Source organism: bacterium (assembly GCA_017744355.1).
Lineage (GTDB): Bacteria > Cyanobacteriota > Sericytochromatia > S15B-MN24 > UBA4093 > JAGIBK01.
The window spans coordinates 113248-170918 of sequence record JAGIBK010000007.1 but is presented as its reverse complement, the minus strand read 5'-3'; the positions used below and the strand labels follow the sequence as shown (position 1 = coordinate 170918).

Below are 57671 nucleotides of genomic sequence, written 5' to 3'. Positions count from 1 at the left end.
AGCTGGAATTGGACAACCACCAGGCCTTCAACGGCCAGGTCCGGTTCACCAGCCTGAAAGCCAACACGACCTACCGGGTCCGTGCCTACGGCTACCAGGACACCCAGCAGATCACCGTGGATGCGAGCTCGTCGCTCGACGTCCCCATCGCCTACTACGAGTACGCCATCCTCGAGAAGAGCATCCCCCTTCAGTTGGCGGATAAGGCGTTCGCCGGTCAGGCATCTGCGGGCCTCGCAGTCAGCAACGGGACCCTCGTGGCCTCGGGATCCGAGACCTTCGACTTCATCAACGAGGTGCAATAGGTGAGTAGGAAACACATGCGCAACCATCACGCCTCTCGCACCGCGGCGAGCCTCATGCTCGCCGCCACCCTCGGTCTGAGCATCGCCCTGCCTGCCGGAGCCCAATCCGAAAGGCTCGAGAACAGCCTCAGCACGGGCGGCCTCAACATCGCCCCGCGCTATCTGAGCCGCCCCGGCGACGTGGACCTCAACCTGCTCGGCGGCGCCGTCACTTATCCCACCAACGGCTCGGGACTCATGGGCGGCCAGCTCTCGGTCCAGGCCCGCATCACCGACGGTCTCCAGTTGCTCGCCAACATGGGCCCCCTCGCCGAGGTCGGCCTCCGCGGCCCCATCGGCACCTTCCAGGGCTGGACCGTCGGCTGGGACGCCCGCTACCGCCAGGACATGTACTTCGTGGCGGCTTCGGGCACCGGCCTCGCGAGCACCCTCTTCGGCGTGCCCCTCATCGGCGCATCGGCCTCGGGCGCCGAGTTCAAGCTCAACGGCATGCTCCCCTTTTCGGGCTTCAACCTGTTCGTCAGCCCCGTCGCGGCCAGCCTCAGCAACCGCAGCTACCTGGGCCTCGACGGCGGCATCGACTGGTCGTGGGATCGCCTGGGGCTCGGGTACGCCCTGAGCTACCACGCCAACCTCATCAACCCCGCCGAGGGCACCGCCACCCTCACCCCCCACGAGCTACTGCACGGCATGGGCATCCGCTACAGCCTCACCGACCGTCACTACCTCCAGGCCAACTACCTCTGGCAGAGCGCCGATGTCTACGGCCTCGCCAACCAGCAGATCCTGGTCGGCGGCGGCATGCGCCTCTTCGGCGAGACCCGCAAGCCCGCCCCTGTCCCCGTCGCGGTGGCCACCCCGGCCCCTACGCCGATCCCCACCCCGGCCCCCGTGGCGACGCCCGTCACCCAGCGCGTCGTCCTGGAAGGCCGCTTCGTCCACTCCCTGTCGGAAGGCGGCAACCCCGGCACCCCGCTCACCGCCCGCCTCAAGTACCGCAAGCCGGGCACCAAGGGCTTCGAGAAGGTCGAGGCCACGACCCAGACCGACGCCCAGGGCAACTTCCGGTTCGAGGACCTGCCCCTCGGCGAGTACCAGGTCTTCTTCAAGGACGAGGGACGCCTCGGTAACGTCGTCGACGTGGCCGTGGGCGACGCCGTCAAGGTCAAGCCCGGCATCACCCGCTCCGAGATCGACATCGCCTGGGACGAACAGAGCTTCAAGGCCCAGCTCGCAGGCAAGACCCAGACCATCGACTGGGCCGACAAGCTCGGCGTCGAAGACGCCGTCTACCAGGGCCTGCTGCGCGGCACCACCGGCAGCCAACAGCTCGAGTTCCTGAACTTCCCCGAGAAGGTGGGTCCCCAGAGCGAGGGCAGCTTCACCCTCAGCGAGGCGATCAAGGCCGAGAAGGTCTACTACGTCATCAAGTACTGGAAGAAGGATGGCCTCTTCAACGCCGAGACCTTCTACGGCCAGTCCAAGCCCATCGAGCTCAAGCTCCCCTAGTAAATCCCTTCGTCAGTGATGCCAATCGGGGCAGCAGGAAATCCTGCTGCCCTGATTGGCATTGCGAATCTCTCGATTAGGGGCTGCCCCCCTCATTACCACGATCGACCTTGGGGGCCAGCCCTCTAATTTAGTGATAGAAGGCATTTCAGGCAAACCATCACGATTTCTTCACAAGAATACCGGCCTTTCAACCCTAAAATACGCTTGTTCTTTATGTTGCTCGGCGATCGCTCATCTCGCCAAGCCATCGCTCCGCCTGCGCGGACCGATTTCGACTGTGGAGGTCTGTCCATATGACTGCAACGCGCCTGGGGATGGCCGTGCTGGGGCTCGTAGCCCTGGCAGGCTGCGTGTACGTGCCGCTCGGCAAGGTCCCCTTGCTCGCCAGCGGCCAGTTGGCCACCGCCGGCAAGGCCACCCTGCAACTCACCCCCAAGATCGCTGGCGGCGGCTACTCCGCGCAGGCCGTCGTCCCCGCCTACGCGAGCGCGGACGTCCAGCACCTGCTCGTCCAGGCCTTCAAGGTCGTGGGCGACGCCGAGGTCCCCATCATCGACGCCGCGGGCAACCCCATCGTCCAGGACGTCACGCGCGACGAACTGAGCAAGCCGATCACCTTCGCCGGCCTCCACCCCAACACCCGCTATCGCTTCAAGGCCTACGCCTACAAGGCCGCGAGCACCGTAAGCGACGCGCTCATCTCGATCGACGCGAGCTCGTCGCTCGACGTCATCCTTCCCGATGAGAGCCAGCAACAAGCCGACCTGCCCATCCAGCTCAAGGCCACCCCCTTCGACGGCCAAGCCTCGCCGCCCTTCAGCATTCCCGACGGCCTCTACGAGACCGGCACCGAGGGCATCAGCACTAGATCGTCATCTGTTTAATGTTGCGAGCGAGGAGAGATCGAGACGTGAAGCAAACTAATCTAGCCCTGGTTCTTGGGGTCACCCTGCTCGCAGGCTGCGTGGCCCCCTCTCTGACGGGGCGCCCGACCGGCACCGGCACGCTGGAGGTCCTGCCCCGCGTGAGCGGCGGTCAGCTCCGCACCCAGGCGATCGTCCCCGGCTACATGCAGGCAGACGTCGACCACCTGGTGGTCAAGCTCTACACCCTGGACGGCAACAACGAGGCCCCAGTCCTGGACGGCTCGGGCAACCCTGTCCAGAAGGACGTCGCCTCCAGCAGCCTGAACGTCCCCATCCGCTTCGGCTACCTCCACCCCTACACCACCTACCGGGTCAGGGCTTTCGCCTACAAGGCGGCGGGCACCGCGCAGCAAGACCTCATCAGCGATGACGCCGGCTCCTACGCGGAGATCCAGGTCGCAGGGAACAACGAGCGCCCCAGCCTGGGCACTCTGCCCGTCAAGCTGCTCGATCGCCTCTTCAGCGGCCAGGCCAGCGCGGGCATCACCGTGACCAACGGTACCTACCAGGCGCCCACCAGCGCTGCCAGCGTCCAGGCAGGCTACGAGGTTTCGAATTTCGTGGGAGACGGAACGGGCATCGCCGCCAACAACCCTGGCTCTCCCATTTCCATCGTGTCGGACGCGCAGGGCAACGTCTACTGGGTGGATATCATGTCGAATACCGTCCGCAAGGCAACCCCTCAGGGGGTGGTCACCACGCTCGCGGGCAGCAGCGCCATGGGCTGGAACGATGGCACCCTCGCCAATTCCAGCTTCACCAACCTCTTCTCCATCGCCATAGACAAACACGGGGACCTGTTCGTGAGTCAACTCACACCTTATGGCGGGTTGCGCAAGATTTCCATTGCCAACAACACCGTGGAGACGATCACGGACCAAAACAATCAAAGATTCACAGATGTTTACTACCCTTATGGAATGGCGTTCGACTCGCAGGGCAATCTCTTCGTGTCGGAATACAATCGTCACGTCATCAAGAAAATCACGCTCAATGGCACGACGGCCACAAGCATCAGCGTTTTCGCGGGGGCTGAGAACTCAGCCGGGACCAGCGACAGCACGGGCAACGATGGCACGACGGCTCGCTTTTTAGGCCCCACGGGTCTGGCTTGCGACTCGAACGACACCCTGTACGTGGCCGACGGCGGCAACCATGCCATCCGCAAGATCAGCCCCTCGGGCAAGGTCACCACTCTCGCAGGCCTTCCGGGCGCGGCCAACGCCGGAGGAGTCGACGGCACCGGTTCGGAAGCACGCTTCAGGTTCCCGTGGGGCCTTGCGCTAGACCCCCAGGGAAACCTCTTCGTGGCTGAGAACGCCAATCACGCGATCCGCAGGATCACCCCTGGCGGCGTCGTGAGAACCTTTGCCGGCAAGATGGGGCACCCTGACCGCGTCAATGGCCCGGCAGCGACCGCGCGCCTCCAGACGCCTTTCGGGGTGACCTACGCCCCTGGTGGCATCCTGTACGTGAGTGAATTTTCCAGCATCCGGAAGATCGACTAGGCCAGGCGAGGAGAAACACGAGATGAAAACGAAACAGCCATTCGACCTCAAGCCCCTGGCCCTGCTCGCGGGCCTCGGCCTGGTGGGCTGCGCGACCCTTCAGCCCGGCATGATGGGCGACAGCACGCCAGCCGAGCGAACCGGGAGCGCCACCGTCCTCCTGCAACCCCAGATCACCGACGGCCGTCACGTCCAGGCGGTGGTTCCCCTCAACACCTCCTCGAGCATCGCCTCGCTGAGCGTGACGCCCTATGTGGAGACCTCCTCCGGCAGCGAGCTGGTCTTCCTGCCTCTGCTCGCCAGCACGGGGGAGGCCACCGACTCGACCAACCCGAAGCTGCTCTACGTGATCAACCAGGCCCCCGTCGAGCTCAGCAAGCGCGTGGCCCTCATCAACCTCAAGCCCCATCAGCGCTACCGGATCGTCGCGCGGGCTTACGACGCGAGCAACGCCCTGATCAGCGAGGACGCGAGCTCCTCGGTGGATGTCGCGGTCACCAACGACGACCGCCCCACCATGGGCACCCTGCCCCTCAAGCTCAAGGACAGCCCGTTCGCGGCGACCGCCAAGGTCGTCCTCCAGCGCGTCGGGGACAACTACTTCCACCACACCCTCTTCACGCTCGTGAGGCTGGTGGACGGGGCCGAGGTACCCCTGCCCGATGCGACGTCGAGCATCGAGTATGACTTCCACGGCCGGAAGGTCACCCTCGGCAACCTGGCCGCCCATTCGAAGTTCCGCCTCAAAGCCGAGGTCCAGGACGCCGTCAACGTCACCCAGGCCACGGCCTCGATCGACCTCGACGTGACGGACGACAATGCGCTCGCCGCCACGCTCTCGATCACGGTCCCGGGCGGGGGAGCCTAGCGATGCGCGCACATAGGAGATATCTCGACATGAAGCACGGCCTCTGCTCTCTCGCCCTCGGCGCTGCCTTGCTCGCCGGCTGCGCCGGCCTCGCGACCACGGCGACGAGCGGCAACGCATCCCTGGCGGTGCGCCCCCTGGTCGAGAACGGCCAGTACCGCACCCAGGACATGGGAGGCAACACCCTCAACCCCTACAAGGCCACGGACATCGCGCACCTGGTCGTCAAGGTCTACACCGTCTCGGGCGGCACCGAGACCCCCTGGCGCGACGCCGCGAGCAACCCCGTGGTCCGCGACGTCGCCTCAAGCAGCCTCGAAGCCCCCATTTCCTTCGACAAGCTCAGGCCCCACACCACCTACCGCCTCAAGGCTTACGCCTACAAGGCCCTGGGCACCGACGCAAGCGATCTCATCAGCGTCGAGGGCGGCTCGACGGTGGACCTGGTCGTGACCAACGACGACCGCCCTGCCGTAGGCAGCCTGCCGGTCAAGCTGAAGAGCGTCGCCTTCGGTGCCGAGACCAACGAAAACTGGGTCGACGTCGTCAACGGCGGGACCGCCACCCGATCCGAGACCATCGAGTAGGACGAGGGGAAATTTGCAGATGAACAACAACCGAAAGAAAAGCCTCGCCGGCCTCGCGCTGCTCGGCGCCCTGCTCGGAGGCTGTGCGACCTCCACCATGACCTCGAGCACCACCGGGGGGGCCAGCCTCCAGGTGACGCCCGAGGTCGCGAGCGGCCAGTATCGTACGCAAACGCTCGCCCCCCTCACCTACACCCGGGACGACATCCGGCACCTGGTCGTCAAGCTCTACAAGGTCACCCCCGAGGGCGAGCAGCCCGCCATGAACGGCGCCAACCCCATCCAGCTGGACCTGGACGCCGACCCCAGGTTCGGCTTCTCCGCCAACCTCACCTTCACCAACCTCCACCCCTGGACCGACTACCGGGTCCGGGGCTACGCCTACAAGGCACCAGGCACCGCCGAGAGTGACCTCATCAGCCTCGACGCCAGCTCCTCGATCGACATCACGGTCGAGAACGTCGACCGCGTCTACGCGAAGCGCCTGAAGATCCAGCTGATCGACCGGGTCTTCAACGGCCAGGCCACCGCATCGACCGTCACCTTCACGGACGGCGGCCTCACCCACGCCGGCTCCGCCAGCGTTTCGTTCGAGTAATGGCACAGGAGAACAAGATGATCCGTCACTGGCCCCGCGCCCTCTTCGCCGCCACCCTCGGCGTCACCATGGCCCTCCCGGCCCTCGCCGAGCCCGCCCGCCTCGAGAACAGCCTCACCGCGGGCGGCCTCAACATCGCCCCGCGCTACCTGGACAAGGTCGGCGACGTGGACCTCAACCTCCTGGGCGGCCTGCTCAACTACCCCGCCAGCCAGGCCAGCCTGGTCGGAGGGCAGTTCTCCCTGCAAGCCAGAATCCACGACAAGGTCCAGCTCCTCGCCAACATGGGTCCCCTCGCCGAGATCGGCCTCAGAGGCCCCATCACCGAGCTCTCCGGCCTCAAGCTCGGCTGGGATGCCCACTACCGCTCGGACCTCTACTTCCTGATCGACCAGGGACCCGGCCGCACGGCCCCCATGTTCGGGCTCGCCCCCTATCCGGGCTCGTCGGCCCACGGCCTCGAGGCCAAGCTCAACGCCATGTACGCCCGCAAGGGCTTCACCCTCTTCGCCTCGCCTTTGGCCGCCGTCATGAGCAACCGCACCATGGCAGGCGTCGAAGCGGGCATCGACTGGGCCTGGGACCGCCTCGGCCTCGGCTACGCCGTCAGCTACCGCGCCAACGTCGTCAACCCCGCCCAGAGCGTCGAGGCCGTCGCCGGCAACGAGGTGCAGCACAGCGTCGGGGCCCGCTACGGCCTTGGCGATCGCCTCTACGCCCAGGCCAACTACTTCTTCCAGCCGAGCGACACCTACGCGATCGCAAACCAGGGGCTGCTCGCGGGCATCGGCATGCGCCTCTTCGGCGCCACCGCCAAGGCACCGGTAGCGATGCCCGCCCCCGTCGCAGCGGCCACTCCCGCACCGATCCCCACACCGGCCCCCGTGGCGACCCCCGTCACCCAGCGCGTCATCCTGGAAGGCCGCTTCGTCCACTCCCTGTCGGAAGGCGGCAACCCGGGCACGCCGCTCACCGCCCGCCTCAAGTACCGCAAGCCGGGCACCAAGGGCTTCGAGAAGGTCGAGGCCACGACCCAGACCGACGCCCAGGGCAACTTCCGGTTCGAGGACCTGCCCCTCGGCGAGTACCAGGTCTTCTTCAAGGACGAGGGACGCCTCGGCAACGTCGTCGACGTGGCCGTGGGCGACGCCGTCAAGGTCAAGCCCGGCATCACCCGCTCCGAGATCGACATCGCCTGGGACGAACAGAGCTTCAAGGCCCAGCTCGCAGGCAAGACCCAGACCATCGACTGGGCCGACAAGCTCGGCGTCGAAGACGCCGTCTACCAGGGCCTGCTGCGCGGCACCACCGGCAGCCAGCAGCTCGAGTTCCTGAACTTCCCCGAGAAGGTGGGCCCCCAGAGCGAAGGCAGCTTCACCCTCAGCGACGCGATCAAGGCCGAGAAGGTCTACTACGTCATCAAGTACTGGAAGAAGGACGGCCTCTTCAACGCCGAGACCTTCTACGGCCAGTCAAAGCCCATCGAGCTCAAACTCCCATAGCAATCGTTACCCCCGAGCCATCAAGCGGCTCGGGGGTCGTGCTTGAAGAATTCGGCCGGGGATGATCCGCCGGCCGAATTCTTGTATCGCGCGAGAAGTACCGCGTTAGAAGGACTTGCTCTTGAGCGAGAGGTACGTCTTGTCCTTGTTATGGTCGATCGCCACGATGCCGACGCCCTTGACGACCCAGTAATCGTCCGAGGTCCCGTCGTCGTTGGTGCTACTGAGCCAGACGGCCTCGGGGTAGTCGACGCCGCCAATCTTACGCGCCTTGGTCTTCTGGAACTTGAAGCCCGACTTGGCGTTCGAGGGGCCCTTCTTGGTGAGCTGGGTGGTCTCCTCGGCGAGGGTGGTCTCGCCCAGCTTGGCGTTGATCTTGACGGTCGCGGCACCGTCATTGACCTCGACGATCTTCCAGACCGACTCGCCCTCGGCCACGACTGAGCCCGAGGCGTCGAAGGAGCTGAACTTGTAGGTCCAGGTCATGTCCTTCTTGAACTCGGGATAGTAGGCGCTCCAGAAGTCATCGTTGATCTCGGCGCCCGCCGTGGTGGGAAGGACATAGGGGGCGGGCGCGGGGCAAGCCGTCAGCGAGAGGGATCCGAGGGCGAGAGCAGCGGCGGCGAGGCCGCGAACCAGGTGCTTGTTCATGACAGTACTTGTTCCTCGATGAAGCGACTGGACGCATCCTTCGCTCAGGCCGAGGGGGTTCACGCAGCAGCCAGGCAATCGAGCATCACAGGTCGAGATGGTTCACATGAACCTAGCCTATTCGAGGCCTTTGTCACTCACAAGCGGGCTATCCCCCTTAATGAGGGGGATAGCCCCCTGATATTCGAGGGGATTCTCTCTAGCTTGAGCTTACGTTCAATCGATAGGCTTACGGTAACTCCGTTTTTCTGCCAAAAGGCCCTTGACTCTGAACATTAGGAGACAACGTCTTGCTCAAGCGTTTCCTTCCAGCCCTCGGCCTGCTCACCATCATCGGTGGCTGCGTCTACCTCCCGCTGGGCGCCGATCAGTCCGTCCACATCGCGCAGCTGGCCACCGGAGACAGCAAGCTCACCATCCAGCCCCGATTCGAGGCAGGTAAGCTCACGTGGGACGGGTTCACGACCCTGGCCCAGGTCTCGTCCTACGGCATGGCCGACGTCAACCACCTCTTGGTCGGCCTCTTCGTCGTCATCGACGGCGTCGATGCGGCCCTGATGGATGTGAACGGTGAACCGGTCGCCAAGGACATCCCCAACGCCCAGCTCGGGGAGCCGATCGTCTTCGAGAATCTCCATTCGAGCGCCACCTACCGCATCCGCGCCGTCGCCTACGGCCGCCCGGGCACCGACGACGCGGACATCCTCAGCGTCGGGGACTCCGCCACCTACACCGAGGTCAAGGTCGACCAGGACGGCACCATCGCCACTGCGAGCATCAGCGTCCAGCTCAAGGACAAGCGCCCCGACGTCCAGGCCACGACCGACGTGACCTTCACCCCGGGCACCGTCCACGACGCCACCGACAGCGAAGCGATCGACTAGTTGATACGAAGGATTAGCCGCATGCACAAGAACTGGACCAGGGCCCTGCCCCTGCTCATGGGCCTGACCCTCGCGGGTTGCGCCACCCTTCTTCCCCCGGCCCCCATAGGTGGATCGATCGTTCGCTCCCAGGGAGCCACCCTCCGGCTGATGCCGACCGTTTCGACCGGCGCCCGGATCCAGGCCGAGATCAACCCCCTTGGGCCGTGGAATATCAAGCGGCTCGAGGTCATCCCGACTCTCAAGGACGCCACGGGCTCGTTCGTGCCCGTCTCGGCGACCACCGGCCAACCGACGACCTGGGAAGATCCGGGCCACCTGAAGCTGAACCAGTCGGGAGACGGCTTGAGCCTCAATAGCCAGATCGCGCTGAGCAACCTCCGCCCGCACACCACCTACCGCATCCTCGCGCGCGCCTACGACGCCCAGGACCAGCAGATCTCGGTGGACGCGTCCTCGATGACGCCCGAGGTCGAGACGGGCGAGAACGATCGCCCCACGTTCGAACCCCTGCCCATCCAGCTGAAGAACGTGCTCTTCTCCGGTTCGATCAGCTACTACCTTTCCGCTCAGGGCTACGTGGGGAGTTATGACCAGGCGACCATGACCCTCTGGAAGGTCGCCGGTGGGATCGAATCCCTCGTCCCAAACGCCCTCCCGATGGTCGTCCCGATGGCGAGCTTTTCCACGAACGTGAAGATCGCGGGTTTGCAGGCGAATACGAATTACCGGCTGAAGTTTGAGTTTCGTAAGAAGAGCGGCGGGGTCTACACACCCCCGTACCCCATCGACATCTACGTCAGAAACGATGACGAGGTGGCCTCCTCCACTGGCAACAATTGGCTCTCCTTCTCGCTTCCAAACTAACAGGTGAATGATGAAGACGAATGCCGTGAAACGTCCCCTCCTGGCTTCAATCGCCGCGCTGGCCCTCCTCGCCGGCTGCCAATCCTCGCCCTTCGGCCTCTCGCCCGCGCGATCCGTCTCCCTGCACGTACGCCCTCAGATCCAGAGCGGGGGCCTCTCCACCCAGGCGCTGGTGACGAAGTACACCGCCGCGGACGTCGTGCACCTCGTCGTCCAGGTTTTCAAAACCGACGCCTCGGGCGCCGACGGTGTCGTGATGGGCAGCCTGGACGTGCCGGCAACCGACTTCAAGGGCACCCTGACCTTCGACAACCTCGCGCCGAACACCACCTATCGCCTGAAGGCCTATGCCTACAGCGAGGAGGGGAACGACGCAGCCCACCTCATCAGCAAGCCGGACTCCGTGCTCGAGGTCCAGGTCCAGGACAACGACACCCCCGCCGTCGAGGATCTGGTCGTCCGACTCGTCGATCGGACCTACAGCGGCGCGGCGACGATCTCGACCATCGTCGTCACGCCCGGCGGCTATGACGCCAGCGACTCGATCACGTTCACCCCCTTCCGCTAGCGCACAAGGATACAGACTCGTCTATGAAAAAGCTTCATTTGACCGCCTTGCTCGCCGTGTCCTTGTCGATGGGTTGCGCGGCGATCCCCTCCATGCTCTCGCCCTCATCCAAGGGACAGGTGGTGGCCAACGGCCACGCCGTGCTCCGGCTTCAGCCCCTGTGGCAAGGTGGCGGCTACGCCGCGCAGGCCGAGGTGAAGTCCGACCAGGATGCCGTGCACCACCTGGAGGTGGCACTGTTCACCCTCGGTGAAAACAACCAAGAGCTTGCCGTCGTGGGCATGGATAACCAGCCCCTCAGCAAGACGATCGGGCGCGCCGACCTCGGCCAGCCCATCACCTTCGGCAACCTCAAGCTCAAGACCACCTACCGCGTCAAGGCCACGGCCTTCGACGCGGCCTCTCAGGTGATCAGCCACCCCTGCGTGATCGACGTCCCCGTGGACATGGACGATCGCCCCACCGTCCAGAAGCTCGCCATCAGCCTGCTGGACAAAATTTTCAATGGCTCGGGCACCTCCAGCGTCGCCATCAATGCCGGCAACCTGTTGCACAGCGGCGAGGCGACCGTCTCGCTGGAGCTGCCGCCCAACGTCACGACCTACTACACCGGCGCCACCCAGTCACTGGGCGTGGCCATGACCGAATTTGGCGGCTTGTTCTTCATTGCGGGCAACTCACTGTACGCGCTGAAGAACAATCAACTCACGCGGAAAACGTTCGCTTATGGTGAGCCTGTCACCTCCCTGACGCTCACGCACCAAAAAAAGCAACCAGGCTTTACTGAGTTTGAAGAGACTCTTTACGCCGGGACCACCAGCACATCCGCCATTCACTGGAACTACAGCTCCATCAGTTTAGGCGGAACCAGCTCGTCCGACGGCAGCGTCCCCATTGCCGTGGCGACGTATTTTCTGCAGCCCAGCGATCAATTTCCCGCCAAGTTCTACCTGGACAAGACGACAATGGCCGTCCGCAAGGGGAGCACCCGCATCACCGCTCTCAATGCGTTCAACAACCCATCGACCATGGTCATCGATGCCGCCGGGAACTTCTACGTGGCGGACACCGGCAACAACGTCATCAAGACCTTCAACATCAACGCCACCGACAGCATCAGGGTGATCGGCAGCGGCTTCAGCGGCCCCCAGGGCGTGGCCGTGGACAAGGACGGCAACGTCTGGGTCGCCGACACCGGCAACCACGCCATCAAGATGATCGAGGCGGTGAGCGGCAAGACCATCACCTTCGCGGGCGGTACCCAGGGCAACAAGGACGGGCGCGGGAAAAAGGCTCAGTTCAACGCGCCGAGCGGCCTCAATTTCGACGCCAGTGGCAGCCTCTGGGTCGCAGACTACGGCAACAACAGCATCCGCAAGATCGAGGTGAAGTAAGCGTGCCCAAGAACTACCTTCACACCCTCGGCCTCCTGGCCGCCACCTGCACCCTCCTCCTCGACGGGGCTGCCCTCGCGGCACCCCGCTTCGAGAACAGCCTGACCGCGGGCGGCCTCAACATCGCCCCGCGCTACCAGCAGCGCGTCGGCGACATCGACCTGAGCCTTCAGGGCGGCTACGTGAACTACCCCGCGATCAAGGGCGCCATGCTCGGAACCCAGCTGGGCCTCGAGGCGCGGGTCACCGACTACCTTCAGCTGATCGCCAACGTCGGGTCGCTCAACGCCATCGGCCTGCGTGGGCCCCTGTGGTCGGACGGCAGCCTCGCCTTCGGCTGGGGTGGCCACTACCGCTCGGAGCTGTATCTCGGCGTAAAGCCCGGCCCCGGCCTCAGCGCTCCCTACATGGGCACCGCACCGGGCTCTATCAGCCAGGGTGGCGAGTTCACCCTGAGCGCGATGAAGGACTTCGGCCTCTTCACCCTCTACGCCTCCCCCCTCGTCGCCATGATGAGCAACCGCACCGCCATGGGCCTGGCCGCAGGCCTGGACGTGGCCCTGGGCGCGGCGAATGTCGGCTACTCACTCGATTACCGCACCAACAGCAACCCGGTCGGCGCCGGCGTGCAGGCCTCGGAGATGCAGCACGGCCTCGGCGTTCGCTACGGCTTGACCAAGACCATGGACCTCCTGGCCCACTACTTCTACACGCCGGGCGACACCTACGGCCTGGCCAACCAGAGCCTCCTCGTCGGCATCGGCACCCACTGGAACGGCCCGGAGCCCAAGCCAACGCCCAAGCCCATCCCGACGCCGATGCCCACGCCGACGCCTACGGCCACTCCGGCGCCCGTGTCGGTCGCACCGGCCCCCACGGCGATCGTGCTGCAGGGCCGCATCCTCAACTCGGTACAGCCGGACGCGGTCTCGGGCAAGCGCCTGACCCTTCGCCTCAAGCGCCGCAGCGAGATCGGCGAGTTCATCAAGGTGGAGAAAACCACCCAGACCGACGCCACGGGCGCTTACAGCTTCCGGGACCTGCCCCCGGGCGAGTACCAAATCTTCTACAAGGACGAGGACAACCTGCCCAACACCGTCGACGTCGCCGTGTCGCCCTCGCTCAAGGGCATGGCGGGAGCCGAGCTGAGCGCCGATCTCGACATCGGGTTCGATGAGCAGGCCCTGCAAGCGGCGCAGACCAAGGACTCGGTGACGGTCAACTGGGCCGCCCGGAGCAACGCCGATACGCTCTATCAAGGGATCCTGCGCAGCATCAACGCGGCAGACCAGAGCGATCTGCTCTCCTTCCCCGGCGACGGCACCCAGAAGACGAGCGCCTCGTTCACCGTCACCCCGACCATCAGGAGCGAGCGTCTCTACTACGTGATCAAGTACTGGAAGAAGGGCAACGCCTTCAACGGCTCGGGCTTCTACGGCCAATCCAAGCCCAGGACCCTCAAGCTCGCACCGGCGGCAAAGTAAAGGATACGGACATGAAAAAGCTACATCTGATCGCTCTGCTCGCCGTGTCCTTCTCGATGGGCTGCGCGGCGCTCCCCTCCGTCCTTTCCCCCGCTCAGCAGGGGCACGTGATGGCCGACGGCCAGGCCGTGCTCCAACTTCAGCCCCAGTTGCAGGGTGGAGGCTACGCCGCGCAGGCGGTGGTAAAGACCAACCACGAGATCGTGGACCACCTGGTCGTGGAGCTGTTCACCATGGGCGCCAACAGCCAGGAGCTCGTGATCAAGGACAAGAACGACCAGCCCCTCACCAAGACGATCGCGCACGCCGACCTCGGCCAGCCGATCACCTTCAGCCACCTCAAGTCCAAGACCACCTACCGCATCAAGGCCACGGCCTACGACGCGGCCAACCAGGTGGTCAGCCGCCCCTTCACGATCGACGTCCCCGTCAACATGGACGATCGCCCCACCGTCCAGACGCTCGCCATCACCCTGCTGGACAAGCCCTTCAGCGGCACGGGCACCTCCAGCATCTCCATCCTGGATGGCGGCTTGAACGCGAGCGGCGCCTCGTCCATCTCGGCGATCCTGGGGCCCAACATCACGACCTACTACGCCAACGCGACGGCCTCGGTCGGCGCGGTGATGTTCCCCCAGGGGACCCTGGCCTTCATCTCGCAGGACAAGCTCTACACGCTATCCAAGACCGGGACGCTGACGCTTTCCCGGGCGATGTCGGACATAGGATATGGCGGAAATAGGCCGACAGGAGAGTTCACGGGGCTGACTTACCGCACCATCAACGGGGGGGAAGCCTACGTTGTAGGCCCCGGCCTTGCCGGAAATGTCAATGTGGGCAATAGCGGTGGTAGTGGTTATTCGTTCAGCCCCAGCTCCGAAACCTCCATTCAGCCCATTTCCAGCGTTTGGTACGTCCCCCCCACGGATCAGTACAAGCGGTACCATAACTACATCCTAGACAAGCGCAAAAATGCGATCCTTGACACATGGGACAACAACGCCGTGGTCGCCTCGCATAGCTTCAACGTCCCATCGGCCATTGCCGCGGACAAGGACGGCAACTTCTACGTGGCGGATACGGGCAACAACGTCATCAAGACGTTCAACATCACCGCCACCGAAAGCGTCAGGACGATCAGCGGCTTCAGCGCCCCCAAGGGGGTGGCGGTCGATAGCGACGGGATCGTCTGGGTCGCCGACACCGGCAACCACGCCATCAAGAAGATCGACAAGAACGGGAACGTCACCACTTACGCGGGCGGCACCCAGGGCAATGCGGATGGACGCAAGGGCACGGCCCTGTTCAACGGACCGACGGGCCTGTGCTTCGACGCCAGTGGCAGCCTGTGGGTCGCCGACACCGGCAACAACAGCATCCGCCGGATCAACTTCTATTAACCACCTCGATGCAGGGCACATTTCTCGCCTGCTATCCAAAAGCGAGCCCCCGAACCGAGCATCGGTCCGGGGGTAACTTCTTCTCGGCCTAGTGAACGCGTCTAATTGACGGGCCGGGGATCGCCACTCCAGAGCGATCGCTCCTCCAGGTACCCTCGGATTTGGTCCCAGTGCGAGACCCGCACGATCCGCTCGTCCAGCTCCCCGAACTGGGAGTGGCGGTTGTAGGGCTGCTCCATGAGGAAGGTGGTGACGCCCGCCTGGGCGAGGTCCTTGGCATTGTGGGGTGCGTCGTCCACGAAGAAATCGAAGACCCCCATCTGGCTCTTGGGGCCACGGGTGAAGACGATGTCGTCGTAGCGAATGCCGTGGTGCGCGAGCCACTTGAGGGTGGTGCGCTCGGCCTCGCCCTCATGGCGGTGGGTCACGATGGTGACCTTTCCGGGCAGCTCGTTGATCAGGTGGCAGCCGTCGACCGGCGGCAGGTCGAAGGCCGTCTCCATGCAGCGGGCGAAGACCTCGTCCATGCGGGCGCGCTCGACGATCCCGTTAAAGTAGAAGTCGGTCACGTCTTCGTGCCGGATGACCTTGCCCGTCATCTCGGCGACCACGTCGAGCATGGCGGGCAAGTGGTGCGCGAGCACCCCGTCCACGTCGATTCCAAAATGCAGCTTGCCCATCGAATGCCTCCTTACCCGCGCCATTTCCCGAAGAGGGCCCGGAAAGAGGTTTATACCCGGCGAAAGGCGGCTCTTACCAGCCGTAAGATGCTACTTGATCTGCCCCGAGCGCAGGATCGAGACCAACAGCCAGAGTCCCAAGAGGCCCCCGCTCACGAACATGACGAAGCTGAGGGCGTGGAGGCCCCAGATCCGCGGGCCGCCCTGCACCGAGGACAAGAGCGCCGCCCCGACGATGAAGGCCGCGGTCAAGAGGCTGAAGGAGACCTTGTTGCCGATGACCGTCAGGGTGCGTTCGAGGCGCTGGAGGTTGCGGAACTCGTACTCGATCCGCAGCTGGCCCGAGTTGGCCGCCGCCAAGAGGTCGTCGATCCGGCGCGGGGTGCGCAGCAGGATGTTCTTCCAGTCCAGGCCGACGCGCATCAGCTCCTGGCCGTTGAAGATGCTCGTGAACTGCCGCTGCATCAGGCTGAGGATGAAGGGCTCCGCCACGTTGATGAGCATGTAGTCCTTGTCGAGCTGCCGACAGATGCCCTCGGTCGTGACCAGCACGCGCGCGATCATGAGGAAGGAGGTCGGCATCCGCACCCGGTACTGGAGCATCAGCTCCATGACCTTGTTGAGGAGCAAGCCGATCTGGACCTCGCTGACCGGGCGGCCCAGGAACTCCCGCATGATGTGGTCCATCTCGATGGTCAGGCGGTGCTTGTCGATGAGCTGCTGCGGATGGCCGTACTCGAGGATGCGGTCGGTGGCCCGCGCCGCGTCGAACTGGAGCATGGCGAGCAAGAAGTCGATCAGGATCTCGCGGGATCGGGGATCCAGCCGGCCCACCATGCCGAAGTCGATCAGGATCAGCTTGGGAAGACCGTCCCCGCCGTCCTTGAACTGGAACATGACGTTGCCCGGGTGCGGGTCGCCGTGGAAGAAGCCGTCGACGAAGATCTGGCGCAGGAAGGCGACGGTGAGCGCCTGGTTGAGGCGCTGGCGCTGTTCGAGGGTGAGCTGGACCGGGGCGTTCTCGCCGTTGCGCTTGGGGAAGAGGGCCGAGATCTTCTGGCCGGTGACGAACTCGAGGGTCATCATCCGGCGCGAGGTGTACTGCCAGTAGACCTCGGGCACCTTGATCATGGCGCCGTAGTCGCGCTTGAGGTTGCTGCCGATGCTCTCGGTGTTGGCCCCCTCGAGGGTGAAGTCGGTCTCGTTGCGGATGATGGCCGAGAACTCCTCGGCCAGGCCCACCACGTTGTTCCAGCGGCCCCAGTTGGTCCGCGCCTGCAACAGCTTCGCGAAGTCGATCAGGACCGCGCTGTCGGACTCGATGGTGTTCTCGATGCCCGGACGCAGCAGCTTGACGATCACCTGCTGCAGCTCGCCGTTCTCCTTGCGGATCTTGGCCTTGTAGACCTGACCCAGGGAGCCCGCCGCGAGCGGGATGGTGTCGAACTCGGGGAAGACGTCGTAGACCGAGCGCGCCATGGGCAGCCCCGAGCCGAGGCGTAGGGTGTTGCACTCGCCGAGCAGCACCTGCTCCATCTCGTGCCAGGGGGCGGGCGTCACCTGCTCCTGGAGCTTGGCGAGCTCGTCGATGTAGCTCTGAGGGAGGAGGTCGGCGCGGGTCGACATGACCTGGCCAAGCTTGACGAAGGTGGGGCCGAGCTCTTCGAGGATCTGGCGCAGGACCGCGGGCAGGGGCAGGGCGAGATCGGTGTCAAGATCAGCGGACTCGGCCTCTTGGCGCAAGAACGACGAAACCGCGAGCTTCTGCTTGAGGCCCGCGGGCAGGAAATCCGCCAGGCTCAGGCGGAAGATGAGGGCGTCCCAGCCGTACTTCAGCAGGATGGCGGCGATCTCGACGCGCCGCTGATGGGGGCTCGCCGGCGCGGCGCTCGCGCGATCGCGGCCTTGGAGGTTATCTGCGATGGACATTCAAGGGCCTTCGTCTCGACGGAACCGACGTTTTATTGAGCGTTCAACAAAACCAGGCATGTTACGACCGTTGGCCGCCGTGAGCGGCTAGAAGGAACAGTTTTGTTGAACGCCCTTAGCATATCAGGCTTTGATCATGGCGTCCATGCGCCTTGCAGGGCCTAGTACTCCAGGAGATTGACCGCAAAGGCCTGGTTGTCCAGCACCCGGTGGTGGGCGGTGCCGTCGGGGGCGTTCTCGTCGGTGAATAGGCTGGTGTCCGAGAGCGCAACCAAGCTACCGCGGCCCAGGGGGCCCGCCGCGGCCACGATCTGGGGGCCGCCGCTCCAGGCCTGGATCCGAAAGGCGTCTTCGCCGGTGCGCAGCAGGGCCCGCGCGGGGTCCTTGACCTCTAAAACCCCCGCCGTGAAGAGGCGAATGCCCTGGCTCAGGCCCGAGGCCAGGCTCGCGCTCTCGAAGCGGCGAAGCGTCAGCCATTCATCCGGCATCCCCGCCCCGCCGATCCCCGTCCCGTACACCCGCACCGCCGCCGGCACGAAGGAGATCCCCGCCTGGGAGGCGAGCGAATTGCAAGCGTCGAAGTCGACCCCGTCGTAGCCGCCCCACTCGCCGAGCACCAGCAGCTTGGCCCCCTCGGAGGCCAGCCGGAGATAGGCCTGGTAGGCCTCCTGGTTGAACCAGGCGGGTGAGGGCAGGACGTAGACCTCGCGGCCCGTGGGCAGCTCCCCTTGGCGCACCCGCTGGATGGAGAAGCCCTTGCCCTGGAGGTAGGTGATCACCCCATTCATGGCCGGGCTCTGCCAGCGCTCATCCCACACCACCGAAACCGGCTGCTCGCTCGCCTTCAGGACGACGCTCGCCCCCGCGCCTGGGTCCACCTCGCGCGCCTGGTAGCGCACCTTGCGGAAGGTGACGCCCCCGCGCGAATCCGCCAGGGAAAAGCTGCCGTCCTCGCCGCTGAGAGTCGCCGCGCGCCCCGAGGCGATCGCCACCCCCGCGAGCGGCTTGCCGTTGGCGTCCACCACCTTGCCCTGGTAGCCGTGGAACCCGTCGAGCCAGCCACAGCCCGCAAGCCCCAGCACCGCCCCCAGAACAAGGCCCCATGCGCTAGTTCGCATCATGCGCCCCCTTCTGGAGGACCTGCCCCACCATGAGCCGCCCCACGCCGAAGTAACCGTCCGGTCCCAAGGGCCCCAGGTCCTGGGTCCAGGTCTGGAGCCTGGCGCGGACCTGGCGGGCCGAGAGGGTCGGGTCCTGGGCGAAGAGCAGGGCCGCGGCCCCGGTGACGTGGGGGGCCGCCATGGAGGTGCCCACCATGGTCCCGTGGTCGTGGGGACTGCGGACCCGCTTGGTGTAATCGCTCGCCGTCAGGTAAGTGGGCCAGGTGGAGGAGATCGAGGCGTCCGAGTCGCCGCCCGGCGCCGAGATGCCGACCGTCAGCCCCCGGTTGGAGTAGTCGGCGATCCCGTCCCGCACCGTGGTGGCCGAGACGGCCAGGGCCGTGGGAAGAGCCGCCGGGTAGTCCACGTCCCGGGTCCGGTTGCCTGCCGCCACCACCACCAGCACGTCGCGGCGCGTGGCGTAGTCGAGGGCCTCCTCGAGCACCCGCGACGAGGTCTTGCCCCCGATCGAGAGGTTGATGACCCGCACCCGGCGCGAGGGGTTGGCCGGATCCCGCCAGTCCACCGCGCGGCGGATGGCGCCCGCGATGGTGCCGTCGTCGCCTATCCCCGAATTGCCGATGGCCTTGAGGGCGAGGATGCCGATCGGGTTGTTGGGGCCGACGGTCGAATGGACGATCCCCGCCACGTGGGTGCCGTGGCCGTTGCCGTCGCGCCCTGAGTAGTCCACGTCCTTGCCGTCCTTGCGGTAGCGATCGCCCCCGACCAGATCGATCATGGGCAAGAGCTCGGCCTTGAGCTCGGGGTGGGCCGGGTCGACCCCCGTGTCGATGACGGCCGCCACCACCTGGCGCGCCCCGCTCAGGGCCGGCACCGCCACGGGCTGGACGCCGATCATGCGAAGGTTCCAGGCCTCGCCCCCACCCCCCGCGTCGGCGCTGACCACGTAGTCGGCCTGGATCGAGAAGAGGGCCGCCGCGGCCTGGGGGGCACCGGGCAGAGGCCCGGCGCAGCCGGCGGCACCGAGCACCATCGCGAGCGCCAAGACGCTCGAAAGCCTTTGACCTCGGGTGATCGCAGGAGCGTTGGTCGGCATGGCGCACCTCCCAGCCCCCACCCTAACCCGGTCGGAAGAAAGCAAGCATCGGCCAGGATGGCCAAGATCCTCCTGGCCTGCCGTCCATTCGTGAAGATACGGTGATCCAGCGCACCGCTCACGGGTACGAGAGGGCGTTATTGTAATCACGACCGAGAGGTGATATATTCGTGGCCACTGATCCCTTGTTGACTTGTTGCCGTGCATCGATCTGACCTGGCCCAATCCCTCTCGTTCGTTCGGGACGCCCTCGGGCGCGCCGCCGTCGAGGCGGGGCGCACCCCCGACTCGGTGCGACTCGTGGCCGTCACCAAGTCGGTGCCGGCTTCGAGGGTCCGCGAGGTCTACGACCTCGGGGTCCGCACGGTCGGGGAGAACCGGATCCAGGAGGCCCGCGAAAAGCAGGCGCAACTATCGGATCTGGCCCTCGAGTGGCACCTGATCGGCCACCTGCAGACCAACAAGGTCAAGCAAGCGGTCGGGAACTTTTCGTTGATCCACTCGGTCGACAGCCTCCGGCTGCTCGAGGCGATCGACACACAGGCGCGAGCCCTGGGCATCCGGCAGGACATCCTCCTGCAGGTGAACGTGGCGCTCGAAGGGACCAAGTTCGGCTTCACGCCGGCCGAGGTCCCGGCGGCCCTGGAGCAAGCGCTTACGCTTCCTGGGGTGGCGGTGCGGGGGTTGATGACCATCGCGCCGCGCGCAACGGATCCTGAAGCGATCCGGCCGGTCTTCAGGCAACTGCGCGACCTGCGCGATGCCTGCCAGACCCTCGCGGGGAACCGGGCGGATCTGGTTGAACTTTCGATGGGGATGTCGGCGGACTTCCGAATAGCCGTCGCCGAGGGGGCGACGCTGGTCCGAATCGGCACCGGGATATTTGGCGAGCGACCTGGAAACCCAGGGGCATTTTGAGGAGGGCACATGAGCGCCGAGATCTGGAGCAAGGTCAAGAACTTCGTCGGACTTGACCAGGAGTTCGAAGAAGTCGTGGACGAAGAGGAGGCCACGGTGGATCCCAAGATCACCAAGCAAGCCAAGTCCAGCAACCTGGTGGGTCTGCCTTCGGCGAGCCAGAGCGAGCTGGTCGTGCTCGAGCCCCACTCGTTCGACGACGCCCTCGGCATCATCGAGAACCTTCGCTCGCGCCGCGCCGTGATCCTCAACCTCCAGGGCCTGACCGATATCCAGTCGCAGCGTCTCGTCGACTTCGTCTCGGGCGCCTGCCATGCTCTCGACGGCCACCAGGAGCGCATCGGGGAGGCGATCTTCCTCTTCACCCCCTCGAACGTCAAGATCAACGCCCTGAGCAACGAGACCCAGTGGATGGTCTCGCAGGCCCAGCAGCCCCAGCAGAGCGCTTCCAAGGATCTCTTCTGGCGCGTTCGCTAGACTAGCCTTCGCCCACGTCTTGGTTGCCGCCAGCCCGCCGTTCCGGCCGGGAGGCGGCAACCGATCGTATATGAGGACATGCGCGTGAACACGGCCCCAACTCCCAGCCTGTCGGTCATCGGCGGCGGCACCATGGCCGAGGCCCTCGTCAAGGGTCTGCTCGGCAAGGGCCTGCACGCCCCCGCCTCGATCCTGGTCAGCGACCCGCTCGAGGCGCGCCGCGCGTACCTGCACGAGACCTACGGGGTCTCGACCACCGCCCACAACCTCGACTGCCTCGCAGCCCCCGTGATCGTGCTGGCCGTCAAGCCCGCCTCGGTCCACGAGGTCCTCGAAGAGGTCGGTCCCCGCTGGGGCCGCGACACCCTCGCCATCTCCATCGTGGCGGGCTTCACCCTCGCCCAGCTCCAGGCCCACGTGGCCCAGGGCGAAGCCCCCATCGTGCGGGCCATGCCCAACACCCCCTGCGTCATCGGCGAGGGGATCACCGCGATCGCGGGCAACGCCCTGGCCGAGGCCCACCACCTGGAAGAGGCCCGCGCCATCTTCGGCGCGGTGGGCGAGGTGCTCGAATTGCCCGAGGGCTACTTCGACGCGGTCACGGGCCTGTCGGGTAGCGGTCCGGCCTACATCACCTTGATCGTCGAGGCCCTGATCGACGCCGGCGTACAGCAAGGCCTACCCCGCCGGATCGCCCGCGAGCTGGTTTGCCAAACGGTCGTCGGCTCCGCTATGCTGGTGCAGCAGTCTGGTAAGCACCCCGCCGAGCTCAAGGACCAGGTCGTCACCCCCGCCGGCACCACCGCGGCCGGCCTGCAGGTCCTGGAAGAGGCGGCCGTCCGCGCGACGTTGTGCCTGGCGGTCAAGGCGGCCACGCAGCGCTCCAAGGAGCTCGGGAAAGCGAGTCACTAAGTCATGTACCTCTTGGTCCAGGTCCTCACCAACCTCTTCCAGATCTGGCAGATCCTGCTGTTCATCTGGGTGATCCTGTCGTGGATCCCGCAGGTACCGCGCAACCACCCGGCCGTGGAGCTGGTGGGTCGTGTGATCGAGCCGACCCTCGCGCCCTTTAGGCGCCTGATGCCCATGGGCGGCATCGACATCTCGCCGATCATCGCCTACTTCGTCTACAGCATCGCCCTGCGCGCGATCATCTCGCTCTTGGCGAACATCTCGTAAACGCGGTCTCGCCTTTCCCTTCAATCGCCCTTCGCGGCGCCCCGATCCGAGTCGTGAGCGGGGCGCCGCGCGGCTTTGAGGCAAGCCGGATCCCCCTGAACGACGAGGGAAAACGCTTGCTTGAGTATTTTCGTTGACGTAGCCGAGGGGTGATGCTATGATGCCCCTGTGATTGAGGTCACAACCCCCACGACAATTCCAATGACACTTCCAACTCCCTCTGAAAGCGAGTGACTCTGTTTGGAAACCTCGGCTAAGCGCTCTAATGCGCCCGAATCCGTTGGCCCTGCGGAACCCTCGGCTGCCGTGATGCTCGAAGACGCGCCGGCCACCTCCCGCCGCCGCCCGACCCGCGCCGCGCAAGCCCGCGCCGCAGCCGCAGCCGCCGCCCAGACCGCCACCGCGGAGCCCGCTGCGGAACCCGCCGCTCCCTCTGCGGCCGCCCCTGAGGCCGAAGCCGCGCCGGCGACCACCCGCACCCGCGCCCCCCGCGAACCCCGTAGCCGCACCTCCCGCACCCGCGCCGCCCAGACGGCCGAAGCTGCGGTCGAGAATCCCGTCGCGGCCCCCCAGGCCGAAGCGCCGGCCCCCGCCGCCGAAGCGGCCCCTGCCCCTCAGGCTGCCCCCGAAACGGCCCCCGTCGTCCGCGAGCGGCACGAACGCCGCGACCGGCGCGATCGCCAGGAGCGCCAGCCCCGTGAGCAGGGCGAGCGTCATGAACGTCAGGAGCGCCAGCCCCGCGAGCAGGGTGAGCGCCAGGAGCGTCAGCCCCGCGAGCAGGGTGAGCGCCAGGAGCGTCAGCCCCGCGAGCAAGGTGAGCGCCAGGAGCGCCAGCCCCGCGAGCAAGGTGAGCGCCAGGAGCGCCAGCCCCGCGAGCAGGGTGAGCGCCAGGAGCGTCAGCAGGGCGATCGTCAGGGCTTCCGCGACCGCGACCAGCGGAACCGCGATCGCGAACAGCGCCACCGTGAGCAGCGCGAGCAGCGTCATCGCGATCGGGATCAGCGCCGGGGCCAGCAGCAGGGCTTCATGCGCGAGGACAACCGCGGCAACCGCGCCACCGAGCGCGAGATCCGCGAGATGCGCGAGGCCCGTGAGTTCCAGGAGGCCTTGATGGCCGAGCGGGGCCAGGAGCTTGGCACCCTGCCCGAGGTCGACGTCGCCGCCCTCGACACCATGGACATGGCGGACCTGTTCGAGCTCGCTCGCCAGTTCAACATCTTCAACTACCGTCGCCTCCGTCGGCACGAGCTGATCTACCGGATCATGCAGACGCAGACCGACAAGACGGGCACCATCCACGCCAAGGGCGTGCTCGAGGTGCAGCCCGAGGGCTACGGCTACCTGCGGGTCTCCCAGTACCTGCCCTCGCCGGACGACATCTTCGTCTCGCAGACCCAGATCCGCCGCTTCGACCTGTGGGCCGGCGACGTGATCGAGGCCCAGGTCCGCCCCCCCAAGGAGGGCGAGAAGTACTTCGCGCTGGTCAAGGTCGAGACCGTCAATGAGCAGCCCGGGGACTCCACCTACCACCGGATCCCCTTCGAGAACCTGACGCCCATCTACCCCTGCGAGCGCCTCAAGCTCGAGACCACCGGGACCAACCTGTCCATGCGCCTCATGGACCTGTTCAACCCGCTGGGCAAGGGTCAGCGCGCCCTGATCGTCTCGCCGCCCAAGGCCGGTAAGACCACCCTGCTCAAGCAGGTGGCCAACTCCATCTCGGAGAACCACCCCGAGGTCCACCTCATCGCGCTGCTCGTGGACGAGCGCCCCGAAGAGGTCACGGACATGCAGCGCTCCATCAACGGCGAGGTCGTGGCCTCGACCTTCGACGAGCTGCCCGAGAACCACATCCGCGTCGCCGAGCTCGTCATGGAGAAGGCCAAGCGTCAGGTGGAGCAGGGCAAGGACGTGGTCATCCTGCTCGACTCGATCACCCGTCTGGCGCGCGCCTACAACTCGGCGATGCCGCCCTCGGGCCGCACCCTGTCGGGCGGTCTCGACCCGAACGCCATGCACAAGCCCAAGCGCTTCTTCGGCGCCGCCCGCAAGCTGGAGCGCTCGGGGAGCCTGACCATCATCGCCACCGCGCTGGTCGACACCGGCTCGCGCATGGACGAGGTCATCTACGAAGAATTCAAGGGCACCGGCAACTCGGAGCTCACGCTCGATCGCCGGCTCGCCGATCGCCGGATCTTCCCGGCCATCGACATCAAGCGCAGCAGCACCCGCAAGGAGGAGCTCCTGCTCACGCCCGAGGAGCTGCGCAAGCAGCGCATCCTGCGCAAGACGATGGACGCGGGCGACACCGCCGAGGTCACGGAGTTCCTGGCCGACCGGCTCAGTCGCACCAAATCCAACGCCGAGTTCTTGATGGCCATCAGCGATTCCTAGCCTAGAGCCCCCGGCAACGCCGGGGGCTTAATCTTTGGACACAAAGTAGCCTTAGAGCGTGTAACAAAACTGTTCAATCAAGCCGCTTTCGGCGGCAAAAACGCGAAACATGCCTGGTTTTGTTAGATGTTCGTTACATACAAGAGGGGGTTCCAGTGCCGCAGACAACGACGCAAGAACGTAACCAAGCCGACTCGCCCGAGATCTCGGCTTTCCGCTACACCGCGTCGTCGGAGAGCGAGCCCCTCACCCCTCTCAACCTCAACGGTCTGCGCTTCGGCGTCTCCCGCAAGACCCTGTCGGACCGCCTCTTGAGCGGCATCCGCTTCCTGGTCAGCGTGCCCCCGAAGCCCACGGCCGAGCCTTCGTCCTACGAGGCGCGCACCGAGGACCTGGGCGTCTTCCGCTACCAGATCCCGCTGTCGGAGTACCGCAATCGCCGCCGCGCGAGCGCCGCCATGGGCCGCCGTGTCGCGTTGGTGGGCGGCCTGGCGGTCTCGCTCCCGCTGCTCGCCTTCGTCGCCTGGAAGAACCTGCCCGCCCAGCAGCTCTCAGCCTCCCCCAAGGCCGCCGTCGCCCCGGTGAGCGCAGGAAGCCCCGCTCCCGAGCAGCCCATTCAGGCCGCTGCCGAGGTGGCCGGTCCCTCCCAGCCCAAGCAAGCCGCCGAGCAGACCGGACCCGAGCAGCCCCAGCAGGTCGCTCCGGCACCGACCAAGGCCGGCACGACTCCGGCCGTGCCCCTGGTCCTCGCCCCGACCAAGACCTACCGCGTCGTCTCCGGCGACACCATCTCCGAGATCGCCAAGGCCCACCGCATCACGCGCCGCGCGCTGCGCGCCGCCAACGGCTTCGGCCAGGACAGCCACCTCAAGGTCGGCCAGACCCTGCTCATCCCCATCCCGTTCGATACGGCCGCTCCCGAGACTCCGGTCCTCAAGACCCAGGATCAGCTGACGCGCCACGAGGCGGGCGGCGCGCGCGCCGCGGCGGTCCCCGCCGAGAAGGCCGAAAAGCCTGCCGCCAAGCCCAAGAAGAAGCGCACCCGCTCGACCACCTACGAGATCCAGGACGGCGACACCCTCTCGGGCATCGCGGACAAGTACGACCTGCGGGTCGCGGACCTGGTCGAGGCCAACGACATCGACTTCCACACCCGCCTCAAGATCGGCCGCAAGATCGTCATCCCCGCGACCCCCAAGGCGGATGACGGCGAGGGCCGCAACTACCGCAAGCGCGACAAGCGCAAGGTGGCGAGCCGCGGCCTGCTCGGGGATCTCGGCCGCGCGGTCAGCAAGACCTTCCTCTGGCCGACGGCAGGTCGCCTGTCGAGCGGCTACGGCTACCGGGGCGATCACTTCCACTCGGGGCTGGACATCACCAACCACGTGGGCGCGCCCATCCGCGCCTCCAAGGCCGGCGTCGTCGTCACGGCGGGCTGGGACGGCGCCTACGGCAAGACCGTGGACATCCGCCACGCGGACGGGGTCGTGACCCGCTACGCCCACTGCTCCAAGATCATGGTGAGCACCGGCGATCGAGTCGGCCAGGGCGAGACCATCGCCTTGGTGGGCGAGACCGGCCGCGCCACCGGCCCGCACGTGCACTACGAGGTCCGGGTCAACGGTCGCCCGGTGGACCCCAAGAAGTTCATCTGATCGACGGCGCGCAGGGCGTCGTCACCGGCGCATGACGCGTGCTCAGGGGGAGCGTGAACCAGAAGGTGCTCCCCTCTCCCACCGTGCTCCGGACGCCGATCGTTCCGTGGTGCGCCTCGACGATGCTCTTGCTGATGCTGAGGCCGAGCCCGGCGCCGCCCTTGACGTTACCGGCCTCCAGCTGGCCGAAAGGCTTGAAGAGCTTCGGCAAATCGTTGGTCGGGATGCCCCGCCCGCGGTCCACCACCTCGCAGCGCAGGCAATCTCCCTCGACCACGGCCCGCACCACGATGCTCCCGCCTTGGGGGCTGAACTTGATGGCGTTCTGCAGCAGGTTCATGACGACGCGCTCGATGCGCCGGCAATCCATGGGCACCAGGAGCGAATCGGGCGCGATCTCGAGTTCGAGGGCGAGCTGCCCCTCCTCGGCCTGAGGCCGAAGGCTGGCGGCGACCTCACGCAGCAAGGCGCCGAAATCCACCGGCACGATGCTCAGCCGGAAGGAGCCCGCCTCGATCGTCGCAAAGTCCAGGAGGTCGTCGACCAGCTGCTCGAGGCGCCTGACGCCCCGCTGGATTTGAGAAAGGTACTCGCCCTGCGCCGGGTTGAGCGGGCCTGCGAGCCCGTCCTCCAGGAACTCGGCGAAGCCCATGATGGAGGCCAGGGGCGTGCGCAGGTCGTGCGATACCGCGTTGACGAAGCTGAGCTTGAGGCGCTCGGCCTCGATCCGCTCGGTCAGATCCGTCAGGGTCCCGACGTAGCCCACCGCCCCCCCGGCGTCCGGATCGAGCGGGCTCGCGTTGCCGTAGACCCAGATGAAGGACCCGTCCGGACGCATGAACCGATACTCGCTCGAAAACTCGCGCCCCGCCGCCACGGCCGCTTCCCACTCGGCGCTGACCCGCTCGCGGTCGATCGGATGCAAAGCGGACGCCCACCCCGTCCCCAGGGCCTGCGCTTCGGTGAGGCCCGTGAAGAAGCGCCACCGCTCGTTGACGAAGACGCAGTCGCCCGCCGCGTCGGTCATGAAGATCCCGACCGGCACGCGCATGGCGAGCGTCCGGAAGCGATGCTCGCTCTCACGCAGGCGATCCTCCATCCGCTTGCGCGCTTGCAGGTTCTCCTCAAGCGCGGTGAGCGTCTCCTTCAAGCCGCGATCCGCCTGCCGACGCCCGCCCTCGACCACCACGAGCACCAAGGCGGTCAGCGACACCACGACCACGTAGCTGCAAAACAGCATGAGGGCCTCTTGGACCTCGCGCCCCTCATAAGGGCCGAGGCCCGATAGCGCCCCGGCCAACGCGAAGGCGAAGACCAGGGCGGTGGCCGAGACCGCTCCGCGGAGCCGGTACTTGAGACTCAACCAGACGACGAGGGGGACCGGCAGGTAGGCGATAGGCCAGGCATGGGCGTTCAAGAAGACGACGGCCGAGACGAGCGCGAGCGCCAGAAAACCGAGGGCGGTCGCCCTCCAGCGCCGCGTGGAGGCCGGCCGCTGCCACCATGCGAGGATGAACGGGGTGGCGACGAGCACCCCGGCGGAGTCCCCGAGCCACCACGTCAACCAGGTCCCGGGAAAGGCGGTCCATGGGATCATGCCGGCCGTGCAGAGCGCCGTGACCCCCACCGTGGCGTTCAACAGGCACGTGCCGAAAGCGATGGGCCCGCCAAACCGAAAGACGCTCGCGACGTCCTTGAACAGGCCGCCCGAGCGGCGCAGCAGCCACGCCCCCAGAATTGCCTGCACGACCGCCCCCGTCGCGATCAACGCCCCGAGGGCCAGGCTCTGGCCGAGCGCGATGCCGCCTTCGGCGAAGACCTCGACGTTGACGGCGAGCGCTCCCAGCCAGACACCGGGCCACCACCGGGCGCCCATGGCGTAGAGCGCCGCCAGGGCGATGCCGGCAGGCAGCCAGAGGAAGGTGACGTTGCCCGGGGGGATCGCGACGAGCAAACCGAGCCTACCGACGGCGTAGTACGCGATCGCGATCGCCAGGATAGCGCGCAGATCCTCGAAGGTCGGCCTCATCCGCCTCTCCCCTTTCACTGGCTGTGCTGGGGTCATTCTACGCCCCGATAGCAGCGGAGACAGCAACAGGCGGAGCCATGGCTCCGCCTGAGGAAGGGGAAAAAGCAGGAGGTTGCGCCCGTGTGCAGCGGGCCGTCGCGGACGGCCCTAGCAGGCTAGCGGGTGAAGGCGGCGGCGATGAGGTCCACGGCGAGCTTGGCGCTCTCGTTCCGCGAATCGAGCAGCGGATCGACCTCGACCATGTCGATGGATCGCATCAAGCCGGTCTCGGCGACCATCCCGAGGGCGACGCGCGCCTCGCGGGCACTCATGCCGTGGCGCGAGGGGCTGCCGACGCCCGGGGCCTCCTTGGGGTCCAGCGCGTCCAGGTCGAAGCTGACGTGGAGGCCGGCGGTGCCGTTCGAGGCGATCGCGATCGCCTCTTTCATCACCGCCTCGATGCCGCGGCGCTCGATCTCGCGCATGCGGTAGACGGTGATGCCCGATGCCACCATGAGGCGCTCTTCCTCGTCATCCAGGTCCCGAGCGCCGATCAAGACGGCGTTCTCCGACCGGACCTTGGGCGAGAAGCCGCCCAGGTGGGTCAGCTCCGGAACGCCGTGGCCGAGGGCCACCGCGAAGGGCATGCCGTGGATGTGGCCGCTGACGGTGGTGTCGGCCGTGTTGAAGTCGCCGTGGGCGTCGAACCAGAGGATCCCGAGGCGCTCGCCGCGCGCGGCGTGGGCCGAGGCCACTCCGGCGATCGTCCCGATGGCGACCGAATGGTCGCCGCCGAGGAAGACGCCGACCGCCCCCTGCATGATCGCCTCGCGGGCGCCGTGATAGGCGGCCTCTGCGGCCTCGGCGACCGCCGGCAGGTTCCGGAGGAGGTCCGAGTGGGGGGCGGGAATGTCGGGGACCAGGATGTCCCCCAGGTCCTTCACCGAGAGGCCGAGCTTCTTCAGGCGCTTCTCGAGGCCGGCGTAGCGGATGGCGCGAGTCGCGAGCCCTGAGCCGCGGCGGGGGGCCCCGAGATCGAAGGGGATGCCGACGATGGCTGCTGCGAGCGCGGCCTGGGATTCAAGACGGTGTTCGCTTTTGAGTGACTGCTGGCCAGTCATAAAAAAACCCTCTCCTTTGAGGCGCTGCTGAAATCGTTCTAACCACCATTGTACACGGCCGCCCCATGGCCTGTCTTGCGCCAGGCGGGCCCCCTCCGATGCCAAGCGACCCAAAGCACGGGAAATGCGGTAGAATAAAAGATCGATCACCAACGATCAAAGATCGGCGCGAACGCCGATGCCCACGGAGAATCAACGCCATGCTGACGACCACTGCCCCCATCGATCCGACGCTCGACCTCTTCGACGCCATCGACGCCCTCAAGCGCGAGCGCAACGCCATCATCCTGGCCCACTACTATCAGGAGGCCGACATCCAGGACGTCGCGGACTTCCTGGGCGACAGCCTCGCACTCGCCCAGGCCGCCGAGAAGACCGACGCCGACGTGATCGTCTTCGCCGGCGTCCACTTCATGGCCGAGACCGCCAAGATCCTCAACCCCACCAAGAAGGTCCTGCTGCCCGACCTGGCAGCCGGCTGCAGCCTCGCCGACAGCTGCCCGGCCGAGGGCCTCGCGGCGCTCAAGGCCCGCCACCCCGATCACGTGGTCGTCTCGTACATCAACTGCACCGCCGAGGTCAAGGCGCTCAGCGACTACATCGTGACCTCGAGCAACGCCGTCAAGATCATCAACTCCATCCCCAAGGACCAGGGCATCATCTTCGCCCCGGACCGCAACCTGGGCCGCTACCTCGTGAAGGAGACCGGCCGCGACATGGTCCTGTGGCAGGGCAGCTGCATGGTCCACGAGACCTTCTCGGCCCGCAAGATCCACGCCCTCAAGATGGAGCACCCGGGCTCGCTGATCATTGCGCACCCCGAGTGCGAGGACCCCGTGCTCGCCATCTCCGACGTGGTCGGCTCGACCAGCGCCCTGCTCAAGTACGTCACGGACCACCCCGAGGGCACCTACATCGTCGCCACCGAGCCCGGCATCATCCACCAGATGCAGAAGGCCTCGCCCAAGGCTACCCTGGTGCCGGCGCCCCCCGAAGACGACACCTGCGCCTGCAACGACTGCCCCCACATGAAGCTCAACACCCTGGAGAAGCTCTACCTCTGCCTGCGCGACCTGCGCCCCGAGATCACCATGGACGAGGACCTGCGCGTGGCGGCCCTCAAGCCCATCAAGCGCATGCTCGAGCTGAGCTAGGATCCGGATGCTCGAAGGTCCTCCCCCCCACCGCCTGAAGCGCGCGCTCAACCCTCTGCCCGAGGACATCCGCGCCCTGCTCGAAGCGCGAGGGCTGATGGATGCCTACCGGGCACGGCCCGACTACCAGCAGAACGACTACCTGGGCTGGATCGGCCGCGCCAAGCGCGAAGAGACCCGTCACAAGCGTCTGGACCAGATGCTCGCGGAGCTCGAAGAAGGCACCCGCTACATGAACATGGCCTGGCGCCCCCGCAGCCAGTAATCACCAACGCCGAAGGCCTCCGCAGTGCGGAGGCCTTCGGCGTTGGACGGGAAAAGCAAACGCCCTAGCGTGTCGACAAGGGTAGGCCTTGCTCGCGGGCGATGTGTTCGAGCAAGCCGCGGCTCGCCTCCTCGACCAGCTCGTAGACGTGGTCGAAGCCCTCAGGGCCGCCGAAGTACGGGTCCGGCACGTCCTCGAGCCCGCGCGCCGGGGCGAAGTCCATCATCCGCACCACCTGGGCGCTGGTCTTGCGCAAGGGGTCCAGGTCGCGGATGTCGGTGAGGTTCTTGCTGTCCATGGCGACCACGTAATCGTAGTCGTCCAGGTCCTCGATCTGGATCTGGCGGGCGCGCTGGCCCGAGATGTCGAGGCCGCGCTCCTTGGCCACCCGCTGGGAGCCGTGGTGCGGCGGCTTGCCTACGTGCCAGTTGCCCGTGCCCGCCGAATCGATCTCGAAGCGATCCGCAAGACCGGCGTCGGCCACCAGGTGGCGGAAGATGCCCTCGCCCAAGGGCGAGCGGCAGATGTTCCCGAGACAAACGAAGATGACTTTGATCATGAGGCCCTCCGCCCTCCAATATAGCAGGGCGGGATCTGGTAGACTGGGCGTATGATCACGAACCTGTACGAAGCAATCGGCGGCGACGAGACGATCAGGCGGCTGGTGGTCGCCTTCTACGCGCGCGTGGCGGTCGATCCGGACCTCACCCCCATCTTCCCCGAGGACCTGACCGAGACCACCGAGAAGCAGCGCCTCTTCTTGACGCAGTTCCTCGGCGGGCCGCCCCTCTACACCCAGACCCACGGCCACCCGCGCATGCGCGCGCGCCACCTGCCCTTCCCGATCACGCCGACCCGGCGAGAGGCATGGCTGCGCAACATGGCCGCGGCCATGGACGAGATCGGCCTTTCGGGGCCTGAGCGCGAGGAATTCTTCGAGCGTCTGACGCTCACGGCGCACCACATGGAGAACACGCCGGAGCCCCAGACGCTCTCGCTCGAATCCCCGACGCCCTAGAGCAGATCGCCCCACAGGAAGCGCATGGCCGCCGGGAACCGCGTGGCCCAGCAGGCCTCGCTGTGGGTGCCCTTTGGATCCACCAGCCAGAAGTAATCGTCCCGGTGGGTCCAGCCCTGGGAGCGCAGGATGGCGTCCAGGCGCCTTGCCTGGTTGGTAATAGGCCGGCTGCGCTCGGCGCGCCCGACCTCGCGCCCGCCCACGTCCAGGTAGAGACGCGCGCTGTCGGGCTTGGGCCGCTCCTTGAGATAGTCGAAGATGGCCGCCTTGGCGAAGTGCAGCGAGGGCGAGAAGGCCGCCGCTCGGCCGAAGACCTCGGGCGCCTGGTACAGCGCGTAGAGCGAGGTCAGCCCGCCCATCGAGGAGCCTGCGACCGCCGTGAAATCGCGATCGGGCTTGGTGCGCAGGGTGCGATCCACCGTGGGCTTGACCACGTCGGTGACGAAGGAGAGGAAGTCGTCCCCCTCGCCCTTGGAGTTGAAGGCGGTGTCGGGCCACGGGCTCTGCTCGCTCAGGCGGTGCTCGCCGCCGTTGTCGATCCCCACCACGATCATGGGGGGCAACTCGCCGGCGGCCGTCAGCAGATCGAGCGAGGCCCCGATGCGCCAGGCCCCCATGAAAGCCCGCTGGTGCTCGAAGAGGTTCTGGCCGTCCCACATGTACATGACCGGGTAACGGGTCAGGCGCGCCCGCTCGTACCCGATTGGCAGGTAGACGTCCACCCGACGCTTGCGTCCGAGCCTTGGAATGCTCAGCTCTCCAAGCGTGAAGAGCCGGGGGCTGGATGGAAGGGTCGATAACTGGATGGCGTATTGCATAGGCCCGCCTCCCTCGATGTGTTGCTGCGAAAGCGCTGGAACGGGTTCGTATTATAGCGGCCGCTCCCTGAGCCCTCATGTGCGAATTGTACGAAAGGGCTATGATGGAGGCCGAAACGTAGGAAGCAAGCAGAAAGGAATGCACGTGGAACGGATCGTGGTGGTGGGAGGCGGCGCGGCGGGAATGATGGCCGCGATCGCAGCGGCGCAAGCCGGCGCGCGGGTGCTCCTGCTCGAGAAGACGGACCGCCTCGGCTTCAAGATCCAGATCTCGGGCGGCGGGCGCTGCAACATCACCAACGACCTGGACGACCCGCGCGAGCTGGTCAAGATGTATCCCAGCAACGGTCGCTTCCTCTCGGACGCCTTCCGCCGCTTCACCAAGCACGACGTGCTCGCCCTGCTTGCGCGCCACGGGGTCCGCACCAAGGTCGAGGCCCCCTACGACAAGGTCTTCCCCGTCAGCGATCGCTCCCGCGACGTGATCCTCGCCCTCGAGGCCGAGATGAAGGCCCTCGGCGTCGAGATCCGCTACGAGACCCCCATCGCCGGGCTCGAGATCGCGCACGGCCGGGTCACCGGCGTGCGCACCACGGACGACCACCTCATCACCGCCGACGCGGTGATCGTCTGCGTCGGCGGCCGCTCGCTGCCACGCTCGGGCTCGACCGGCGACGGCTACCGCATGGCCGAGGCGGCCGGCCACCGGGTGGTCGACCTCTACCCCTCGCTGGTGCCCCTGCGGGTGAACGGCACCAAGCCCCTCGCGGGCGTCTCGCTCAAGGACGTGGAAGGCACCGTCATGGTGGACGGCAAGGTGGCCGACCGGCGCTGGCGGGGCGACATGCTCTTCACCCACTTCGGCCTCTCGGGCCCCATCGTGCTCCAGCTGAGCCGGGCGGCCGCCGAGGGCCTGCACCGGAGCAAGGCCGTCGAGCTGCGCCTCAACCTCAAGCCCGACCTCAGCGCCCAGGAGGTCGAAAGCGAGCTGCTTGCGCGCATCAACGCCGCCCCGCGCTCGCAGGTCGCCTCCCTCTTCAAGGACGACATGCCCAAGTCCGTCATCGAGCCCTTCCTCGAAGCCGCCGGGGTCGAGGCCACCAAGAAGGTCGCTGAGCTCTCGCGCGGCGATCGCCAGCGCCTGGCCGAGACCCTCAGGGCCTGGCGCTTCCCGGTCACCGGCTGGCACTCGTTCGAGGTCGCCGAGGTGACCGCCGGCGGGGTGGACACCAAGGAGGTGGACCCCAAGACCTTCCAGTCCAAGCTGGTCAAAGGCCTGTACTGGGCGGGCGAGGTGCTGGACGTGGACGGCTACGTGGGCGGCTTCAACTTCCAGGCCGCCTGGTCGAGCGGCCATGCGGCCGGAACCGCCGCCGCCGAGGCCCTTCTGACCAGGTAAGCAACAAATATCCCTCGGTCGCGTCATCGAAACATAACATTTCTCGCCCGGTGCATCGCGCCGGGCGAAATCGTTTTCGAACCCGATTCGGTAAAACCCGCGCCAAGCGCCATTCTCAAGCCAATCGCCCGCAAATTTAGCAGGCGAGGGTTAATTCATTGGGACGTCATTCAACTTTTATTTAGCCGCAAATGCCCCCGCCGTATTATCTGAGCATCGAAGGGAGGCAAGCGCCCCCGGCCCCGCACCACCACTTGGTTTGAGAAAGGAAAAGAACCAAATGAACCTGATGATGCGCGTGCTCAAGGAAGAAGAAGGCCAGGCCCTGACCGAGTACGGCCTCATCCTGGGCCTCATCGCGGTCGTGACCGTGGGCGCCCTCACCATGATGGGCACCAACGTCAACAAGATGCTCTCGTCGATCGCCAACACCCTCAGCGCTACCGGCAAGTAGCCGCGACGCCTATCAAGAGAGGAAGAAAAAAATGACCAAGCTGATGATGAACGTGCTCAAGGAAGAAGAAGGCCAGGCCCTCACCGAGTACGGCCTCATCCTGGGCCTCATCGCGGTCGTGACCGTGGGCGCCCTCACCATGATGGGCACCAACGTCAACAAGATGCTCTCGTCGATCGCCAACACCCTCAGCGCTACCGGCAAGTAGAACGGGAGGGCGGCGAATGCGTAACCGGAACGAATCCGGGCAGGCGTTGGTCGAAACGGCGCTCGTCCTGCCCGTCATCCTGGCGATGGTGCTCGGGATCTTCGGCTTCGGGCACCTCTTCAACGCCCAGCTCGTCATCACCAACGCCAGCCGCGAGGGCGCCCGGATCGGCGCCCTCGGGCGGTCGGACACCAACATCAAGGCGGCCGTTTCCAAGTACCTCAGCGGCGCCGGCCTCACCGACCCCGGGACGGTGGTCACCATCTCGAAGGCACCAGGAGCTGACGGCGCCGACGTGACCGTCAACGTCAGCTACCCCTTCAAGACGGCCCTGAACCTACCGGGTGTCCCCAACCCCATCAACCTCAAGTCGACGGCGGTCATGCGCGTGGAGCAGGATCAATGAAAAAGGCACAAAGGCTGTTAGTCGCGGTGGGCCTCGGGCTCGTCACCAGTGGCGGGATTTTCGCCTACGTCTCCGGTCAGAACGACCGGGCGGACGCCGGCGAGCCCCAAGGACCGGTGGTGGTCGCCAAGGCCCCCATCCCCCTGAACGGCAAGATCGCCCCCGAGATGCTCGCGGTCGAAACGCGACCCACCAAGTTCATCCCCGAAGGGGCCCTCACCGCCCCCGACGTGGCCGTGGGCCGCGTGGCCAAGATCGAGCTGACACCGGGCGAGCCCCTCGTCGAGACCAAGCTCTTCGCCGTCGGCGAGGAGGCCCGGGCGGTCCTGCCCGTGCCGGCCGGCATGCGTGCGATCACCGTCGCGGTCGACGAGGTGGTGGGCGTGGCGGGCTTCGTCCAGCCCGGCATGCAGGTCGACGTGGTCAGCACCCTGGACGTGGAGGGCCAGACGGTCACCAAGTTCCTGTTGCAGCGCGTCAAGGTCTTGGCCTGCGCCCAGGAAGCCAAGCGTGAGGGCGACCCCGAGGCCAAGGTCGTCTCGTCGGCGACCCTCGCCGTCTCCCCCTCCGACGCCGAGAAGCTCATCCTCGCGGCCGACCGCGGCAAGATCCGCCTGGCGATGCGCGACCAGAACGAGCAAGGCGACGCCAAGACCGCCGGCGCCACCCCCGAATCCCTGGTAGGCGTGCACAAGCCGGCGCCGGTCAAGGTCGCCGAGAAGCCCAAGCCGCAGGCCCCCAAGATCGTCAAGGTCATGGTGCCGGCCAAGACCCCCGCCGAGAAGCCCACGATCATGATCATCCGCGGCACCTCGACCGAGTACGTCAGCCGCTAAGAGCCTCTCACCAAACCAGGCTGGTGAGACGCTCTACCCCCCATTCACTAAGGAAGCGAGAAATCTCCGATGAAGTGGTTCCGTTTGGTTCTAGCCGCGTCGCTGATCGTGGCCCCCGCCACCTCCGCCTTCGCCCTGGCGGACGAGACCCTGCCGGTCTCGGTCGGCAAGTCGGAGGTCGTCTCGGTCGGCGGCGAGGTCACCAAGGTGTCCGTCACCGACCCGCAGATCGCCGACGTGGCGGTCCTCTCCAAGAAGGACGTGCTGATCAACGGCAAGAAGCCCGGCACCACCAACCTCATCGTCTGGACCAAGAACAAGCGTCTGACCTACGACGTGGTGGTCCGGGTGGACGCGGGCCTGCTCAAGGCCACCATCCGTAAGGCCACCGGCGCCAAGGACCTGCAGGTCGAGGTCGTCAACGACGCGGTCCTGCTCTACGGCAAGGTGGACCGCACCAGCCAGATCCAGATGGCCGAGAAGCTCGCCTCGGGCTTCGCTCCGCGCGTCGTCAACCTGCTCGCCGCCGACTCGGTGCAGCAGGTCCAGGTGGACGTGGAGGTGGTCGAGCTCGCCAAGAACGGCTCAGGCGAGCTTGGCGTCAAGTGGGGCCAGATGAAGCGCACCTCGAGCGGCGAGGACGTCTTCGACCCGGACATCGCCAACGTGATCCAGGGCGACCCCCGCAACCCCCGCAACGGCCAGGCCTTCTCGAGCCTCGTCTCGGGCGGCGGCACCGCCTTCGGCCTCTACGAGCGTATCAACGCCAAGCTCAACCTCATGGTCGCCAACGGCAGCGCCAAGATCCTCGCCAAGCCCAACCTGGTCGCCGTCAGCGGCGGCAAGGCCGAGTTCCTCGCTGGCGGCGAGATCCCAGTGCCCACCGCCCAGCAGCAGGGCCAGATCTCCTACGAGTGGAAGCCCTACGGCATCAAGCTCTCCATCGAGCCCACCGTGCTCGAGGACGGCCGCATCTCCATGAAGGTCGCCCCCGAGGTCAGCCAGCTCGACTACAACAACGCCGTGCGCCTGGCGAACTTCGTGGTGCCCGCCGTGACCAGCCGCCGGGCCGAGACCCAGCTGGTGCTCGGCCAGGGCCAGGGCCTCGCCATCGGCGGCCTCTTGCAGAGCAACGAGTCCAAGATCGTCGAGCAGGTGCCCCTGATCGGCAGCATCCCCATCATCGGCGAGCTCTTCAAGTCCACCAAGTACCAGAAGAACGAGACGGAGCTTGCGATCCTCGTCACCCCCAGGCTGGTAACCCCCGAGAACAAACCCCAGACGACCGCCAACGTGAAGTAGAGAGGAGGCCCGAACCATGGTCACCCGGCGCAAGCAGCTTCAAGGCAAAGAGCGCTCGCACGAGCGAGGCGCGACCCTCGTCACCACCGCCATCTTCGCAACCGGCCTAGTGGTCGTCGCGGGGCTGGTAGCAGACACCGGGGCCATGATGTACCAGCGAACCCGCATGCAGGTCGCCTGCGACGCGTCGGCGCTGGCTGGGGCCAAGGCCCTCATGGGTGGGCGAACCTACGCCATCCAGCAAGCCAAGGCGGTCGCCGCCAAGAACGGCTACCAGCTCTCGGATGCGGGCATCACCATCCAGCAGGGCAGCCGCATCTCGGTGGCCATGGACAACCCCAGCAAGTCGATGGTGGCCCGGGTGGTCGAGGCGATGCAGGGCAGCGGCAACCCCGACCAGGCCAAGGACCTCTCGGTGGGCGCCAAAGCCACCGCAGACCTGCACTGCGTCGAGCTGACCTACGGTCCTCGCCCCTTCGGCGTCCCCGAGTGCGACTTCGTGGCTGGCGCCGAGTACGTCCTCAAGCAAGGCCCCGCCAACGTGATCAAGGGCAACTTCCAGGCCCTCGGCATCGACGGCACCGGCGCGACCATCTACCGCGACGCGATCCTCAACGGCGCCCGCCGTACCCTCAAGGTCGAGGACATGATCCGGACCGAGCCCGGCAACATGATGGGCCCCACCGTGACGGCCATCAACCAGCTTTTGGGCAACGACCAGACCAGCTACGCCTCGGCGGTCAAGGGAGCCCGTACCCCCCGCGTCATCACCGTGCCGCTCCTGTACTGGGACACCTACCTCTCCTCGATGGGGCGCAGCAACGTGGTCGTGAAGGGCTTCGCCCGCTTCTACGTCTCTTACACGACCAGCCGCGGCGAGGTGTACGGCCGCTTCATCGACCGGGTCGACACCACCACGGTGAAGGGGACCGCCCTCCAGTACGCGGTGCGCCTCGTGGACGACGCCGCCGCCGTTCCGCCGCCCGTGAACCCCACCAACATCTAAGCCCTCGCAAAGCAAGGAGCGATCATGGCCCCCCTTCGTACCCTGCTGCTCGGCGCCGACGCCCAGCGCGACCCGCTGCGTCCCGCCCTCAAGGACCCGCAATTCGCCGATCTAGTCGGCGAGGCCCCGACCCTCGCAGAGGGGGTCGGGGCGGCGATCGCCCTGCGGCCGGATCTCGTGGTGATCGCCTACATGGGCGACCTGGACGCGACCATCCGCGGGGTGGACGGGATCCTCGCCGCCAACCCGCTCGCCAGCCTGATCCTGGTCGGCGCGTCGCTCGACGCGCGCGAGCTGGGGCTCGCCATGCAGGCGGGTATCCGCGAGGTCGTCCCTGACGCGGCCGGCCTGAAAGAAGCCATCCAGCGGTCCCACGTCTTCCTCTCGCGGATGCGGGGCGCCCGCACCGCGAACGAGCCCGGCCGCCCCAAGGTCGGCAAGCTCATCGTCGTCCACTCGCCAAAGGGTGGCGCCGGGAAGTCCACGCTCTCGGCCAACCTCGCCTTGACCCTCGCCCTCGAGGCCACGGGCGACGCGGCCCTGGTGGACCTCTCGCCTCAGTTCGGCGAGGTGGACCTGCTGTTCAACCTCAAGCCCCAGGCCCACTTCTCGGACCTCGCGCGGCTCGGCGGCCAGATCGATCCCGAGACGGTCTCCCAAGCCCTCATGGCCCACGGGAGCGGCCTCCAGGTCCTCGCGAGCGCGCCGACCCCCGAGGACGGCGAGCTCATCGATCGCACGGCGGTCGAGGGGGTCCTCGGCACCCTCAAGGGGCGCTTCGCCTTCACGGTGGTGGACACCGCCCCGATCCTCTCGGAGCCCATCGTGCGCGCCATGGAGCTCGCCGACCGGATCGTCATGCCCTTCTTCCCCGATCTTGCGAGCCTGCGCCACGTGCAGCAGAGCCTCAAGCTATGGCTCGAGCTCGGGATCGACCTGGACAAGGTAGAGCTGGTCGGCTGGAGCCAGAAGAGCGAGGTGGACGCCGAGGCGATCGCCCGCGTCCTGCGCCGGCCGCTCACCCAGCAGCTGCCCTACGTGCCCGACGAGGCGCTGGCCGCCGTCAACGCCGGCACCCCCATGGTGGCGCTTGCGCCGAAGGGCGCCTTCGCCAAGGCCATGAAGACCTTCGCCGCGCGCTACCAGGACAAGCCGCAGACGGCCCTGGTCGAGGTCAAGCCCGCAAGCAAGCTCAGCGAGCTGTTCGCCCGCATCCGGAGGATGATCGATGTTCCTACGCAACCGACTTAACCAGGCAGAGGCCCCGGCGGCTCCCGAGGCCTCGACTGGCGGCACCAAGCCGCTCGTGGCCCCCAAGAGCGTCGAAATCGCCGTGCGCGCGGCCGACCCGCTCGCGGACCTCAAGAGCCGGGTGCATCGCATGCTCGTCGAGAACATGCGGCAGCAGGCCCTCGACGAGACCTCGAGCCCAGAGCAGATCAAGGAGGCCATCCGCGAGGTCCTGGAGACCGCCCTCGCCTCGCCCGAAGGCAGCGGGGCGCACCGGCTCTTGGCCCGCAGCGATCGCGATCGCCTGGTCGAAGAGATCTACAACGACATGCTGGGGCTGGGGCCCCTCGAGCCCCTCTTGGGCGACGACTCCATCTCGGAAATCATGGTCAACAACCCGCGCAAGGTCTACGTGGAGCGCGGCGGCCGCATCACCAAGATCGACGTGGCCTTCTCGGACGACGGGCACTTGCTCAGGGTGATCGACCGGATCGTCTCCAAGGTCGGCCGCCGCATCGACGAGAGCTCGCCCATGTGCGACGCGCGCCTGCCGGACGGCTCCCGCGTCAACGCGATCATCCCGCCCCTGGCCATCGACGGACCCTGCCTGACCATCCGCAAGTTCCGCAAGGACCCCCTCAAGGTCGACGCCCTGATCGACTACGGCAGCCTCACCCAAGCCATGGCCGAGTTCCTCAAGGGCTGCGTCGAAGCCCGGCTCAACATCCTCATCTCGGGGGGGACCGGCTCGGGGAAGACCACCCTCCTCAACGTGTTCTCGGCCTTCATCCCCCACCACGAGCGCCTCATCACCATCGAGGACGCCGCCGAGCTGCAGCTCCAGCAGGACCACGTGATCCGGCTGGAGACCCGCCCGGCGAACGTGGAGGGAGCCGGCAGGGTGGACCAGTCGGAGCTGGTCAAGAACAGCCTGCGCATGCGCCCCGACCGAATCATCCTGGGCGAGGTGCGCGGCGGCGAGGCCCTCTCGATGCTCCAGGCCATGAACACCGGCCACGAGGGCAGCTTGGCCACCATCCACGCCAACTCGGCCCGCGACGCCCTCTCGCGCCTTGAGACCATGGTCCTGATGGCGGGGATGGATTTGCCCCTGCGGGCCATCCGCGAGCAGATCGCCAGCGCCATCAACCTGATTGTCCAGATCGGCCGCGCCAGCGACGGCAGCCGCCGGGTGCTGGGCGTCTCCGAGCTGGTCGGCATGGAGGGCGACACCCTCCAGATGCAGGAGATCTACCAGTTCGCCCGCACCGGGGTGGACGAGGAGGGCCGGATCACCGGCGCCCATCGCCCCACGGGCATCCGCCCCAAGTGCGCGGACGCGCTCAAGCTCAAGGGCATCCCCCTGCCCGTCGAGCTCTTTCAGACCGGAAGCTGGAGCTAGCCATGCTGATCTTCTTGCTCATCTTCAGCGGCGTGACGGTCGCGGCCTTCGCCTTCTCGGGCGCCCTCTCGGGTGCTCCCGAAGCCGTCGGCGCTCGGGTCGCCGACCTCGAAGGGGCGCGCTCGCCGCGCACGCGCGGCGGGATCCTGCGCAGCCTGGGGACGCTCGTCGAGCCCATGGTCAAGGGCCTCGCGATCACCCACAAGCTGGATCGCCAGCTCTACCAGGTGGGCTGGGCCTGGACGCCGAGCGAATTCTTGAGTGCCTGCGCCTTGCTCTCGCTGGCCACCGGCGCCATCGCCGGGGTCGTCTTCGGTCATCCGCTCATCGCGCTCGCAGCCGCGGGCCTCGGCGCGGCGGTGCCCTTCCTGCAGCTCGCCCAGAAGCGCTCCAAGGTCATGAAGGCGCTCAACGAGCAATTGCCCGACGCCCTGATGCTCGTCATCAACGGCCTGCGAGCGGGCAACTCCTTCATCCAGGCGCTCCAGATCGTCTCCAAGCAGATGTCGGGCGCCATCGCCCAGGAGTTCGCCACCACCGTCTCCGAGATCAACTGGGGCCTGCCCATCGAGACGGCCCTCTCCAACCTGGCCGAGCGCATCGGCACCGTGGACATCGAGCTGGTGGTCGCCGCCATGATCGTCCAGCGCGAAACGGGCGGCAACCTGAGCGAGATCCTCAACAACATCCACGACACCATCCGCGACCGCATCAAGGTCGCGGGCGAGGTCCAGGCCATGACCGCCCAGGGGCGCATGTCGGGCATCGTGCTGACCTGCTTGCCCGCGGGCATCGCGGTCCTGTTCTACTTGATCAGCCCCGACTACATCAAGATGCTCTTCATCGATCCGCGCGGGCACCTGCTCATCGGCGGGGCGATCGTCTCGCAGCTCTTGGGCGTGTACTTCATCAACAAGATCGTCGACATCAAGTATTAAGGGGAATCCCACCATGGCTCAACCCATCTGGACCGCCACCCTCTCCTTCATCGCCGTCACCGCGGCGACGCTCGTCGGCCTCTCTCTGGCCACCCCGCGCGAGCGCGCCACCATGCGCCGGATCGACGCGATCGCGGACACCCCCGGCGCCCCGGGCATGCCCCGCGCGCAGCTCCTCGAGCAGCCGTTCTTCCAGCGGGCGGTCCTGCCCGGCCTGGGGGCCTTCGCCAAGCTCGGTGAGCGCCTGACCCCCAAGAGCCAGCGCGATCGCCTCGTCCAGCGCCTCCAGCAGGCAGGCCTCTACGGCCCCTACGCCATCCAGGCCCTGCTCGCCTTCAAGGCCCTCTTCCTGGCGGTAGCGGCCATCACCTTCTGGCTCTTGAGCGGCGTCAACTCGGGGGTCGCCATGATGACGGGTGCCATCATCGCCCTGGTGGGGGCCATGGGGCCGGATCAGTGGATCACCGGCCGGATCCGGCAGCGCAAGGACGCCCTGGTGCGATCGCTGCCCGACACCCTCGACCTGGTCACCTCCAGCGTGGAGGCGGGCTTGAGCTTCGACAGCTCGGTGCTGCGGATCGTCGGCCGCGAGTCGGCCCACGGCCAGGAGATCCGCGAAGAGCTCGGGCGCTACATGACCGACGTGCGGATGGGCCGCACCCGGGCCGAGGCCCTCAACGACCTCTCGCGCCGCTGCGGGGTCACCGACCTGGAAGGGGTCACCGCCGCCCTGATCCAGGCCGACCACCTGGGCGTCGGCGTCGGCCAGGTGCTGCGCACCCAGAGCCTGCACCTGCGCAACAAGCGCCGCCAGCGCGCCCAGGAAGCCGCCATGAAGGCGCCCATCAAGATGCTCTTCCCCCTGGTGTTCTTCATCTTCCCGGCCATGTTCATCGTCACCCTGGGGCCGGCCATCCTGCGCATCATGGACACCTTCAAGAACATGCACTGAGGTTCAATCCACCGGGATGTAGGTATCCAGCCCCATCCCGCTCTTCGTGCGCTGCGGCTCCTTCTTCGAGTTGGTCCTCCCGACCTCCTGGAAGATCTGATCCATCCTCGCGCGCAGGTTATCCCGGGTGAGTTCGATGTTGTAAATCTGATTGGTCACTGAATTACTCGTGCTGACGCCGAAGTACGCTCCCTGGAGCCTGTTCGTGGGCAGGGGGATCCCCGCGTCGATGATCTCGATGATCCGTGCCAAGCGCGAGATCTCGATGAAGCACGAGGCGGTGACGGGACGTTGGACCTCTTTGCCGGTTGCACTCAAGTTGGGATAGTACGTCGACATGGGCGTGTTCGAGGCGTAGAGAGCGGCCATCAAGGGCCGCTTGTCTTCGTGCTCGCCTTTCCAGTTGGGCCCGTAGTATTTGTCGACCAGCCCGAAGTCGATGGACTGGGTGTTGAAGGTCACGTTACCGCCGAAGGACGTCTTGTAGGGGTTGTTGTTGGTCGCATCGAGCGCCCCCTTGAGCTGCTTGAACTGAGCCAGGACCTGTTCCAGGGTTCGCTCCTTGTGATGGATCTGCATGATCAGGTGGTCGAGATTGGGCAAGGTCCCGAACAGGTCCTTGTAAGTCTTCTTGAGATTGTCGGGCCACGGATCGTAGCGGTAGACGTACTCGTCGTACTCCATCCAGAAGCCCTTCTGGCCCTGATTCACGCCGTCGACACGGCGCTCCGGGGTCGTGATGCGCTTGGTTTGAGGGTCGGCGGCGCGCGCGGGGATCACGCAAGTAAGGAACAGCCCTGCGAAAGCCACGGCCAGGTGAAGGTTCCAGCGATGATGCATGCGTGCCTCCTGTTCAGCGAGCAGGTGGGGGACAGCCATGTCATGCCCAAGAATCTGACTATTTTTACAACGATTGATTGATTTTAAAAAGATTATTTTTATTTGAATCAAGAAAACCGCCCCAATCCGGCCAGGCGCGTTCGGTTGGGTAGACAAATCATCCACATTTCCGCAGCCATCCCGGGTCACTTGGTATGATGGAAGGCATGGAAAGCTCCACCCCTCATCCCCCCGCTCGCACCATCCTCCTGAGCGCTGGGCCGCGCGCCGGCAAGACCGCGCAGCTCTGCCGCTGGCGCGAGGGCGCCACCGGCCCTGCTCAGTACCTCAAGCTCACGCGCGAGGACCGGGTTTCGAGCTTTCTGCTCCATCGCTTCCTCGGCGGCTGGCCCGCGATCGCCGAGCGCTACCACCGGCTGCGCGAGCGCATGCCCGACGCTTCCTGGGGTGGGCTGCTGGCGCTTGCGATCGTCGAAGCCCACCCCGACTTCGCGCTCTTCCTGGACGACTTTCACCTGCTCGAAGGAGCGCCGGACGCCGCCGACTGGGTGGCGCTGCTCCAGCACTTCCCCGAGAGCGGCACCCTCGCGGTGGCCTCTCGCCACCAGCTTCCCGAGCTCGGGCGCGCGAACTGCGCGCGGCTCGACGCCGACGACCCGCGCTGGCGCGAGGCGCCGCAGCGCGCCGACCTGCTCGCGCTGCCGCCGGCGGTCCAGAACCGCCTGCTCACCCTGCATGCGATCGGGGAAGGAACTCCCTGCGCCGTGGACGACGAGCTCGTGCGGCGCAACCTCGCCGGGAGGGAGATGGGCGGGACGGTCCGGCTGCGCGCGCCGTGGCAGACGATCGCCAACGAAGCGCTCGCCTTCTCCGACGTTCCCGCCGAGGTGTGGCACGACCTGGAAGGCGAGATCCTGGCCTTCAGGCTCCGGCACTGGGGCAGCCGCGAGGAGGAGCGCCTCCCCGAAATCCTGGATCGCATCCCGCCGAACGTGCGCCGCAAGCGATCCGCCCTGATGGCGCTCGAAGGCCTGCTGCGCCAGCGCGCCCACCGCTTCGACGAGGCGCGCGCCTGCTACCAACGGGCCCTGGACCTCGCCGAGACCCCCGCGGATCGCCAGGCGGCCCTCCTCGGCCTCATGGACGCGGCCGCCCGCCTGAGGGATAGCGAAGCCTTCGATCACCTCCACGCCACCCTCCAGCGCGAGGCATCCCCCGACGACCACGCCCTCAAGGCTCGCCTGCTCTGCAGCCTCGGCACCTACCACTGGTTCGGCGGCAGCCCCCACGAAGCCGCCGAGACCATGCGGGCCGTTCTCTCTTGCCCGACCGAAGGCAACCGTCAGACCGTCTACTACCACGCGCAGGCGCTCGCCCAGCTCGCCATCCACCAGATCGAGTTCCACCACGTCGCGCGATCGCCAGGCTACACCGAGCGCTATATCCATCTCTGCGAGGCCTACGGCTTCGACCGCGAGCTGCTCTACACCTACAGCCTCTCGCTGCACGGTCTGATGCTCGACGAGGCGAGCCCGCCGCCGCTTGGCAAGCTCCTGGCCATGCCCCTCAAGGCCTTCAAGCCCGCCCAGCCGGACGCCCTCTGCAACTACCTGCTCCTGTTCGGGATCCGGTCGTTCTTCATCGGGCGGTACCAGGCCGCCAAGCGCAACTTCGAGATGGTCCTGAGCTTCGCCGACTCGCTGAGCCGCGACGAGGTCCCCCTCATCGCACGGTTCTGGCTCATGCAGGCCCACGGAGTGCTCGGCGAGACCAACCGAGTCCGCGATCACTACGAGGCCCTCCACACCGTCAGGAGCCGGCCGCACTTCTGGGAGAACGTCCAGCTCAGCTGGATCCGCTCCAAAATCTTCTCGGGCGCCCTGGACGAGGCCGCCGAGCTGCTCAGGACGATCCCCTGGACCGTCTCCGACAACCGGTGCCGGGCCACCCTCTACCGGTCCTGGGTCCGGCACCTCCAGGGCGATGAGGATGCTGTTCAGGCGGCGCAGACCCTGCTTCAGAGCGACGAGGGAGCCTTCCTCTGGCACAACGAGGCGCGCGTCTTGCAAACGCTGGGCCTGCGCTCCGCGCCGCCCCTCTTCCACCTCTCGACCTTCGGCGAGACCGCCTTTCGGCGGGTGGACGCCCCCGAGCTACGCTGGCCCCGCAAGAAGGCGCTCTCGCTCATGGCACACCTGGCCCTCAATCCGGCGGGCCTGGAGCAGGCCGAGCTGCTGGATCGGCTCTACGAGGGATCCAGCACCTACGACCCCGCCTCGGCCCTCTACAAGCTGGCCTACGACCTGCGCAAGGTCCTGGGCCCCATCGAGGCGGACGAATTGCTGAGCGCGAACCGCCGCACCTACCGGATGGACTGGAGCCGGGTCGCCCATTGCGACCTGCACGCCTTCGACGCCCTGCGCGCCAAGGCGCAAGCGTTCGAAGCCGCCGAGCTTCGCCAGCTGGCGGGGATCTTCTACTGGATGGCCCTCGAAGAGGCGCCCGGCGCCCTCTTCGAGGACCTGGAGGACGCCGCCTTCGACGAGCCTCGCCGCGCGTACGATTCGCACATCGCCCGCATGCGCACCTTCATCGAGGCCTACTTGTCCCCGGTGATCTCCCGCGTTTTCCTGTTCCAGGCGCTGATCGTCTCCCAGCTTCTCAGGCCCTTCATGGAGCCGCTGAGCGCCATGGCCCTCTGAGCCGGGCGCCGACCGCTCAGTGCATGCAGCGCTTCGGCAACTTGGTCGACCAGGTCAGCGTCACCGCCGGGCCGGAGACCTGGCTCATGCGCGTCGTCGCCAGGTAACTGCCGGTCAGCGTGAGACTGTGGCGCTCGTCCATGTTGAGCCCCAAGCTGACGCGCGGCTCGCCCGCGAAGAAGGCGCCGAAGTTCGAGAAGCCGAGCGTCGGGCTGACGGTGATGATGCAGCCGCCGCCCAGCAACACGCCGAGCCCGAGGCTCATGGCCCCCAGATCGAACGCCTTGCCGACCAAAAAGCCGCCATGGGTCGTGGCGTCGACGTTGGTCTGATCGCCGAGGTTGAGGCCGCGGAACATGGCAAAGCCGCCGCTCCAGCCGTCGTCGTTCACCTTGAGCATCTCGAGGCCCATCATGGTGTAGACGTGGCCGTTCCCCCCCTGATTGGCGAAGACCCGCCCCGAGAGCCCCCACTGCTTGGTGTAGGGCTGCATCACGCAGGCCCCGGTCCCCGCAGCAACGGCCCCACCCCCACCCCCGCACATGTGGTCCCCCGCGAATGCGGGCAAGGCCGTCGTACCCAGCACCGTTGCGGCGATCGCCAAGGCCTTCACGGCAACTCCCATGGTGAACCTCCCTCGCGTCATCCCGCCCGGCCCCTTGTGGCTCGGGCGTTGCCCGAATGATACCCCCTGCGACAAGCGGCGAGCTGGGCATCAACGGCGAGAGCCCCGGCACCTGAGTGCCGGGGCTCGAGAGGGAGCAAGAATCGCTTACTGACCCGTCGTGTCGTTCAGATCGACCGCGAACCAGACGTCCTCGGCGAGCTTGCGCTTGCCGTTCTGGGTGTAGCTGGACTGGATGAGGGTCTCGCCCGCGGCGTTCTTGACCTTCTTGGGGAAGACCTCCACCTCGGTGATGCCGAGCGACGAGAGGGTGAAGAGCTCGTCGGACTGCACCTTGGCGTCGTGGTTGCGATCCACCCAGGCCTTGAGGCCTTCCAGCGCAGAACCGCGCAGGGCGGTCTGGAAGACGGGCTTTTCCTTGCCGGCTGAGGCGTAGCGGTTGTGCTCCATCAGGATCATGGCGAGCTTGATGTAGCCGTTCTCGAAGCCGCCGGCGTTGCCGAAGAGGACCTTGCCGGTGATGACCCCGTCACCCTTGGCGGCCTTGGTGACCTCGCCCTTGCGGTCATCGACCAAGAGGGCGTCGTTCTCCGCGTTCATCCACTCGGTGCGGATACGGCGGCCGTCGGCCAAGAGGTCGAAGAGGACCGAGCCCTCGCGGACGAAGGCGTTGAAGTCGCGGCGAACCTGGGCCGTGGAGCGCCCGGTGACGCCGATCAGGCCGTTGTCGTTCAGGTCCAGCGCGATGGGCGAAGCCGTCGAGGCGGCGGTCTTGTAGATCGCAAGGGCCGCATCACGGAGCTGGGCCGCGGTGACGTTCTTCATGTCGATCTTGTAGGCCTGACCCCAGACCTCGGAGTACCACTCGTAGATGGAGCGCTGGGTCTGGTCGGCGTTGGATCCCGCCTGCACCAGGCTCAGGATGTCGGTCCAGCTGCCGCCCGCGGCGTTGCGATCGCGGTCGGTGAGGGGCGCGAAGTAGGGCGAGGTGAAGCTCGCCATGTTGGGGTTGATGTAGTGGGTGAAGACGCCCTGGAGGCTGAAGCGCCCACCGGGCAGGATCCCCATGTTCATCAGCTCGGAGAGGCGCAGGAGGCGTGAGGCCTGGCCCAGGATCGACATGCCGTCGCCACCGTTGCCCTCGACGTTCTGGGCGGGGATCCCGGAGTTGATCCAGGACTGGTAGACTCCCGCCTTGGTCGCATCACCTGAGATGCCGTCGATCCAACCGCCGGAAGGGCCGAAGGCCGCGCGCAGCTTGTCCGGCTCGATCTCGCGCGAGTGCCACTCCTTGGCCCAGTCGGGGTTGTGATCAAGCAGGTCCTTGGACTCGCGCACCAGGGAGGTGACCTGGTCGTAGGTCAGCTGGCCACCCTGGATCTTGGGGATCAGGGCGGCGAAGTCCCCCTCGGTCCAGGTGCCGCCGAGCTCCTTGGTGTAGATCTCCTTGAGGCGATCGGCGATGTTCTCGTAGGTGTACTCGACGTACTCGTGCCAGTTCCCCTTGACCCCGTCGCGAACCTCGGGGGTCTTCTTGGTCGGACCGGCCATGGTCTTGGTCTGAGGGGCCGCCGACACAGGGGCAGCCAGCAAGGCGACGGTCAGGGCCAGGGAAAGGGCAGATACCATCCGGTTGAGCTGCATACGATCTCCTTTATTTCACTCCGTGAAAGAAGTTACCAGCAAGCAGGATTTACAGGCATCATTCCCAGAATTCGGACAACATTCAGGGTGTTTTGTTTAGAGATTGTTTTGAAGCCGCCAAATCTTCTTAAAATTCATCCACTAACCATCGCTCGCTGGGTACATGCCCAACGGAAGGGCGTCTCCTGACTTACAAGTAGTCCCTCTGCGACGCACCAAAAAGGAGCAGCTATGAAGACGAAATGGCTCACCCAGGCCCTCACCCTTGGCATCAGCGCTGGTATCCTCACGGCCCCTACCCTCGCCATGGCGGCGACCAAGACCATGAACGGCCCCACCGTCAAGATTCCCGAGACCCGCGACGGCGTGAAGGGCAACGTCCATGAGTACGTCGAGTACACCTACGTCGACGTGGCCTCACGGGTCAACAACCTCGCGGCGGGCTCCGGCCTCTCGGCCGCGGACATCCAGGCCGTCATCCAGCTCGTCACCCAGAATCCGGGCATGACCGACGCCCAGATCCAGGCCGAGATCAACCGCATCAAGGCGAGCAAGACCGTCCAGGGCGTCATCGACCAGTTCGCCGCCCAGTACGCCACCCAGATGCGCAGCGCCAGCACTTACAGCCAGGCGGGCGCGCTCGCCCTGATGCTCGCCCAGAAGCTCCAGGCCACCGGCGCCTACTCGGGCAATACCGTGCGGTTCGACGGTCAGTACTGGTACGGTTCCGCCCACAACTGGGCCGTCAGCACCGGCCTCGGCTGGCCGCTCGAGGCGGCCATGATCCACGGCCCGGACTACACCCCGGCGGGCACGGTCATCAACGAGCAAGCCCTGCTCAAGGCCTGGGCGATCGTCATCCAGTACACGGGTACGAGCCTCGCCGACCCGCTGGTGCTCGACCTGAACGGCAACGGCAAGATCGACGTCACGGGCAAGAGCTCGGCCAAGTTCCGCAACAAGGACAACATGACCTTCGTTTCCCAGGGCTCGGTCCTCTTCGACCTCTTGGGCACCGGCAAGGAGATCCGCACCGAGTGGGTCCAGGGCGGCGACGGTCTCTTGGTCGACAACCGCAAGAACAAGGCCTTCGACCTGGTCAAGCAGGGCAAGCCCCTCAGCATCGCGAACCTCTTCGGCGACGACGGCGGCAAGTTCAGCGGCTTCGTCAAGCTCGCCAAGGAGTTCGACCCCAACGCCAAGCTGGCCGCAAGCACCGGCGGGATCCCGGCCAACCTCGGCATCCTCAAGGGCAAGACCCTCGACGACATGCTCGTCTGGATCGACGACGGCGACGGCAAGGCGACCGCCAAGGAGCTGCACAAGCTCTCGGCCCTCGGCATCACCGAGATCAAGCTGCCCGCGCGCTTCGTCACCAACGAGGCGGGCGAGTACCTGGAGCGCGCCACCTTCACCCGTAACGGCAAGGAGTTCGGCATCCAGGAAGTCTGGTTCGCCAACGAGAAATAACCCGGGCCGCGTGCCCCCGATCCCCCGCCCCGAGCAGTGCTCGGGGCGGGCTTTTTCTGGCTGGTTTTTGTGCTGTGGATGAACTGTCTATGTAGGGGGAAAGCAGCCGAGGGAACGCTTGTAGCAAGCAGCTTTCGAAACCGCTTGCTCCGCTCGGATGCCCGGCCCGGACGCAGGCGGTCGCAGGAAAGGACGTACCATGCAAAACAGCTGGATGACACGCGCCCTCACCCTCGGGCTCACCGCTGGTATCCTCACGGCCCCCACCCTCGCCATGGCGGCGACCAAGACCATGAACGGCCCCACCTCCAAGATCCCAGAGACCCGCGACGGGATCAAGGGCAACACCCACGAGTACATCGAGTACACCTACCAGAGCATCGCCGACCGGATCGCGGGCATGCCCGGCGCCTCCGAGCTCTCGCCTGCGGACCTGCAGGCCCTCGCCGATCGCTTCAAGGGCCAGAACCCGACCGACGCGCAGTTGCAGGCGGCCATCAACGACATCCTCTACCAGAAGGCGATCGCCGCGCTCTCCGGCCGTCTCGACGCGGTCTGGAACGCCATGGGCGGCGGCGGCTGGGGCGTCAGCAAGGCGGCGGTGCTCGAGTTCCTGAAGAGCAACCCCAACGCCACCGACCAGCAGATCCGCAACGTGATCACCACCATGCGCGACTGGACCTACGGCGGCAACAGCGTGTCGCGCTACTCGTGGCCGACCAGCTACAGCCACTCGTTCCTGGCCCAGGACCTCGCTCCCAAGCTCGCCGCGGCCCTCGGCATCGCCACCAACCAGGCGGCCTACAACGCGGCCTACTCGGTCTTCAACAACCGCGGTTTCAACTACAACGACCCGCTGGTGCTCGATCTCAACGGCAACGGCAAGATCGACGTCACCGGCCTCAGCTCGGCCAAGCACCGCGCCAAGCAGAACATGGCCTTCGTCGCCCAGGGCGCGGTCAAGTTCGACATCCGCGGCACCGGCACCCCGATCCTCACCGAGTGGGTCGGCAAGGGGGACGGCCTCTTGATCGACAACCGCAAGAACAAGGCCCTCGATCTCGTCAAGCAGGGCAAGAACTTCACCATCGCCAACCTGTTCGGCGACGACGGCGGCCACCTCAGCGGCTTCAACAAGCTCGCCAAGGAGTTCAACCCCGACGCCAAGCTGGCGAGCGCCAACGGGCCCTTCGGCATGCGAAACGCCGGCCTGATCTCGGGCGCGGAGCTCGCCGACATGCTCGTCTGGATCGACGATGGCGACGGCGTGGCCAAGGAGAAGGAGCTCTTCACCCTCCAGTCGCTCGGCATCACCGAGCTCAAGCTCCCCGCCCGCTACGTCGCCAACGCGGACGGCGAGTACCTGGAGCAGGCGACCTTCACCCGCAACGGCAAGCAGGCCCTCATCCAGGAGGTCTGGTTCGCCGGCGACGACCAGAAGTAACCCTCGTTTCTCGCCCCTCCCGCCGGCCATTTCCCGCCCCGGGAGGGGCAATTGTTTTGGATTGATTAGAAGTCTACGAAATCTTTCATAAATCCCGCCGAAACCCTAGGTTGATGGGTACATGGGGATTGGAGCCACGCCCCGACGTACCTTGATAAAGAGGGATGCAATCCCTTGTCATAGCAGGTGTTTTGGTAAAGCAAGTCAGCGAGTCAGCCTCGCAATAAGGAGCACCTATGAAGACAAAATGGTTGAACCGAGCCCTCACGCTCGGCCTTTCCGTTGGTATTCTCACCGCCCCCACCCTCGCGCAGGCAGCGCAGCAAAAGGTCGTCAACGGCCCCACCACCTTCACCCGCGGCGTCCAGAACGGCCAGTCGGGTACCTTCGTCAGCTACACCGAGTACATTTACGAGAGCATCGCCGATCGCCTCGCCCAGCTGGGCGCGGGCTCGGGCCTGACCCAGGCGGACTACGACGCGATCGCCGCGAGCTTCGGCACCACGACCAACGTCTCGGACGCCGAGCTGCTCGCCAAGATCAACCAGGTCAAGCAGGACAAGGCCCGTCAGGCGGCTATCGACGCCTGGCGCGCCAAGTACGGCAGCCAGCTCGCGAACGCCAGCACTTACAGCCAGGCTGGCGCTCTGGCCCTCGAGCTCGCCAAGGCCCTGGTCGCCACTGGCGGCTACGGCGCCCCGATGATCGACGTCAGCAACAACGCCGCCTACCGGGCCTGGGGCGCTGCCCAGCGCGGCTGGCCCCTCGAGGCCGCGGCCATCCACGGCAACGAGTACATCGGCAGCACCAAGGACATCAGCCAAGCGGCTCTGCTCCAGGCCTGGGACATCGTGATGACCGGCAAGGGCAGCCTCGCCGACCCGCTGGTGCTCGACCTGAACGGCAACGGCAAGGTCGACGTCACGGGCAAGAGCTCGGCCAAGTTCCGCGCCAAGAACAACCGGACCTTCGTTCCCCAGGGCTCGGTCATGTTCGACCTCTTGGGTACCGGCAAGCCCCTTCGCACCGAGTGGGTCAAGAAGGGCGGCGACGGCATCCTGGTCGACAACCGCAAGAACAAGTCCCTCAACCTCGTCAAGGCAGGCAAGAACCTCACCATCGCGAACCTGTTCGGCGACGACGGCGGCCACTTCAGCGGCTTCTTCAAGCTCGCCAAGGATTTCGACCCCAACGCCAAGCTGGCCTCCAGCACCGGTGGGATCCCGGCCAACCTCGGCATCATCAAGGGCAAGGCCCTCGACGACATGCTCGTCTGGATCGACGACGGCGACGGCAAGGCGACCGCCAAGGAGCTGCACAAGCTCTCGGCCCTCGGCATCACCGAGATCAAGCTGCCGGCACGCTTCATCACCAACGAGGCGGGCGAGTACCTCGAGCGCGCGACCTTCACGCGGGACGGCAAGGAGTTCGGCATCCAGGAAGTCTGGTTCGCCACCGAAGAGAACAAGTAACCTTGCCGCCGGCACTGCCGGCCCGTCGCTGAAGATTGAGAGGAGTCCATCATCATGAGAATGAATAAGCTCTATAAGGCGATGTTCGCGCTCGCGGCCACCGGCACTCTGCTGCCGGTCGCCCCGGCGCTCGCCGCCGCCCCCGATCCCGGTCCCGGCTGGGTGCTCACCAGCCAGCGGACCGTGCGCAGCTGGGTGCCCGAAGCGGGTGCCGGCTGGGTGCTGGTCGGTCAGCGCCCGGTGACCGAGTTCGTCCCCGACCCGGTCAGCTCGCCGCTGCCCTCCGGTGCCAACGGCGCCGGTCACTGGGAGATGGTCGCTTTCCGTGATCGCAACTACTTCGTGGCCGACTCGGCCATCACCCGCAAGCTGGTAGCCTCCACGCCTCAGGGCCAGTACGTCGGTGCCGGCACCCAGCGCTTCGATGCGGAGCGTGTGGAAGTGTCGCGGACCCCCCGCGAGGTTCGCACCGACCTCAAGAACCCCTCGAAGGAGAAGCTGGACAACGGCATCTACGAGGTCTACAAGCTGGTCAAGTTCGAGAACTGGGACGATGTCCAGTACAAGAGCCCCATCTGGAACATGAAGCAGCAGCAGACCCGGAACCAGCTCTCCTACCACTTCCAGTGGTCGGACGGCATCTACGGGACCCTCATGAGCGAGCCCGATCCCAAGCTCGACTACACGGCCTGGGGCAACGTCGGCGGTCCCGTCAAGGACAGCCTGTCCGGCTACGTGGACTGGGACGCGCTGGTCAAGGAGAAGTACGTCACCAACAGCAAGGACGTCCTGCTCGCCAAGGTGCCCCTCTCGCTGGCCTCCAACGAGGCGGCGAAGGCCAAGAGCGCGACCTTCTTGTCGGATAGCGGCAGCGGCGGCAGCGCAACCTCGGTGGCCGGCTCGCAGAAGCGCGCCGTCTTCAAGGCCGACGAGGCCATCGTCTCGGAGACCAAGAAGGAGACCACGGGCGGCACGGGCGCCGGCAACGTCAATCTGCCCTCGGACAACACCATCTCGTTGCCCAAGCCGGTCGCGACCCCGACTCCGGTTCCCGGCGTCATCGCCCCGACCCCGGCGCCGGTCCTCTCCCTCCCGACCCCGGCTCCGGTCGTCGCCAGCGACAAGGGCTTCACGATGGAGGACTGGATCGGTAGCTGGAAGAGCGTGGGCAGGTCCGGCAACTCCTACGACTACCTGCTGAACATCAAGAAGTACAGCAACAAGAGCTTCCAGTACAACTTCGACAGCTGGTTCAACGCGGACAAGTTCGACCGGATGGGTCCGACCTCCTACTCGAACAACGGTTCGTTCACCGACGAGAAGAAGAAGGAGCACTACAAGGACGGCGACGGCTGGCTCAACTGCGACCTGAAGCTGGATCGCGACAAGAGCGGCAAGCTGAAGCTGAAGGGAACCGTCACGATCTACGAGACCGACCTGCTCGGTTTCAAGACCAAGAACAAGAAGACCTACGACGTCGAACTGACCAAGTAAGCCTTCGCCAAAAACAAGAGGGGGACCCTTTCGGGTCCCCCTCTTTTGCGTTCAAGGTGTCGGCGGGGCGAAGTGGATCGCCTCGATCCCCGCGCGCTCCAGGTAGGCGATGCCGCGCTTGTCGCGGTAGGCGTCCTCGCCGTAGTAGACCTTGCGGATCCCGCCCTTGTTGACGATGCGCTTGGCGCACATCAAGCAGGGCTCGATGGTGACGAAGAGGACCTTGGGGCCTTCGTAATTGCAGAAGAGCAGGGCGTTCTCCTCGGCATGGAGGTGTTCGCAGGCGCCCGGGACCTTGCCCTCGTGCGCGCAGCCGTTGTCGTTCATCCCGACGCCGCCGCCGTTGTACCCGTGACCGACGGTCCGGCGCAAATCATCGGTAGTCACCACCGCCCCGACCTGGGCGCGCGAGCAGGTGGAGTGCTCGGCCCACATGAAGGCGAGGCGCATGTAGGTGGCTTCGGGGGTCGGACGCCCATCGGGCCGCGTCCAGGCTGCTTGTTTGCTGGTGTTCATCATGCTTCGATTCTAGCACCCTCACGATGCTCACGGATGACGAACACGCAAGCGTGGTATAAGCACTTAAGCTTCCTGCATGGCCCTTGCCGTCTCGCTTCGAGGTCTCCATGGCGCCCGTCCCGCTTCGCCTCATCTCGCTTGCAGCCTTCACCGCCCTTTGCGTGACGGGGTGCGGGCTCGAGCTCATCCAGACGGTCGGGCGACTTGGAAACGGCGCGGCCACCAGCGCCCTGCCCAGCTGGCCCGTGGACCTGAAGGTCGGTCTCGGGGAGGCGACCCTGCCGCTCTCGAAGCTGGCGGAGGCGAGCTCGAGCCTGCCCCTGTCCGTGGAGGCCGACCAGACCTACGCCCTGCGCCCGGATCCCAAGGAAATTCCCGCCTACAAGGTCGCCGAGGCGCTGACGGTCCCCGCGACGGCCTCGGCGGTCCCCGCCCCCATGCCGAGCATGCCGGCGCTCGAGCAGCACGGCATAAGCGGACCGGCGCTTAGCTTCGCGAGCCTGAACCTTTCGAACCTGCCTTCGGGGGCGCCGGGCCTGACCATCGGCGACGTGATCCACACCCCCGGGGCCCCCGACGTGCAGCTGAGCGATCCCATTCCCTTCACCCCCGACCCCCAGGTCAAGTCGGTGGGACTCGGCCAGCTGCGCGGCGCACGGCTCGACGCGGGCTCGGTCATCACCCTCAAGGTGCAGAGCGACCTCGGCGGCGATGATCGCCACCTGGTCCGGCTCGCCCTCAGGGATCTGACGATCACGAGCGGCGATGAGGACCTGAACGAGACCTGGCGCGTCGCGAACCCCACCGTGATCTTGCAGGACGGCGACACGATCGCCATCCCCCTCGATGCCGACAAGGTGGTCGCGGGCGGGCTGCGGATCTCCTTTCGCGCGGAAGGCGCCCTCCGGGCCGGCCTGCGCCTCAAGCAGTTCTCGGACGCCCAGCGGCTCTCGACCTCGGTCGACTCGACGCTGCGGATCAAGGCGATCTCGCTGGCTGCCCAGGCGATCCCGACCTCGACCCAGAGCATCGGGACCCTCAAGGTGCCCGAGGACGGGGAGATCCACTCCATCTCGCAGGTGACCGTCGCGAGCGGCTCGCTCACCCTCAAGGTGCGCAACGGCTACGGCTTCCACACCCGGCTCAACCTCGGTCTTTCGGGGATCGTGAACGCGCAGGGGCAGCCCCTCTCGGCGATCGCCGACATCCCGGCAGGCTTGCCGCTCAGCGAGTCGCGCCACGAGATCCCCCTCTCGGGCACGCGCCTGACCGGCGAGCCCGTCACGGCAACCCTATCGGGCCGGACCTTCGACACCGAGGACGGGGTGGATCGTCTGCCTTCGAACCTCGCCCCGCTGAGCGGCAGGATGGCGGCCTTTCGCACCGATCCGCCTTTCGAGGCCGAAGTGGCGATCAGCCCTCTTGTGATCGACAGCGCCCGCGCGGTGGTGAAGAAGACGATCACGGTGGCGACCGCCTCTACCCCGGTGGAGCTGCCGAAGGAGTTCACGCGCCTAGGGGTGGAGCTCAGGCGCGTCGGCCTGCAGTTGCGGCTCGACAACCGCAGCCAGCTCTCGGGCGAGGTCCGGCCCACAATCCAGGCGGTGCTCAAGGACGGCTCGGTCCGAACTTTGAACTATACGGGCAACACGACTTTCTCGGGCTCGGAGACGCGCGGGGTCACCCGTACGAGCGTGCTGGACATCAACGAGACGAACTCCAACCTGATGGAGCTGCTCAATATCGGCGCAAAGTCCCTCGTCACGGGCGCCGAGGTCGTCATCGACACCCAGGGGGCGGCGGTCCCCCTGACCCGCGACGACCAGGTCTCGGGCAAGCTTGCAATCGTCGTTCCCGTGAGCCTGGTGTTCAAGGAGATAGGACCGGGCAAGGAGGCAGCGCCCTACGATCTGAGGCCCGCCACCCCCCTGACCCTGGACGCGGCCACCAAGGCGCGCCTCGCCCAGGGCCAGGTCGAGCGGCTTGCGATCGCCGCCGAAGTGGACAATGGCCTGCGGATCCCGGTCGACCTCCACCTGCTCTTCAGCAAGCAGGACGATCCGTTCGCCGATCCCAGCCCGCTGGTGCGCACCCTCTCGCTGGGTGACGGCAGCGCGACGGCCCGCTCGCTTCTCGACTTCGCGGCCGGGGACCTCCCCTTCTTCCAGGAGGCCAAGACGGTGGGGCTGCGGCTGACCTCGCCGGGCACCAAGGGGCAACCAGTGACGCTCAAGAGCACCGACGCGCTGCGCGTGCGGCTGGTGGCCCTGCTCAAAGTGCGCGTCTCCGCCCAGGCCTTCGGTCAATAGGCGTTCCAAGCGCCTCTAAGGCACGTTGAAGTGCCGCACCACGTGGTTGTCACGCTCGGCCACGAACAGCCCCTCGGAAGGCGTGTAGGCCAGGGCGAAGGGGGTGCGCAGGGCGGCCAAAAAGGGGAAGCC

General features: G+C 66.4%; 54 protein-coding genes (2 of these 54 only partly in view). 40 read left to right on the top strand and 14 right to left on the bottom strand.

Annotated features, from left to right (window positions below):
• The 8 genes from J7643_17160 to J7643_17125 form a co-directional block, all read left to right on the top strand.
• Positions 1-305: the 3' portion of a hypothetical protein gene (locus tag J7643_17160; GenBank protein MBO9542322.1), read on the top strand. 256 nt of this gene lie to the left of the window's left edge; 305 of the gene's 561 nt are visible here — the last part of the coding sequence; its start codon lies beyond the left edge, outside the window; the stop codon is at positions 303-305.
• A 15-nt stretch (positions 306-320) separates the two neighbouring features.
• Positions 321-1814, top strand: coding sequence for a carboxypeptidase regulatory-like domain-containing protein (locus J7643_17155; protein MBO9542321.1), 1494 nt, complete (start codon positions 321-323; stop codon positions 1812-1814).
• A 296-nt stretch (positions 1815-2110) separates the two neighbouring features.
• Positions 2111-2701: a hypothetical protein gene (locus tag J7643_17150; GenBank protein ID MBO9542320.1), complete on the top strand. Its 591-nt coding sequence runs from the start codon at positions 2111-2113 to the stop codon at positions 2699-2701.
• 26 nt (positions 2702-2727) lie between these two features.
• Positions 2728-4251: a hypothetical protein gene (locus J7643_17145; protein ID MBO9542319.1), complete on the top strand. Its 1524-nt coding sequence runs from the start codon at positions 2728-2730 to the stop codon at positions 4249-4251.
• Positions 4252-4273: 22 nt separating this feature from the next.
• Entirely contained in the window at positions 4274-5119 is an 846-nt protein-coding gene (locus J7643_17140) for a hypothetical protein (protein MBO9542318.1), read from the top strand.
• 29 nt (positions 5120-5148) lie between these two features.
• Positions 5149-5706, top strand: a complete 558-nt coding sequence (locus J7643_17135; protein MBO9542317.1) for a hypothetical protein — start codon at positions 5149-5151, stop codon at positions 5704-5706.
• 19 nt (positions 5707-5725) lie between these two features.
• Entirely contained in the window at positions 5726-6304 is a 579-nt protein-coding gene (locus J7643_17130; protein MBO9542316.1) for a hypothetical protein, read from the top strand.
• Between the two features lie 17 nt (positions 6305-6321).
• On the top strand, positions 6322-7806 hold the full coding sequence (locus tag J7643_17125) for a carboxypeptidase regulatory-like domain-containing protein (GenBank protein ID MBO9542315.1): 1485 nt from the start codon (positions 6322-6324) through the stop codon (positions 7804-7806).
• 105 nt (positions 7807-7911) lie between these two features.
• On the opposite strand, the gene J7643_17120 is transcribed toward J7643_17125, so the two are convergent.
• A complete protein-coding gene (locus J7643_17120) occupies positions 7912-8457 on the bottom strand; it encodes a hypothetical protein (GenBank protein MBO9542314.1) in 546 nt (181 codons plus the stop codon).
• Positions 8458-8747: 290 nt separating this feature from the next.
• Here J7643_17120 and J7643_17115 point away from each other — a divergent pair, with 290 nt between their 5' ends.
• From J7643_17115 to J7643_17090, 6 genes are read left to right on the top strand one after another with little or no spacing between them, the layout of a single operon-like run.
• Positions 8748-9341 carry a hypothetical protein gene (locus J7643_17115; GenBank protein MBO9542313.1) on the top strand — a complete coding sequence of 198 codons (594 nt, stop codon included), beginning with the start codon at positions 8748-8750 and terminating at the stop codon, positions 9339-9341.
• A gap of 21 nt (positions 9342-9362) precedes the next feature.
• The gene (locus J7643_17110; GenBank protein ID MBO9542312.1) at positions 9363-10208 is read left to right on the top strand and encodes a hypothetical protein; all 846 of its coding nucleotides are present in this window, start codon (positions 9363-9365) and stop codon (positions 10206-10208) included.
• A 25-nt stretch (positions 10209-10233) separates the two neighbouring features.
• Positions 10234-10776: a hypothetical protein gene (locus J7643_17105; GenBank protein MBO9542311.1), complete on the top strand. Its 543-nt coding sequence runs from the start codon at positions 10234-10236 to the stop codon at positions 10774-10776.
• A 23-nt stretch (positions 10777-10799) separates the two neighbouring features.
• Positions 10800-12170 carry an SMP-30/gluconolactonase/LRE family protein gene (locus J7643_17100; GenBank protein MBO9542310.1) on the top strand — a complete coding sequence of 457 codons (1371 nt, stop codon included), beginning with the start codon at positions 10800-10802 and terminating at the stop codon, positions 12168-12170.
• Positions 12171-12172: 2 nt separating this feature from the next.
• Positions 12173-13654, top strand: coding sequence for a hypothetical protein (locus tag J7643_17095; GenBank protein MBO9542309.1), 1482 nt, complete (start codon positions 12173-12175; stop codon positions 13652-13654).
• A gap of 11 nt (positions 13655-13665) precedes the next feature.
• Positions 13666-15054: an SMP-30/gluconolactonase/LRE family protein gene (locus J7643_17090; GenBank protein MBO9542308.1), complete on the top strand. Its 1389-nt coding sequence runs from the start codon at positions 13666-13668 to the stop codon at positions 15052-15054.
• A 101-nt stretch (positions 15055-15155) separates the two neighbouring features.
• Here J7643_17090 and J7643_17085 read toward each other — a convergent pair whose 3' ends face one another.
• From J7643_17085 to J7643_17070, 4 genes are all read right to left on the bottom strand, one after another.
• Positions 15156-15734: a hypothetical protein gene (locus J7643_17085; GenBank protein ID MBO9542307.1), complete on the bottom strand. Its 579-nt coding sequence runs from the start codon at positions 15732-15734 to the stop codon at positions 15156-15158.
• A gap of 90 nt (positions 15735-15824) precedes the next feature.
• Entirely contained in the window at positions 15825-17663 is a 1839-nt protein-coding gene (locus tag J7643_17080) for an AarF/ABC1/UbiB kinase family protein (GenBank protein MBO9542306.1), read from the bottom strand.
• A 161-nt stretch (positions 17664-17824) separates the two neighbouring features.
• Positions 17825-18784: a carboxypeptidase regulatory-like domain-containing protein gene (locus J7643_17075; protein ID MBO9542305.1), complete on the bottom strand. Its 960-nt coding sequence runs from the start codon at positions 18782-18784 to the stop codon at positions 17825-17827.
• On the bottom strand, positions 18771-19880 hold the full coding sequence (locus J7643_17070; protein MBO9542304.1) for a S8 family serine peptidase: 1110 nt from the start codon (positions 19878-19880) through the stop codon (positions 18771-18773). The genes J7643_17075 and J7643_17070 overlap by 14 nt, the downstream gene beginning before the upstream one ends.
• A 216-nt stretch (positions 19881-20096) precedes the next feature.
• Here J7643_17070 and J7643_17065 point away from each other — a divergent pair, with 216 nt between their 5' ends.
• The 6 genes from J7643_17065 (at position 20097) to J7643_17040 (ending at position 26503) form a co-directional block, all read left to right on the top strand.
• Positions 20097-20798: a YggS family pyridoxal phosphate-dependent enzyme gene (locus tag J7643_17065; protein MBO9542303.1), complete on the top strand. Its 702-nt coding sequence runs from the start codon at positions 20097-20099 to the stop codon at positions 20796-20798.
• A 9-nt stretch (positions 20799-20807) separates the two neighbouring features.
• A complete protein-coding gene (locus tag J7643_17060) occupies positions 20808-21275 on the top strand; it encodes a cell division protein SepF (GenBank protein ID MBO9542302.1) in 468 nt (155 codons plus the stop codon).
• A gap of 78 nt (positions 21276-21353) precedes the next feature.
• Positions 21354-22187, top strand: coding sequence for a pyrroline-5-carboxylate reductase (gene proC / locus J7643_17055; GenBank protein MBO9542301.1), 834 nt, complete (start codon positions 21354-21356; stop codon positions 22185-22187).
• Between the two features lie 3 nt (positions 22188-22190).
• Positions 22191-22454: a YggT family protein gene (locus J7643_17050; protein ID MBO9542300.1), complete on the top strand. Its 264-nt coding sequence runs from the start codon at positions 22191-22193 to the stop codon at positions 22452-22454.
• Between the two features lie 1026 nt (positions 22455-23480).
• Positions 23481-24848 carry a transcription termination factor Rho gene (gene rho, locus J7643_17045; GenBank protein ID MBO9542299.1) on the top strand — a complete coding sequence of 456 codons (1368 nt, stop codon included), beginning with the start codon at positions 23481-23483 and terminating at the stop codon, positions 24846-24848.
• A gap of 155 nt (positions 24849-25003) precedes the next feature.
• The gene (locus J7643_17040; protein ID MBO9542298.1) at positions 25004-26503 is read left to right on the top strand and encodes a peptidoglycan DD-metalloendopeptidase family protein; all 1500 of its coding nucleotides are present in this window, start codon (positions 25004-25006) and stop codon (positions 26501-26503) included.
• On the opposite strand, the gene J7643_17035 is transcribed toward J7643_17040, so the two are convergent.
• The gene (locus J7643_17035) at positions 26496-28532 is read right to left on the bottom strand and encodes an MASE1 domain-containing protein (protein ID MBO9542297.1); all 2037 of its coding nucleotides are present in this window, start codon (positions 28530-28532) and stop codon (positions 26496-26498) included. The genes J7643_17040 and J7643_17035 overlap by 8 nt on opposite strands.
• Before the next feature lie 155 nt (positions 28533-28687).
• Complete coding sequence (gene rocF / locus J7643_17030) at positions 28688-29632, bottom strand: arginase (protein ID MBO9542296.1); 945 nt, start codon at positions 29630-29632, stop codon at positions 28688-28690.
• A gap of 200 nt (positions 29633-29832) precedes the next feature.
• On the opposite strand from rocF, the gene nadA reads away from it, so the two are divergent.
• Together nadA and J7643_17020 are read left to right on the top strand one after the other, a co-directional pair.
• The gene (gene nadA / locus J7643_17025; GenBank protein MBO9542295.1) at positions 29833-30786 is read left to right on the top strand and encodes a quinolinate synthase NadA; all 954 of its coding nucleotides are present in this window, start codon (positions 29833-29835) and stop codon (positions 30784-30786) included.
• 7 nt (positions 30787-30793) lie between these two features.
• Positions 30794-31051 (top strand): YdeI/OmpD-associated family protein, encoded by a 258-nt coding sequence (locus J7643_17020; GenBank protein MBO9542294.1) that lies wholly within the window; start codon positions 30794-30796, stop codon positions 31049-31051.
• A gap of 64 nt (positions 31052-31115) precedes the next feature.
• Here J7643_17020 and J7643_17015 read toward each other — a convergent pair whose 3' ends face one another.
• The gene (locus tag J7643_17015; GenBank protein ID MBO9542293.1) at positions 31116-31610 is read right to left on the bottom strand and encodes a low molecular weight phosphotyrosine protein phosphatase; all 495 of its coding nucleotides are present in this window, start codon (positions 31608-31610) and stop codon (positions 31116-31118) included.
• A gap of 51 nt (positions 31611-31661) precedes the next feature.
• Here J7643_17015 and J7643_17010 point away from each other — a divergent pair, with 51 nt between their 5' ends.
• Positions 31662-32069, top strand: a complete 408-nt coding sequence (locus tag J7643_17010) for a globin (protein MBO9542292.1) — start codon at positions 31662-31664, stop codon at positions 32067-32069.
• Here J7643_17010 and J7643_17005 read toward each other — a convergent pair.
• Entirely contained in the window at positions 32066-32887 is an 822-nt protein-coding gene (locus tag J7643_17005; protein MBO9542291.1) for an alpha/beta hydrolase, read from the bottom strand. The genes J7643_17010 and J7643_17005 overlap by 4 nt on opposite strands.
• Positions 32888-33032: 145 nt before the next feature.
• Here J7643_17005 and J7643_17000 point away from each other — a divergent pair, with 145 nt between their 5' ends.
• The 11 genes from J7643_17000 (at position 33033) to J7643_16950 (ending at position 43020) form a co-directional block, all read left to right on the top strand.
• Positions 33033-34286 (top strand): NAD(P)/FAD-dependent oxidoreductase, encoded by a 1254-nt coding sequence (locus tag J7643_17000; GenBank protein ID MBO9542290.1) that lies wholly within the window; start codon positions 33033-33035, stop codon positions 34284-34286.
• Positions 34287-34566: 280 nt separating this feature from the next.
• Positions 34567-34740: a Flp family type IVb pilin gene (locus J7643_16995; GenBank protein ID MBO9542289.1), complete on the top strand. Its 174-nt coding sequence runs from the start codon at positions 34567-34569 to the stop codon at positions 34738-34740.
• 31 nt (positions 34741-34771) lie between these two features.
• Complete coding sequence (locus J7643_16990) at positions 34772-34948, top strand: Flp family type IVb pilin (protein ID MBO9542288.1); 177 nt, start codon at positions 34772-34774, stop codon at positions 34946-34948.
• A 16-nt stretch (positions 34949-34964) separates the two neighbouring features.
• Positions 34965-35354 carry a pilus assembly protein gene (locus J7643_16985; GenBank protein ID MBO9542287.1) on the top strand — a complete coding sequence of 130 codons (390 nt, stop codon included), beginning with the start codon at positions 34965-34967 and terminating at the stop codon, positions 35352-35354.
• A complete protein-coding gene (gene cpaB / locus J7643_16980) occupies positions 35351-36190 on the top strand; it encodes a Flp pilus assembly protein CpaB (GenBank protein ID MBO9542286.1) in 840 nt (279 codons plus the stop codon). Before J7643_16985 ends, cpaB begins: the two co-directional genes overlap by 4 nt.
• A 69-nt stretch (positions 36191-36259) precedes the next feature.
• The gene (locus tag J7643_16975; GenBank protein MBO9542285.1) at positions 36260-37492 is read left to right on the top strand and encodes a pilus assembly protein N-terminal domain-containing protein; all 1233 of its coding nucleotides are present in this window, start codon (positions 36260-36262) and stop codon (positions 37490-37492) included.
• Positions 37493-37508: 16 nt separating this feature from the next.
• A complete protein-coding gene (locus tag J7643_16970; protein MBO9542284.1) occupies positions 37509-38498 on the top strand; it encodes a hypothetical protein in 990 nt (329 codons plus the stop codon).
• Positions 38499-38522: 24 nt separating this feature from the next.
• A complete protein-coding gene (locus tag J7643_16965) occupies positions 38523-39749 on the top strand; it encodes an AAA family ATPase (protein ID MBO9542283.1) in 1227 nt (408 codons plus the stop codon).
• Positions 39727-41130, top strand: coding sequence for a CpaF family protein (locus tag J7643_16960; GenBank protein MBO9542282.1), 1404 nt, complete (start codon positions 39727-39729; stop codon positions 41128-41130). The genes J7643_16965 and J7643_16960 overlap by 23 nt, the downstream gene beginning before the upstream one ends.
• 2 nt (positions 41131-41132) lie before the next feature.
• Positions 41133-42068: a type II secretion system F family protein gene (locus tag J7643_16955; protein ID MBO9542281.1), complete on the top strand. Its 936-nt coding sequence runs from the start codon at positions 41133-41135 to the stop codon at positions 42066-42068.
• Positions 42069-42081: 13 nt separating this feature from the next.
• Entirely contained in the window at positions 42082-43020 is a 939-nt protein-coding gene (locus J7643_16950) for a type II secretion system F family protein (protein MBO9542280.1), read from the top strand.
• A 3-nt stretch (positions 43021-43023) separates the two neighbouring features.
• On the opposite strand, the gene J7643_16945 is transcribed toward J7643_16950, so the two are convergent.
• Entirely contained in the window at positions 43024-43860 is an 837-nt protein-coding gene (locus J7643_16945; GenBank protein MBO9542279.1) for a hypothetical protein, read from the bottom strand.
• A 206-nt stretch (positions 43861-44066) separates the two neighbouring features.
• On the opposite strand from J7643_16945, the gene J7643_16940 reads away from it, so the two are divergent.
• Positions 44067-46562, top strand: a complete 2496-nt coding sequence (locus J7643_16940; GenBank protein MBO9542278.1) for a hypothetical protein — start codon at positions 44067-44069, stop codon at positions 46560-46562.
• Between the two features lie 16 nt (positions 46563-46578).
• Here J7643_16940 and J7643_16935 read toward each other — a convergent pair whose 3' ends face one another.
• Positions 46579-47187 (bottom strand): hypothetical protein, encoded by a 609-nt coding sequence (locus J7643_16935; GenBank protein MBO9542277.1) that lies wholly within the window; start codon positions 47185-47187, stop codon positions 46579-46581.
• Between the two features lie 147 nt (positions 47188-47334).
• Positions 47335-48831 (bottom strand): hypothetical protein, encoded by a 1497-nt coding sequence (locus J7643_16930; GenBank protein MBO9542276.1) that lies wholly within the window; start codon positions 48829-48831, stop codon positions 47335-47337.
• A gap of 231 nt (positions 48832-49062) precedes the next feature.
• On the opposite strand from J7643_16930, the gene J7643_16925 reads away from it, so the two are divergent.
• From J7643_16925 to J7643_16910, 4 genes are all read left to right on the top strand, one after another.
• Complete coding sequence (locus J7643_16925; GenBank protein MBO9542275.1) at positions 49063-50301, top strand: hypothetical protein; 1239 nt, start codon at positions 49063-49065, stop codon at positions 50299-50301.
• A 199-nt stretch (positions 50302-50500) separates the two neighbouring features.
• A complete protein-coding gene (locus J7643_16920) occupies positions 50501-51745 on the top strand; it encodes a hypothetical protein (protein MBO9542274.1) in 1245 nt (414 codons plus the stop codon).
• A 236-nt stretch (positions 51746-51981) separates the two neighbouring features.
• Positions 51982-53217 (top strand): hypothetical protein, encoded by a 1236-nt coding sequence (locus tag J7643_16915; protein MBO9542273.1) that lies wholly within the window; start codon positions 51982-51984, stop codon positions 53215-53217.
• A 54-nt stretch (positions 53218-53271) separates the two neighbouring features.
• On the top strand, positions 53272-54711 hold the full coding sequence (locus tag J7643_16910) for a hypothetical protein (protein ID MBO9542272.1): 1440 nt from the start codon (positions 53272-53274) through the stop codon (positions 54709-54711).
• 51 nt (positions 54712-54762) lie between these two features.
• On the opposite strand, the gene J7643_16905 is transcribed toward J7643_16910, so the two are convergent.
• Positions 54763-55230 (bottom strand): hypothetical protein, encoded by a 468-nt coding sequence (locus J7643_16905; GenBank protein MBO9542271.1) that lies wholly within the window; start codon positions 55228-55230, stop codon positions 54763-54765.
• A 107-nt stretch (positions 55231-55337) separates the two neighbouring features.
• On the opposite strand from J7643_16905, the gene J7643_16900 reads away from it, so the two are divergent.
• Complete coding sequence (locus tag J7643_16900) at positions 55338-57539, top strand: hypothetical protein (protein MBO9542270.1); 2202 nt, start codon at positions 55338-55340, stop codon at positions 57537-57539.
• A 15-nt stretch (positions 57540-57554) separates the two neighbouring features.
• Here J7643_16900 and J7643_16895 read toward each other — a convergent pair whose 3' ends face one another.
• On the bottom strand, positions 57555-57671 hold the 3' portion of the coding sequence (locus J7643_16895) for a hypothetical protein (protein ID MBO9542269.1). It continues 1089 nt past the right edge of the window; the window shows 117 of its 1206 coding nt (coding positions 1090-1206); its start codon lies beyond the right edge, outside the window; it ends in the stop codon at positions 57555-57557.

Bases quoted from the DNA above. Each gene is read 5' to 3' on its own strand.
- J7643_17155 (MBO9542321.1), top strand. From the start codon at position 321: ATGCGCAACCATCACGCCTCTCGCACCGCGGCGAGCCTCATGCTCGCC.
- J7643_17150 (MBO9542320.1), top strand. From the start codon at position 2,111: ATGACTGCAACGCGCCTGGGGATGGCCGTGCTGGGGCTCGTAGCCCTG.
- J7643_17140 (MBO9542318.1), top strand. From the start codon at position 4,274: ATGAAAACGAAACAGCCATTCGACCTCAAGCCCCTGGCCCTGCTCGCG.
- J7643_17135 (MBO9542317.1), top strand. From the start codon at position 5,149: ATGAAGCACGGCCTCTGCTCTCTCGCCCTCGGCGCTGCCTTGCTCGCC.
- J7643_17130 (MBO9542316.1), top strand. From the start codon at position 5,726: ATGAACAACAACCGAAAGAAAAGCCTCGCCGGCCTCGCGCTGCTCGGC.
- J7643_17125 (MBO9542315.1), top strand. From the start codon at position 6,322: ATGATCCGTCACTGGCCCCGCGCCCTCTTCGCCGCCACCCTCGGCGTC.
- J7643_17120 (MBO9542314.1), bottom strand. From the start codon at position 8,457: ATGAACAAGCACCTGGTTCGCGGCCTCGCCGCCGCTGCTCTCGCCCTC.
- J7643_17110 (MBO9542312.1), top strand. From the start codon at position 9,363: ATGCACAAGAACTGGACCAGGGCCCTGCCCCTGCTCATGGGCCTGACC.
- J7643_17100 (MBO9542310.1), top strand. From the start codon at position 10,800: ATGAAAAAGCTTCATTTGACCGCCTTGCTCGCCGTGTCCTTGTCGATG.
- J7643_17090 (MBO9542308.1), top strand. From the start codon at position 13,666: ATGAAAAAGCTACATCTGATCGCTCTGCTCGCCGTGTCCTTCTCGATG.
- J7643_17085 (MBO9542307.1), bottom strand. From the start codon at position 15,734: ATGGGCAAGCTGCATTTTGGAATCGACGTGGACGGGGTGCTCGCGCAC.
- J7643_17080 (MBO9542306.1), bottom strand. From the start codon at position 17,663: ATGTCCATCGCAGATAACCTCCAAGGCCGCGATCGCGCGAGCGCCGCG.
- J7643_17075 (MBO9542305.1), bottom strand. From the start codon at position 18,784: ATGATGCGAACTAGCGCATGGGGCCTTGTTCTGGGGGCGGTGCTGGGG.
- J7643_17070 (MBO9542304.1), bottom strand. From the start codon at position 19,880: ATGCCGACCAACGCTCCTGCGATCACCCGAGGTCAAAGGCTTTCGAGC.
- J7643_17060 (MBO9542302.1), top strand. From the start codon at position 20,808: ATGAGCGCCGAGATCTGGAGCAAGGTCAAGAACTTCGTCGGACTTGAC.
- proC (MBO9542301.1), top strand. From the start codon at position 21,354: ATGCGCGTGAACACGGCCCCAACTCCCAGCCTGTCGGTCATCGGCGGC.
- J7643_17050 (MBO9542300.1), top strand. From the start codon at position 22,191: ATGTACCTCTTGGTCCAGGTCCTCACCAACCTCTTCCAGATCTGGCAG.
- rho (MBO9542299.1), top strand. From the start codon at position 23,481: ATGCGCGAGGACAACCGCGGCAACCGCGCCACCGAGCGCGAGATCCGC.
- J7643_17035 (MBO9542297.1), bottom strand. From the start codon at position 28,532: ATGAGGCCGACCTTCGAGGATCTGCGCGCTATCCTGGCGATCGCGATC.
- rocF (MBO9542296.1), bottom strand. From the start codon at position 29,632: ATGACTGGCCAGCAGTCACTCAAAAGCGAACACCGTCTTGAATCCCAG.
- nadA (MBO9542295.1), top strand. From the start codon at position 29,833: ATGCTGACGACCACTGCCCCCATCGATCCGACGCTCGACCTCTTCGAC.
- J7643_17020 (MBO9542294.1), top strand. From the start codon at position 30,794: ATGCTCGAAGGTCCTCCCCCCCACCGCCTGAAGCGCGCGCTCAACCCT.
- J7643_17015 (MBO9542293.1), bottom strand. From the start codon at position 31,610: ATGATCAAAGTCATCTTCGTTTGTCTCGGGAACATCTGCCGCTCGCCC.
- J7643_17010 (MBO9542292.1), top strand. From the start codon at position 31,662: ATGATCACGAACCTGTACGAAGCAATCGGCGGCGACGAGACGATCAGG.
- J7643_17005 (MBO9542291.1), bottom strand. From the start codon at position 32,887: ATGCAATACGCCATCCAGTTATCGACCCTTCCATCCAGCCCCCGGCTC.
- J7643_16995 (MBO9542289.1), top strand. From the start codon at position 34,567: ATGAACCTGATGATGCGCGTGCTCAAGGAAGAAGAAGGCCAGGCCCTG.
- J7643_16990 (MBO9542288.1), top strand. From the start codon at position 34,772: ATGACCAAGCTGATGATGAACGTGCTCAAGGAAGAAGAAGGCCAGGCC.
- J7643_16985 (MBO9542287.1), top strand. From the start codon at position 34,965: ATGCGTAACCGGAACGAATCCGGGCAGGCGTTGGTCGAAACGGCGCTC.
- cpaB (MBO9542286.1), top strand. From the start codon at position 35,351: ATGAAAAAGGCACAAAGGCTGTTAGTCGCGGTGGGCCTCGGGCTCGTC.
- J7643_16975 (MBO9542285.1), top strand. From the start codon at position 36,260: ATGAAGTGGTTCCGTTTGGTTCTAGCCGCGTCGCTGATCGTGGCCCCC.
- J7643_16970 (MBO9542284.1), top strand. From the start codon at position 37,509: ATGGTCACCCGGCGCAAGCAGCTTCAAGGCAAAGAGCGCTCGCACGAG.
- J7643_16965 (MBO9542283.1), top strand. From the start codon at position 38,523: ATGGCCCCCCTTCGTACCCTGCTGCTCGGCGCCGACGCCCAGCGCGAC.
- J7643_16960 (MBO9542282.1), top strand. From the start codon at position 39,727: ATGTTCCTACGCAACCGACTTAACCAGGCAGAGGCCCCGGCGGCTCCC.
- J7643_16955 (MBO9542281.1), top strand. From the start codon at position 41,133: ATGCTGATCTTCTTGCTCATCTTCAGCGGCGTGACGGTCGCGGCCTTC.
- J7643_16950 (MBO9542280.1), top strand. From the start codon at position 42,082: ATGGCTCAACCCATCTGGACCGCCACCCTCTCCTTCATCGCCGTCACC.
- J7643_16945 (MBO9542279.1), bottom strand. From the start codon at position 43,860: ATGCATCATCGCTGGAACCTTCACCTGGCCGTGGCTTTCGCAGGGCTG.
- J7643_16940 (MBO9542278.1), top strand. From the start codon at position 44,067: ATGGAAAGCTCCACCCCTCATCCCCCCGCTCGCACCATCCTCCTGAGC.
- J7643_16935 (MBO9542277.1), bottom strand. From the start codon at position 47,187: ATGGGAGTTGCCGTGAAGGCCTTGGCGATCGCCGCAACGGTGCTGGGT.
- J7643_16930 (MBO9542276.1), bottom strand. From the start codon at position 48,831: ATGCAGCTCAACCGGATGGTATCTGCCCTTTCCCTGGCCCTGACCGTC.
- J7643_16925 (MBO9542275.1), top strand. From the start codon at position 49,063: ATGAAGACGAAATGGCTCACCCAGGCCCTCACCCTTGGCATCAGCGCT.
- J7643_16920 (MBO9542274.1), top strand. From the start codon at position 50,501: ATGCAAAACAGCTGGATGACACGCGCCCTCACCCTCGGGCTCACCGCT.
- J7643_16915 (MBO9542273.1), top strand. From the start codon at position 51,982: ATGAAGACAAAATGGTTGAACCGAGCCCTCACGCTCGGCCTTTCCGTT.
- J7643_16910 (MBO9542272.1), top strand. From the start codon at position 53,272: ATGAGAATGAATAAGCTCTATAAGGCGATGTTCGCGCTCGCGGCCACC.
- J7643_16905 (MBO9542271.1), bottom strand. From the start codon at position 55,230: ATGATGAACACCAGCAAACAAGCAGCCTGGACGCGGCCCGATGGGCGT.
- J7643_16900 (MBO9542270.1), top strand. From the start codon at position 55,338: ATGGCGCCCGTCCCGCTTCGCCTCATCTCGCTTGCAGCCTTCACCGCC.